The organism is Streptomyces sp. MA5143a (assembly GCF_900290235.1).
Classification (GTDB): domain Bacteria; phylum Actinomycetota; class Actinomycetes; order Streptomycetales; family Streptomycetaceae; genus Streptomyces.
Genome location: NZ_OLMK01000020.1, coordinates 56,197 through 111,889, shown reverse-complemented (window position 1 = coordinate 111,889; position 55,693 = coordinate 56,197). Strand labels below are relative to the sequence as shown.

At 71.9% G+C, this 55,693-nt stretch carries 46 protein-coding genes and 3 pseudogenes (1 of these 49 cut by a window edge); 33 read left to right on the top strand and 16 right to left on the bottom strand.

Going from position 1 to position 55,693, the window contains the following annotated elements; all coding sequences use genetic code 11:
- The 8 genes from SMA5143A_RS10395 to SMA5143A_RS10360 all read left to right on the top strand — a co-directional run.
- A partial coding sequence (locus SMA5143A_RS10395; RefSeq protein ID WP_181361801.1) for an FKBP-type peptidyl-prolyl cis-trans isomerase occupies positions 1 to 171 on the top strand: 171 nt, incomplete at its 5' end.
- A gap of 147 nt (positions 172 to 318) precedes the next feature.
- Positions 319 to 1,272 (top strand): helix-turn-helix transcriptional regulator, encoded by a 954-nt coding sequence (locus SMA5143A_RS10390; protein WP_107462585.1) that lies wholly within the window; start codon positions 319 to 321, stop codon positions 1,270 to 1,272.
- 14 nt (positions 1,273 to 1,286) lie between these two features.
- Positions 1,287 to 2,366, top strand: coding sequence for a helix-turn-helix transcriptional regulator (locus tag SMA5143A_RS10385; protein WP_107462584.1), 1,080 nt, complete (start codon positions 1,287 to 1,289; stop codon positions 2,364 to 2,366).
- A gap of 59 nt (positions 2,367 to 2,425) precedes the next feature.
- A complete protein-coding gene (locus SMA5143A_RS10380; protein WP_055716780.1) occupies positions 2,426 to 2,686 on the top strand; it encodes a hypothetical protein in 261 nt (86 codons plus the stop codon).
- A 9-nt stretch (positions 2,687 to 2,695) separates the two neighbouring features.
- Positions 2,696 to 2,890, top strand: coding sequence for a hypothetical protein (locus tag SMA5143A_RS10375; protein WP_107462582.1), 195 nt, complete (start codon positions 2,696 to 2,698; stop codon positions 2,888 to 2,890).
- A 491-nt stretch (positions 2,891 to 3,381) separates the two neighbouring features.
- Positions 3,382 to 3,666, top strand: a complete 285-nt coding sequence (tatA, locus tag SMA5143A_RS10370; protein ID WP_055517803.1) for a Sec-independent protein translocase subunit TatA — start codon at positions 3,382 to 3,384, stop codon at positions 3,664 to 3,666.
- A 50-nt stretch (positions 3,667 to 3,716) separates the two neighbouring features.
- The gene (tatC, locus tag SMA5143A_RS10365; protein WP_055517804.1) at positions 3,717 to 4,667 is read left to right on the top strand and encodes a twin-arginine translocase subunit TatC; all 951 of its coding nucleotides are present in this window, start codon (positions 3,717 to 3,719) and stop codon (positions 4,665 to 4,667) included.
- A gap of 313 nt (positions 4,668 to 4,980) precedes the next feature.
- A complete protein-coding gene (locus tag SMA5143A_RS10360; protein WP_107462581.1) occupies positions 4,981 to 7,830 on the top strand; it encodes a DEAD/DEAH box helicase in 2,850 nt (949 codons plus the stop codon).
- Between the two features lie 111 nt (positions 7,831 to 7,941).
- Here the strand turns inward: SMA5143A_RS10360 and atzF are convergent, their stop codons facing one another.
- The 4 genes and pseudogenes from atzF to SMA5143A_RS10335 all read right to left on the bottom strand — a co-directional run bounded on the left by atzF (position 7,942) and on the right by SMA5143A_RS10335 (position 14,804).
- Complete coding sequence (gene atzF / locus SMA5143A_RS10355) at positions 7,942 to 9,642, bottom strand: allophanate hydrolase (RefSeq protein ID WP_107462580.1); 1,701 nt, start codon at positions 9,640 to 9,642, stop codon at positions 7,942 to 7,944.
- 50 nt (positions 9,643 to 9,692) lie between these two features.
- A complete protein-coding gene (locus SMA5143A_RS10350) occupies positions 9,693 to 13,208 on the bottom strand; it encodes a 5-oxoprolinase/urea amidolyase family protein (RefSeq protein WP_107462579.1) in 3,516 nt (1,171 codons plus the stop codon).
- A 146-nt stretch (positions 13,209 to 13,354) separates the two neighbouring features.
- Positions 13,355 to 13,939 (bottom strand): annotated as a pseudogene (locus tag SMA5143A_RS10340) (urea amidolyase associated protein UAAP2); the annotation flags it as partial.
- A gap of 40 nt (positions 13,940 to 13,979) precedes the next feature.
- Positions 13,980 to 14,804: an urea amidolyase associated protein UAAP1 gene (locus tag SMA5143A_RS10335; protein WP_107462578.1), complete on the bottom strand. Its 825-nt coding sequence runs from the start codon at positions 14,802 to 14,804 to the stop codon at positions 13,980 to 13,982.
- Between the two features lie 517 nt (positions 14,805 to 15,321).
- Between SMA5143A_RS10335 and SMA5143A_RS10330 the strand changes: the two genes are divergently transcribed.
- The 6 genes from SMA5143A_RS10330 (at position 15,322) to SMA5143A_RS10305 (ending at position 20,878) form a co-directional block, all read left to right on the top strand.
- Entirely contained in the window at positions 15,322 to 15,885 is a 564-nt protein-coding gene (locus SMA5143A_RS10330; protein WP_258193461.1) for a TetR/AcrR family transcriptional regulator, read from the top strand.
- A gap of 317 nt (positions 15,886 to 16,202) precedes the next feature.
- Entirely contained in the window at positions 16,203 to 17,840 is a 1,638-nt protein-coding gene (locus SMA5143A_RS10325; protein ID WP_107462576.1) for a sensor histidine kinase, read from the top strand.
- Positions 17,837 to 18,244 carry a roadblock/LC7 domain-containing protein gene (locus tag SMA5143A_RS10320; protein ID WP_055538138.1) on the top strand — a complete coding sequence of 136 codons (408 nt, stop codon included), beginning with the start codon at positions 17,837 to 17,839 and terminating at the stop codon, positions 18,242 to 18,244. The genes SMA5143A_RS10325 and SMA5143A_RS10320 overlap by 4 nt, the downstream gene beginning before the upstream one ends.
- Positions 18,241 to 18,651, top strand: coding sequence for a DUF742 domain-containing protein (locus SMA5143A_RS10315; protein ID WP_107462575.1), 411 nt, complete (start codon positions 18,241 to 18,243; stop codon positions 18,649 to 18,651). Before SMA5143A_RS10320 ends, SMA5143A_RS10315 begins: the two co-directional genes overlap by 4 nt.
- Entirely contained in the window at positions 18,632 to 19,252 is a 621-nt protein-coding gene (locus SMA5143A_RS10310) for a GTP-binding protein (RefSeq protein WP_055521482.1), read from the top strand. The genes SMA5143A_RS10315 and SMA5143A_RS10310 overlap by 20 nt, the downstream gene beginning before the upstream one ends.
- Before the next feature lie 150 nt (positions 19,253 to 19,402).
- Complete coding sequence (locus SMA5143A_RS10305; protein WP_107462574.1) at positions 19,403 to 20,878, top strand: cytochrome P450; 1,476 nt, start codon at positions 19,403 to 19,405, stop codon at positions 20,876 to 20,878.
- Positions 20,879 to 20,902: 24 nt separating this feature from the next.
- Here the strand turns inward: SMA5143A_RS10305 and SMA5143A_RS10300 are convergent, their stop codons facing one another.
- The 3 genes from SMA5143A_RS10300 to SMA5143A_RS10290 form a co-directional block, all read right to left on the bottom strand.
- A complete protein-coding gene (locus SMA5143A_RS10300; RefSeq protein WP_107462573.1) occupies positions 20,903 to 21,844 on the bottom strand; it encodes an RluA family pseudouridine synthase in 942 nt (313 codons plus the stop codon).
- 53 nt (positions 21,845 to 21,897) lie between these two features.
- Entirely contained in the window at positions 21,898 to 23,298 is a 1,401-nt protein-coding gene (locus tag SMA5143A_RS10295; protein WP_258193460.1) for a hypothetical protein, read from the bottom strand.
- A gap of 875 nt (positions 23,299 to 24,173) precedes the next feature.
- Complete coding sequence (locus SMA5143A_RS10290) at positions 24,174 to 25,712, bottom strand: amino acid permease (RefSeq protein WP_107462572.1); 1,539 nt, start codon at positions 25,710 to 25,712, stop codon at positions 24,174 to 24,176.
- 315 nt (positions 25,713 to 26,027) lie between these two features.
- On the opposite strand from SMA5143A_RS10290, the gene SMA5143A_RS10285 reads away from it, so the two are divergent.
- On the top strand, positions 26,028 to 26,831 hold the full coding sequence (locus tag SMA5143A_RS10285; protein WP_107462571.1) for an N-formylglutamate amidohydrolase: 804 nt from the start codon (positions 26,028 to 26,030) through the stop codon (positions 26,829 to 26,831).
- A gap of 394 nt (positions 26,832 to 27,225) precedes the next feature.
- Here SMA5143A_RS10285 and SMA5143A_RS10280 read toward each other — a convergent pair whose 3' ends face one another.
- Positions 27,226 to 28,071, bottom strand: coding sequence for a siderophore-interacting protein (locus tag SMA5143A_RS10280; protein ID WP_107462570.1), 846 nt, complete (start codon positions 28,069 to 28,071; stop codon positions 27,226 to 27,228).
- Between the two features lie 267 nt (positions 28,072 to 28,338).
- A pseudogene (locus SMA5143A_RS10275) lies at positions 28,339 to 29,270 on the bottom strand (5'-3' exonuclease).
- 66 nt (positions 29,271 to 29,336) lie between these two features.
- Between SMA5143A_RS10275 and SMA5143A_RS10270 the strand changes: the two are divergent.
- The 3 genes and pseudogenes from SMA5143A_RS10270 to SMA5143A_RS10260 form a co-directional block, all read left to right on the top strand.
- A pseudogene (locus tag SMA5143A_RS10270) lies at positions 29,337 to 29,681 on the top strand (glycine betaine ABC transporter substrate-binding protein); the annotation flags it as partial.
- 536 nt (positions 29,682 to 30,217) lie between these two features.
- Complete coding sequence (locus tag SMA5143A_RS10265; RefSeq protein ID WP_055515628.1) at positions 30,218 to 30,796, top strand: helix-turn-helix domain-containing protein; 579 nt, start codon at positions 30,218 to 30,220, stop codon at positions 30,794 to 30,796.
- A gap of 4 nt (positions 30,797 to 30,800) precedes the next feature.
- Positions 30,801 to 31,523, top strand: a complete 723-nt coding sequence (locus SMA5143A_RS10260; RefSeq protein ID WP_107462567.1) for a helical backbone metal receptor — start codon at positions 30,801 to 30,803, stop codon at positions 31,521 to 31,523.
- Here SMA5143A_RS10260 and SMA5143A_RS10255 read toward each other — a convergent pair.
- Entirely contained in the window at positions 31,450 to 32,742 is a 1,293-nt protein-coding gene (locus tag SMA5143A_RS10255; RefSeq protein ID WP_107462566.1) for a TDT family transporter, read from the bottom strand. The genes SMA5143A_RS10260 and SMA5143A_RS10255 overlap by 74 nt on opposite strands.
- A gap of 70 nt (positions 32,743 to 32,812) precedes the next feature.
- On the opposite strand from SMA5143A_RS10255, the gene SMA5143A_RS10250 reads away from it, so the two are divergent.
- On the top strand, positions 32,813 to 33,745 hold the full coding sequence (locus tag SMA5143A_RS10250; RefSeq protein WP_107462565.1) for a LysR family transcriptional regulator: 933 nt from the start codon (positions 32,813 to 32,815) through the stop codon (positions 33,743 to 33,745).
- A 241-nt stretch (positions 33,746 to 33,986) separates the two neighbouring features.
- Here the strand turns inward: SMA5143A_RS10250 and SMA5143A_RS10245 are convergent, their stop codons facing one another.
- The 3 genes from SMA5143A_RS10245 to SMA5143A_RS10235 form a co-directional block, all read right to left on the bottom strand.
- Positions 33,987 to 34,670: a gamma-glutamyl-gamma-aminobutyrate hydrolase family protein gene (locus tag SMA5143A_RS10245; RefSeq protein ID WP_107462564.1), complete on the bottom strand. Its 684-nt coding sequence runs from the start codon at positions 34,668 to 34,670 to the stop codon at positions 33,987 to 33,989.
- Between the two features lie 47 nt (positions 34,671 to 34,717).
- A complete protein-coding gene (eat, locus tag SMA5143A_RS10240) occupies positions 34,718 to 36,157 on the bottom strand; it encodes an ethanolamine permease (RefSeq protein WP_107462563.1) in 1,440 nt (479 codons plus the stop codon).
- A 129-nt stretch (positions 36,158 to 36,286) separates the two neighbouring features.
- The gene (locus SMA5143A_RS10235; RefSeq protein WP_107462562.1) at positions 36,287 to 37,033 is read right to left on the bottom strand and encodes a FadR/GntR family transcriptional regulator; all 747 of its coding nucleotides are present in this window, start codon (positions 37,031 to 37,033) and stop codon (positions 36,287 to 36,289) included.
- 85 nt (positions 37,034 to 37,118) lie between these two features.
- Here SMA5143A_RS10235 and SMA5143A_RS10230 point away from each other — a divergent pair, with 85 nt between their 5' ends.
- From SMA5143A_RS10230 to SMA5143A_RS10215, 4 genes are all read left to right on the top strand, one after another.
- The gene (locus SMA5143A_RS10230; RefSeq protein ID WP_107462561.1) at positions 37,119 to 38,477 is read left to right on the top strand and encodes a glutamine synthetase family protein; all 1,359 of its coding nucleotides are present in this window, start codon (positions 37,119 to 37,121) and stop codon (positions 38,475 to 38,477) included.
- Positions 38,478 to 38,503: 26 nt separating this feature from the next.
- Complete coding sequence (locus tag SMA5143A_RS10225; RefSeq protein ID WP_107462560.1) at positions 38,504 to 39,898, top strand: aldehyde dehydrogenase family protein; 1,395 nt, start codon at positions 38,504 to 38,506, stop codon at positions 39,896 to 39,898.
- On the top strand, positions 39,895 to 40,683 hold the full coding sequence (locus tag SMA5143A_RS10220) for a 3-oxoacyl-ACP reductase (protein WP_055521998.1): 789 nt from the start codon (positions 39,895 to 39,897) through the stop codon (positions 40,681 to 40,683). Before SMA5143A_RS10225 ends, SMA5143A_RS10220 begins: the two co-directional genes overlap by 4 nt.
- 72 nt (positions 40,684 to 40,755) lie before the next feature.
- A complete protein-coding gene (locus tag SMA5143A_RS10215; RefSeq protein ID WP_107462559.1) occupies positions 40,756 to 41,670 on the top strand; it encodes a DUF2510 domain-containing protein in 915 nt (304 codons plus the stop codon).
- 29 nt (positions 41,671 to 41,699) lie between these two features.
- Here SMA5143A_RS10215 and SMA5143A_RS10210 read toward each other — a convergent pair whose 3' ends face one another.
- Entirely contained in the window at positions 41,700 to 42,902 is a 1,203-nt protein-coding gene (locus tag SMA5143A_RS10210) for an amino acid deaminase/aldolase (RefSeq protein WP_055522000.1), read from the bottom strand.
- Positions 42,903 to 43,954: 1,052 nt separating this feature from the next.
- Between SMA5143A_RS10210 and SMA5143A_RS43765 the strand changes: the two genes are divergently transcribed.
- Both SMA5143A_RS43765 and mycP read left to right on the top strand, forming a co-directional pair.
- On the top strand, positions 43,955 to 45,430 hold the full coding sequence (locus tag SMA5143A_RS43765) for a hypothetical protein (protein ID WP_258193459.1): 1,476 nt from the start codon (positions 43,955 to 43,957) through the stop codon (positions 45,428 to 45,430).
- Positions 45,427 to 46,824, top strand: a complete 1,398-nt coding sequence (gene mycP, locus SMA5143A_RS10200; RefSeq protein ID WP_258193458.1) for a type VII secretion-associated serine protease mycosin — start codon at positions 45,427 to 45,429, stop codon at positions 46,822 to 46,824. Before SMA5143A_RS43765 ends, mycP begins: the two co-directional genes overlap by 4 nt.
- A 63-nt stretch (positions 46,825 to 46,887) precedes the next feature.
- Here mycP and SMA5143A_RS10195 read toward each other — a convergent pair whose 3' ends face one another.
- The gene (locus SMA5143A_RS10195; RefSeq protein ID WP_181361800.1) at positions 46,888 to 47,889 is read right to left on the bottom strand and encodes a serine hydrolase; all 1,002 of its coding nucleotides are present in this window, start codon (positions 47,887 to 47,889) and stop codon (positions 46,888 to 46,890) included.
- Positions 47,890 to 48,038: 149 nt separating this feature from the next.
- Here SMA5143A_RS10195 and SMA5143A_RS10190 point away from each other — a divergent pair, with 149 nt between their 5' ends.
- Positions 48,039 to 48,782: an SseB family protein gene (locus tag SMA5143A_RS10190; RefSeq protein ID WP_107462557.1), complete on the top strand. Its 744-nt coding sequence runs from the start codon at positions 48,039 to 48,041 to the stop codon at positions 48,780 to 48,782.
- Here SMA5143A_RS10190 and SMA5143A_RS10185 read toward each other — a convergent pair.
- On the bottom strand, positions 48,773 to 49,138 hold the full coding sequence (locus tag SMA5143A_RS10185; RefSeq protein ID WP_107462556.1) for a DUF1844 domain-containing protein: 366 nt from the start codon (positions 49,136 to 49,138) through the stop codon (positions 48,773 to 48,775). The genes SMA5143A_RS10190 and SMA5143A_RS10185 overlap by 10 nt on opposite strands.
- Before the next feature lie 367 nt (positions 49,139 to 49,505).
- On the opposite strand from SMA5143A_RS10185, the gene infC reads away from it, so the two are divergent.
- The 7 genes from infC to pheT form a co-directional block, all read left to right on the top strand.
- On the top strand, positions 49,506 to 50,183 hold the full coding sequence (gene infC, locus SMA5143A_RS10175; RefSeq protein WP_079049634.1) for a translation initiation factor IF-3: 678 nt from the start codon (positions 49,506 to 49,508) through the stop codon (positions 50,181 to 50,183).
- 131 nt (positions 50,184 to 50,314) lie between these two features.
- A complete protein-coding gene (gene rpmI / locus SMA5143A_RS10170) occupies positions 50,315 to 50,509 on the top strand; it encodes a 50S ribosomal protein L35 (RefSeq protein ID WP_004933563.1) in 195 nt (64 codons plus the stop codon).
- 112 nt (positions 50,510 to 50,621) lie between these two features.
- Positions 50,622 to 51,005, top strand: coding sequence for a 50S ribosomal protein L20 (gene rplT, locus SMA5143A_RS10165; RefSeq protein ID WP_107462555.1), 384 nt, complete (start codon positions 50,622 to 50,624; stop codon positions 51,003 to 51,005).
- A gap of 343 nt (positions 51,006 to 51,348) precedes the next feature.
- Positions 51,349 to 52,212, top strand: coding sequence for a TrmH family RNA methyltransferase (locus SMA5143A_RS10160; protein WP_107462554.1), 864 nt, complete (start codon positions 51,349 to 51,351; stop codon positions 52,210 to 52,212).
- Positions 52,213 to 52,265: 53 nt separating this feature from the next.
- On the top strand, positions 52,266 to 53,402 hold the full coding sequence (locus tag SMA5143A_RS10155; protein ID WP_107462553.1) for a sensor histidine kinase: 1,137 nt from the start codon (positions 52,266 to 52,268) through the stop codon (positions 53,400 to 53,402).
- A gap of 139 nt (positions 53,403 to 53,541) precedes the next feature.
- Positions 53,542 to 54,663 (top strand): phenylalanine--tRNA ligase subunit alpha, encoded by a 1,122-nt coding sequence (pheS, locus tag SMA5143A_RS10150; protein WP_107462552.1) that lies wholly within the window; start codon positions 53,542 to 53,544, stop codon positions 54,661 to 54,663.
- A protein-coding gene (pheT, locus tag SMA5143A_RS10145; protein ID WP_107462551.1) for a phenylalanine--tRNA ligase subunit beta crosses the window boundary here: on the top strand, positions 54,663 to 55,693 show its beginning. The gene runs 1,492 nt beyond the window's last position; the window shows 1,031 of its 2,523 coding nt (coding positions 1–1,031); its start codon is at positions 54,663 to 54,665; its stop codon lies off the right edge, out of view. The genes pheS and pheT overlap by 1 nt, the downstream gene beginning before the upstream one ends.

Below are 55,693 nucleotides of genomic sequence, written 5' to 3'. Positions count from 1 at the left end.
GGTGGTGGCCGTGTCATCAAGGGCTGGGACCAGGGCGTGCAGGGCATGAAGGTCGGCGGCCGCCGCCAGCTGACCATCCCGGCGCACCTCGCCTACGGCAACCAGAGCCCGACCCCGGCGATCAAGCCGGGCGAGACGCTGATCTTCGTGGTCGACCTGCTCGGGGTCTGATCACCGTACGACCGGAGCGGCCCGGTCCTGTGACCGGAGCCGACCACCTGGGGTCCATGCCTGTTCGGGCATGGGCCCTCGGCTTTTGCCGCGACGCTCGGTAGCGGTACGGTCGTGCCGCAGAAGCACCCATAGGGAAGGGCGTCGATGGCCATTGCCAAGGCCGAGCGGTTGATGAACCTGGCGCTGTGTCTGCTGGGGACGCGCCGGCCGCTCAGCAAGCGGGAGCTGCGGGAGTCCATCGAGGCCTACCTGGAAGCCGGGTCCGACGACTCGTTCAACCGCATGTTCGAGCGCGACAAGGACGATCTGCGCGAACTCGGCCTGGTCATCGAGACGGTGGAGAACCTCGACGGCGAGGTCGGCTACCAGGCCCGCCGCGACAGCAACAGCCTCCCGCCCATCACCCTCGACGCCGAGGAGGCCGCCGCCCTCGGACTCGCCGCCAAGGTCTGGCAGCAGGCCCGCCTCGCCGGTGCCGCCAGCGGCGCCCTGCAGAAGCTGCGCGCGGCCGGCCTTCCCGAGGACGTCGACCCGTACGAGGCCCATGGGGCGCTGGAGCCGCGCATCCCGGTGCACGAGGCCGCGTTCGAGCCGCTGATGCTGGCCTGCCGGGACCGCCGCCCGGTGGTGTTCGAGTACCGCAAGGCCACCGCCGCCCGCCCCGAGCCCCGCCATGTGGAGCCGTGGGCCCTGGAGTGCTGGCGCGGCCACTGGTACCTCGCCGGTTTCGACCGGGACCGGGGCGCCGAGCGGGTCTTCCGGCTGTCGCGGATCACCGGCAAGGTGCGCAGCCGGGGCGGTGCCTTCACCGCCGAGGTCCCGGACGTCGTCACCGTGCGGGAGACCGTGGCGAGCTGGGCGGGGGAGACCGCCGACCGCTCCGCGCTGATCCGGCTCCGCGCGGGCGCCGGTTACCCGCTGCGGGCCAGGGCCACCGCCGTGCGGGAACTCGGCGACGGCTGGGACGAGTTGGAGATTCCGTACGGGCACGGTCTGGACGCCTGGCTGGTCGAGTTCGGGCCCGACGTGGTCGTCCTGGACCCCGCCGAGCTGCGGGCCGACGTGGTGGACCGGCTGCGTGCCGTGGCCAAGGGTTGAGGGGACGTAAGAAAGTGGTGGGAAAACCGGCCCGGCCGGCGAACGCCATCGACCAGACCCGGCGGATGCTCTCCCTGGTCACGTATCTGCGCGAGCGCCCCGGCGCCCGTATCGAGGACGTGGCCCGTGCCTTCGGGATCACCGAGGACGAGCTGGTGTCGGACCTCGATGTGCTGCCCATGTGCGGAACCAGTTTCCGCGGCGGTGACCTGCTCGACATCGACACCGACGGCGAGCGGATCTGGTGGCACAACCCGGCCGCGCTCGGGGCGGAGGCCGCCGAGCCGCTGAGGCTGGCCGCCGACGAGGCCACCGCCCTGCTCGTGGCCGCCCGTGCGGTCGCCACGCTGCCCGGACTGCGCGAGAGCGACCGGCAGGCGCTGCTGCGGGCCACCGCCAAGGTGGAGGCGGCCGCGGGCGAGGCGGCCGGGGCCAGCTCCCGGCTGTCGGTGACCTTCGAGTCGGAGGGCGGTGTCTTCGCCGACGTCGACCGGGCCATCTCGGAGCGCCGACGGCTGTGGATCCGCTACTACTCGCCGGCCCGCGACGAGCTCACCGAACGCGAGATCGACCCGATTCGCCTGGTCAGCGTGGGTCACACCTATGTCGAGGCATGGTGCCGCCGCTCGGAGGCGCGCCGCACGTTCCGTCTCGACCGGGTCGCCGAGATCAAGATCCTCGACGAGCCGTCCGCGCCGCCCGAGATCGAGCTGCGAGACCTGTCGGAGGCGCTGGTGCAGCCGGCCGCCGAGGACCCGGAGGTCGTCGTCGAGGTCGGGCCGGGCGGGCGGTGGGTCGCCGAGTACTACCCGCACGACAGCGCCGAGGAGCTCCCGGACGGTGGGCTGCGCATCACCCTGCGCACCCCCGATCCCGCCTCGCTGCGGCGGCTCGCGCTGCGGCTCGGGCCGGACGGGCGGATTGTCTCGCCCCAGGACCTGGCCGACAGCGCCCGCCGGGCGGCCCGCGAGGCCCTGGCGGCCTACGACGAGGTCGTACCGGCGTACGACGGGCGCGACGCGAGGCTCGGTGCGCCCCGGGCGGCCGGTGGAGTTCAGGAGCGGCAGTACGACAGACAGGAGCGAGGGCTGTGAACGGCGGGTCGGCTGGGTCCGGAGTTCAGGGTCGGCAGGGTTTACCGGGTGTGCAGGAGATGTCGGCGGCGGTCGCGTTCGCGGGCATGAAGCGGGTGGTCGACGTGGTGTTCAGGGCCGGATGCCCCGACTGCCGGGCCAACGTCGAACTCGGCGCGAGCGCGCTGCGGCTGGCCATCGGCGCCACCAGCAAGACCACGTTCTACTCCTTCACCTGCCCCGAGTGCGGTGTCGCCGTCCGTAAGCCGGCCGGGGAGCGCATCGTCGAGCTGCTGACCGGGGGCGGCGTGCGGACGCTGCGGCTCCATTCGCCGGGCTAGGGTCGTCGCATGTTCTGGCCGATGTTCGCTGTCGCTATGGGTTTTCTGGGGCTCGCCGTGCTGGGGGTGCTCGCCGTCCGGGTCTTCGTCGAGGCCCAGCGGCTGGGCCGGCAGGTCACCGAGTCGGCGCGGCGGATCAACAGGGCGGCGGAGGATCTGGAGCGGGCGACCGCGAGCGCGGCCCGCTCCGCGGACTCGTTGTGAGCGGTCGGGCTGCTTCGTGAACGCGGTGTGAGCCGTCGGCCGCTGCTCGGGCCCCGTGTGAGCGGGCCTGCTCCGCGGATGCCGCGTGAGCCGCCGGCCTGCTCCGCGGAAGCTGAGCGGTCGGCCTGCTTCGAGTCCGTGCTGTGTGCGGTCGACCCGGTCCGTGGCCGTGCTGTGAGCGGTCGACCCGCTCCGTGGACACGCCGTGAGGTAAGAGTGTGGCTGCTGTGGGGAGCGGGCGCGCTTGCTGGGTGTCGACGGGCCTGTGCGGTTTGCGCCACTTCGCCCTGTCACCTTCATACCTTCGGCAGGTACGCTGCCTGTCGCGGCCCGGTGAACGAGGCCAGGGTCGCGCGAATCGGGAGTACGCACAGGGATTGCCTCTGATTCACCCCTGAGCGTTACGATCGCTGCCAGTACGATCGTTCGGACACTTGTCCGACCGGTCGGACAGCCCCCACCCGCCGCCTCGGTGAAGAAGGTAGACAGCTATGGGTAGGCTCGGCCCCACCGAGATCATTCTGATCCTCGTCGTCATCGTCCTGCTGTTCGGTGCGAAGAAGCTGCCGGACATGGCACGCTCGCTCGGCAAGTCCGCCCGCATCCTCAAGAGCGAGGCGAAGGCCATGAAGAGCGACGGCCAGGAGGACACCACCACCTCCGCCGCGCCTCCGCACGCCGGCGACACCCCGGCTCAGCGCACCATCCAGGCCGCGCCCGGTGACGTGACCAGCTCCCGCCCGGTCGCGGAGCCGACGGACACGACCAAGCGCTGACGCAGGGCCGGACGACGCTTCCGGCCTGCCGCACGAGATGGGAACGTGGGTTGCTCAAGTCTGCCCGCAAGAAGGAGAAGGATCCCGAGGGGCGGATGCCCCTCGTGGAGCACCTTCGCGAACTCCGCAACCGGCTGGGCAAGGCGATCCTGGCCATCATGGTGGCGTCGATCGTGGGTGTGGTCTTCTATCAGGAGATCATCAACTTCCTGACCCGCCCGGTCCAGGAAGCCGTCGGTTGCACCCGGGACTTCACGGAGCTCGCCAAGGAGAGCAAGGGAGCCTGCGGCAACATCACGATGTCGGGTCTGATGGGCCCGTTCACGTTGATGATCAAGGTGTCCCTGACGGCCGGTGTGGTCATCGCCAGCCCGGTCTGGCTCTATCAGCTGTGGGCCTTCATCGCGCCCGGTCTGCACCGGCACGAGAAGCGCTACTCGATGGCATTCGTCGCCGCGGGCTTCCCCCTGTTCATGGTGGGCGCCTACTTCTCGTACCACGTACTGCCCGCGGCCGCCGAGGTCCTGCTCGAGTTCACCCCTGACGACACCGTCAACCTGCTGCCCCTGGACGAGTTGCTCGACCTCGTGACCCGCATGGTGATCGTCTTCGGCCTCTCCTTCGAGCTACCGCTCGTCCTGGTCATGATGAACATGACCGGTCTGGTCAAGGGGCGCCGCATGCTGGGCTGGTGGCGCGGCATGGTCATGGGCGTCACCGTGTTCGCGGCCTTCGCCACGCCGACCGTCGACCCGGTCTCGATGTTCTCGCTGGCCGCGCCGATCATCCTCCTCTACTTCCTCGCCACCGGCTTCGCCCTCATGAACGACCGGCGAAAGCGGGAGCGCGAGGCGCTGGGCCCCGCCGACGACGAGGCGTCCGAGCTGGATCTCACCCCCGAGGACATCGGCGAGGTCGAGGCCGTGTCGGTGAGCAAGGCGCTGCCGGCGCAGGCCGAGCCCGAGCGGGAGCGGATCAACGGCTACGACGACGTCACGTGAGTAACCGGTCACGCACCGCGCGGCGCTCGGTCGGCCCGACACCACCGCTGAGCGCGATCCCTGCCCGGCCGCAGCGCCGATCGCCGTGAGGACAACGGCAGTGGGCCCCACCCGGAACCTGGATGGGGCCCACTGCCCTTGTCCTTCGCGCCCACGGTGACGCAGGTCTCGAAGAGCGACGTGGACCCGTCCTGACCCAGGCCAAGATCGGCGTTGCGGCCGACGGGAGCATTGGTTCGGATTTCGAACTGCGGGCGAGATCGTTTTTTCGGGCGTGGGACGTCCTGATCTCGATGGCGCCCCGATCCGGATAATGATCGTCCCGTTGTCAGTGGGGCCCGGTACGCTCGAAAGCACGATGACAGAGGATCTCTCACCGGCCGAGCGGTATGCGGCAGCACGTAGGCGCGCTGCCGAGCAGGCCACCGCGCTCGCGTCCTTCCGCGAGATGTACGACTTCGGCCTCGACCCCTTCCAGATCGAGGCCTGCCAGGCGCTCGAGGCGGGCAAGGGCGTCCTGGTGGCCGCCCCCACCGGCTCGGGCAAGACGATCGTCGGCGAGTTCGCCGTCCACCTCGCCCTGAAACAGGGCAAGAAGTGCTTCTACACGACACCCATCAAGGCCCTGTCGAACCAGAAGTACGCCGACCTGTGCCGCCGTTACGGCGCCGACCAGGTCGGACTCCTCACCGGCGACAACAGCGTCAACTCCGACGCCCCGGTGGTCGTGATGACCACCGAGGTCCTGCGGAACATGCTGTACGCGGGCTCCCAGACCCTCCGCGGCCTCGGCTACGTGGTCATGGACGAGGTGCACTACCTCTCCGACCGCTTCCGCGGCGCCGTCTGGGAAGAGGTGATCATCCACCTCCCCGAGTCGGTCACCCTCGTCTCCCTCTCGGCGACCGTGTCGAACGCCGAGGAGTTCGGCGACTGGCTGGACACCGTGCGCGGTGACACCGAGGTGATCGTCTCCGAGCACCGGCCCGTGCCGCTGTTCCAGCACGTGCTCGCCGGCCGACGGATGTACGACCTCTTCGAGGAGGGCGAGGGCCACCGCAAGGCCGTCAACCCCGACCTCACGCGCATGGCCCGCATGGAGGCGAGCCGCCCCTCCTACCAGGACCGCAGACGGGGCCGCGCCATGCGCGAGGCCGACCGTGAGCGCGAGCGTCGCCAGCGCTCCCGCATCTGGATCCCGAGCCGGCCGGAAGTCATCGAACGGCTCGACTCCGAGGGCCTGTTGCCGGCCATCACCTTCATCTTCAGCCGTGCCGCCTGCGAGGCAGCCGTCCAGCAGTGCCTGCACGCGGGCCTGCGCCTCAACGACGACGACGCACGCCTCAGGGTGCGCGCCCTCGTCGAGGAGCGCACGGCGTCCATCCCCTCCGAGGACCTCCACGTCCTCGGCTACTTCGAGTGGCTGGAAGGCCTGGAGCGCGGCATCGCGGCCCATCACGCGGGCATGCTGCCGACGTTCAAGGAGGTCGTCGAGGAACTGTTCGTACGCGGCCTGGTCAAGGCCGTGTTCGCCACCGAGACCCTCGCCCTCGGCATCAACATGCCCGCCCGCTCGGTGGTGCTGGAGAAGCTCGTCAAGTGGAACGGCGAGCAGCACGCCGACATCACCCCCGGCGAGTACACCCAGTTGACCGGCCGCGCCGGCCGCCGCGGCATCGACGTCGAGGGCCACGCCGTCGTGCTGTGGCAGCGCGGCATGAACCCCGACCACCTCGCCGGACTCGCGGGCACCCGCACCTATCCGCTGCGCTCCAGCTTCAAGCCGTCGTACAACATGGCGGTCAACCTGGTCGAGCAGTTCGGCCGGCACCGCTCGCGGGAGCTGCTGGAGACGTCCTTCGCGCAGTTCCAGGCCGACAAGTCCGTCGTCGGCATCTCCCGCCAGGTCCAGCGCAACGAGGAAGGGCTCGAGGGCTACAAGGAGTCCATGACCTGCCACCTCGGGGACTTCGAGGAGTACGCCCGTCTGCGGCGTGACCTGAAGGACCGGGAGACCGAACTGGCCAAGCAGGGCGCGGCCCAGCGGCGCGCCGAGGCCGCCGTGGCCCTGGAGAAGCTCAAGCCGGGCGACGTCATCCACGTCCCGACCGGCAAGTACGCGGGACTCGCCCTGGTACTGGACCCCGGGCTGCCCGCCGGGCGGTCCAACGGCCACCGCGGCTTCGAGTACCACGACGGGCCGCGCCCGCTGGTGCTCACCGCCGAGCGGCAGGTCAAGCGGCTGGCGTCGATGGACTTCCCGGTGCCCGTCGAGGCGCTGGAGCGGATGCGGATCCCCAAGTCCTTCAACCCCCGCTCGCCGCAGTCCCGCCGCGATCTGGCGTCCGCGCTGCGCACGAAGGCCGGCCACCTGGTGCCCGACCGGCACCGCAAGCGGCGCTCCGCCGCCGCCGACGACCGTGAGATCGCACGGCTGCGCGCCGACCTGCGGGCCCACCCCTGCCACGGGTGCAGCGACCGCGAGGACCACGCCCGCTGGGCCGAGCGCTACTACCGGCTCAAGCGGGACACCACCCAGCTGGAGCGGCGCATCGAGGGCCGCACCAACACGATCGCCCGCACCTTCGACCGGATCGTCGCGCTCCTGACCGAGCTCGACTACCTGCGGAGCGACGAGGTCACCGAGCACGGCAAGCGGCTCGCCCGCCTCTACGGCGAGCTGGACCTGCTGGCGAGTGAATGCCTGCGCGCCGGCGTCTGGGAGGGCCTCGGCCCCGCGGAACTCGCCGCCTGTGTCTCCGCGCTCGTCTACGAGGCCCGGGTCGGCGACGACGCGATGGCGCCGAAGCTGCCGTCGGGCGCCGCGAAGGCCGCGCTCGGCGAGATGGTGCGGATCTGGGGGCGGCTGGACGCGCTGGAGGAGGAGTTCCGGATCACCCAGAGCGAAGGGGTCGGACAGCGCGAGCCCGACCTCGGCTTCGCCTGGGCCGCGTACATGTGGGCCTCCGGGAAGGGGCTCGACGAGGTGCTGCGGGAGGCGGACATGCCGGCCGGTGACTTCGTGCGGTGGTGCAAGCAGGTCATCGACGTGCTGGGGCAGATCTCGGCGGCGGCCCCGCCGGGGTCGACCGTGGGCAGGAGCGCGCGCAAGGCGGTCGACGAGCTGCTGCGGGGGGTTGTGGCCTACTCCTCGGTGGGGTGACGCCAACGGGACGGAGGGCGACGCCTACGGGGGTGGGGCGCGGGTTGGCCGGCGGGTGCGGGTTGTGTGTGGCTGGTCGCGCAGTTCCCCGCGCCCCTGAGTACTCCCGGGTTACGCGGCGCCCTCGGGTCGGCCACTGGTCAGGAACGACCTCCAGCCGCCGTAGCGTGTGATGTCCTCGGCGTCCCGCAGGGCTGTCGGTTCGCAGAGGAAGCCGGGGGTGCTCGTGCCGTCGGCCAGCTGCACACTGCCCAAGGCCATGGGGCGGGGGAGCGCCGTCAGGAGGCGGCCCAGGCCCTCCGCCGGGAGGCGCCAGATCTCCGTCTCGATCGCGGCGCCGCCCTCGCCGACGTGGACCAGGCCCGGCTTCGGCGGGGACGTCCGCAGCGCGTGGAGGCGGTAGACCGGCGCGGTCGTCGTCGTGCACTCCAGACGGGCGCCCAGGGCGAGGAGCTGGGGGTTCAGGGGCTGCCCCGACAGGTGGGCGCCGACCACGGCCAGCCGGGTCTCCGGCCTGAGGAGCGCCGCGATCCTGGCCAGCCGCTCGTCCGTGAACGCCGGGCCGATCAGCATCACACCGAAGGGCAGGCCGTTCACCTCGCCCGCCGGGGCGGCGACCGCCGCCAGGTCGAACAGGTTCGTCGAGTTGGTGAAGCGGCCCAGGCGGGCATTGGCGCCCAGCGGGTCAGCGGCGACATCGGCGAGGGTCGGATGCCCCGGGGCCGTCGGCAGCAGCAGGGCGTCCGCGTCGGCCAGTTCGACGAGGGCGTGGGCGCGCAGGGCGGCCAGCCGGTCCTGGTCGGCGAACAGTTGATGGGCCGGGACCTCGCGGGCGCGGCCGATGATGCCGGCCACGGTGGGGTCGAGACAGTCCACACCGTCGGCGAGCGCCTTGTCGACGAAGGCGCCCACCGCCGTGTACCGCTCGGCCACGAACGCGCCCTGGTACAGCATCGCGGCCGCCTCGGTGAACGGGGTGAGGTCCAGGGCGCGGATCTCCACGCCCGCGTCGCCCAGTCGCGTCACCGCCGCCTCGTACGCCTCCGCCCAGCCGTCGTCCAGTTCACCGAGCTGCTCGCGCGACGGGACGGCGACCCGCCATGGACCCGGTGTGCGCTGCGGAAGGGCCGGGAGGGCGCGGGCGGGCGGGGAGGCCATGTGGGCGAGGGCCTGCTCGGCCTCCGGGAGGGTGCGGGCGAACACCGTCACACAGTCGAGGGAGGCGCAGGCCGGGACCACTCCGGTGGTGGGGACCAGACCACGGGTGGGCTTGAGGCCGACGATGCCGTTGAAGGCGGCGGGAACGCGGCCCGAGCCCGCGGTGTCCGTACCGAGGGCGAGGTCGACGACGCCGAGCGCCACCGCCACGGCCGAACCCGAGCTGGAGCCGCCGCTGATCCTGGACGGGTCGTGGGCGCCTCGGACGGCGCCGTACGGAGAACGGGTGCCGACGAGGCCGGTCGCGAACTGGTCGAGGTTGGTGGTGCCCAGCACGATCGCACCGGCCTCGCGGAGACGGGCGACGACCGGGGCGTCCGCGTCCGGCGTGTACGCGTAGGCCGGGCAGCCGGCGGTCGTGGGGAGGCCGTGGACGTCGATGTTGCCCTTGACGGCGAGGAGGCGTCCGGCGAGGGGCAGCCGGTCGCCCGCGGCGAGGCGGGCGTCCACGGCCCTGGCCTCCGCTTCGACGTCCGGTCGGGAGCGTAGACCGATCCAGACCTCCGGGCGGTGCACGGCGTCGAGGCGCGCGTACGCCAGGCGGACTCGGGTCAGCGTCGGCTGCGCGGACGGGGAGGGCGACGGGTGCGGCATCGGTGCTCCTGGGCTGGGACGGTCCGTCGGGCGGGCGGGGCGAGCCCCGATCAGTCGGTGTCGGGGGTCAGGACGAGGAGTGGTGTGCCCGCCTGGACCTGGGCGCCCGGGACGGTCAGGGTCTCGTGGACCACGCCGTTCAGCGGGGAGTGGACGCGGGACTCCATCTTCATGGCCTCCAGGGTCAGCAGGGGCCGGCCGGTGGTCACCCGGTCCCCGGGCCGGACGTGGAGCTGCCAGACCGACGCGGCGAACTCCGCCTCGATCACCCGCCCGCCCGCCGGGACGTCGATCTCCGTCGAGGGCACCGGTGCGGCGGTGGCGGCCTCCGCTCGGGCGAACTCGCCGGCGGCCTCCCAGGCGGCTCGTTCCGCGGCGAAGGCGGACCGCTGGCGTGTCCTGAACCCGGCTATGGAGTCGGCGTGTTCGGTGAGGAACCGCTGGTGGTCGGCGAGGGAGAACTCGCCCTCCTCGATCCGGGGGACGAAGCGGCCGGAGATGATGTCGGCCCGCAGGGCGAGGAGTTCGTCCGCGTCCACCGGATACCACTTCACCCGGTCGAAGAAGCGCAGCAGCCACGGGGAGCCCACCTCGAAGGCACCGCGCTGCTGCCAGGGGGACCAGACCTGGGTGGTGCGGCCGACGAACTGGTAGCCGCCGGGCCCCTCCATGCCGTAGACGCACAGGTAGGCGCCGCCGATGCCCACCGAGTTCTCGGCGGTCCAGGTGCGGGCGGGGTTGTACTTCGTCGTCACCAGGCGGTGGCGCGGGTCGAGCGGGGTCGCCACGGGCGCGCCCAGATACACATCGCCCAGGCCCAGGACCAGGTACTCGGCGGCGAACACCGTGTCGTACACGTCCGCCACCGATTCCAGGCCGTTGACACGGCGGATGAACTCGATGTTCCACGGGCACCAGGGCGCGTCGTCGCGGACACCGGCCATGTAGCGGGCGATGGCCTCACGGGTCGCGGGATCGTCCCAGGACAGGGGCAGATGGACCGTGCGGGAGGGGACGACCAACTCGTCGGCCGGGGGCAGCGAGGAGACGATCCCCCGTACGGTGGCCAGGAGTTCGGATTGGGGGAGCCGGGCCGGGTCGGTGCGGATCTGGAGGGAGCGGATGCCGGGGGTGAGGTCGGTGACGCCGTCGGGGCCCGTCTCGGCCACCGCCTCCATCAGGGCGTGCACCCGCATCCGCAGACCCAGGTCCAGCTGCATGGGGCCGAACTCGACGAGCAGGTTGTCGTCGCCGCTGCGGCGGTACGTCACCTCGCCGTCCCGGGCCAGGACACCGCCGTCGACGATCGCGGGGCGGGGCGAGGCGTCGTCGGCGACGGGCAGGAAGCGGACCGTGTCGCCCGGGCGGAGCTGTCCCAGCTTCCAGCGTTCCGAGGAGATCACCGTCGCCGGGCAGACGAAACCGCCGAGTGAGGGGCCGTCGGGGCCGAGCAGGACCGGCATGTCGCCGGTGTAGTCGACGGCGCCGACCGAGTACGGGGTGTCGTGGATGTTGGAGGGGTGCAGACCCGCCTCGCCGCCGTCGGTCCGCGCCCAGCGGGGCTTGGGGCCGACCAGCCGTACGCCGGTGCGGGCCGAGTTGAAGTGGACCTTCCAGTCGGCGGCGTAGAACTCGTGGATGTCCTCCTCGGTGAAGAACTCCGGTGCCGCGTGCGGCCCTTCGAGAGCGGCCACCTGCCAGGTCGAGCCGAACACCGGGCGGGCCCCGGCCGGTACCGGGCTGCCTTCGCCGGCCCCTCCGCCGTGCAGCACGTCGCCCGTCCTCAGCTCCCGGCCGCCGTGGCCGCCGAAGCGCCCCAGGGTGAAGGTGGCCGCGCTGCCGAGGAACGACGGCACGTCCAGGCCGCCCCCGGCGAACAACACGTAGGTGCGCAGGCCGTGTTGGTCGGGGGCGCCGACGGCCAGTACGGCGCCGGCGGGCACCGTCACCGGCTCCCACTGCGGAACGGATGAGCCGTCCACGGTCACCGGGGCCGGGGCGCCCGTCACGCACACCGTGGTGGCGTGGGTGAACCGCAAGGAGGGGCCCCGGAGGGTGCATTCGAGGCCCGGTGCGCCCTCGGGATTGCCGAGCGCCGTGTTGCCGAGGCGGAAGGACAGGTCGTCCATGGGGCCGCAGGGCGGTACGCCGACCTGCCAGTACCCGGTGCGGCCTGGCCAGTCCTGCACGGTGGTGAGGGTGCCGCCGGAGATCACCTCGATGCGGGGCGTCGGGTCGGCCACGGTCGCGAGAGTGGCGGTGGAGTGGGTGGCCCGCCGCAGGTCAGGGCTGTGCAGGGCGGCCCGGAGCTGGCCCAGGTTGGTCTCGATGCCGTCGATCCGGGTCCGGGACAGCGCCTCGTCGAGCCGGCGCAGGGCGTGGTCGCGGTCCGGTCCATGGGCGACGACCTTGGCGAGCAGCGGGTCGTACGACGTCGTCACCTCGGTGCCGGTCTCCACCCAGCCGTCCACGCGGACGCCCGGCGGGAACTCCACCCGTGTCAACAGGCCCGCGCTCGGCCGGTGTTCGCGGGAGGGGTCCTCGGCGTAGATCCGGGCCTCGACGGCGTGGCCGCGGGGCGGACCCGGGTCGCGGACGACGTCCGACTCGCCGCGCGCGAGACGCAGCATCCAGGCGACGAGGTCGACGCCGTAGGTCTCCTCGGTGACCGGGTGCTCCACCTGGAGGCGGGTGTTGACCTCCAGGAAGTACGCCTCGCCGCGCTCCGGGTCGTACACGAACTCGACGGTTCCGGCGGAGCGGTAGGCGACGCTCGCGCAGAGGTCGCGTGCCGACGTGGCGAGCCGCTCGCGGACGGCGGCGGGCAGGCCCGGGGCCGGGGCCTCCTCGACGACCTTCTGGTGGCGGCGCTGGAGGGAGCAGTCGCGGTCGCCGAAGGTGACGACGCGGCCCTCGCCGTCGCCGAAGACCTGCACCTCCACGTGGCGGGCGCGCTCGACGAGGCGTTCGAGGAAGACACCGGCGGAGGAGAACGAGGCGGCGGCGACCCGCTGCACCCGTGCCCACGCCTCCGCCAGTTCGGCGGCGGAGCGGCAGGCCGACATGCCGATGCCGCCCCCGCCGCCGGTGGCCTTCAGCATCACCGGGTACCCGACGGCCTCGGCGCGGTCGAGAGCCTCGTCGAGGGAGGCCAGCAGGCCGGTGCCGGGGAGCAGCGGGACGCCCGCGGCCTCGGCGGCCGCCCGCGCGGTGTGCTTCGCACCGAACAGCTCCAACTGCTCCGGGGTGGGGCCCACGAACACGATCCCGGCGTCCGCGCAGCGGCGGGCGAAGGCGGCGTCCTCGGACAGGAAGCCGTAGCCGGGGTGGACGGCGCCCGCGCCCGCGTCCTTCGCCGCCCTCAGCACCAGGTCGGCGTCGAGGTACGACTCCTGCGCGGGCGCCGGACCGAGCCGTACGGCCGTGTCGGCGAGGCGGACGTGGGGTGCGGCGCGGTCGGCGTCGGAGTACACCGCGACCGTGCGCAGGCCCAGGTCGCGGGCGGTACGGAGGACACGGACGGCGATCTCGCCCCGGTTGGCGACCAACAGGGTGCCGAAGGTCATGCGGGGCTCCCTTGGGAGGGGGGTTGGGGGGTCGGGGAGGTGGCTTCGGTCGTGTCGGCGCGGGTTTCGGTCGGGTCGGTGGTGGCTTCGGTCGGGTCGGCGGTGGCTTCGGTCGTGTCGGCGGTGGCTTCGAGCAGTGGCTGGTCGATGGTCATCTCGACGGCCGTCGGGGAGAAGCCGTTGCAGGGGTTGTTGATCTGGGGGCAGTTGGAGACCAGGACGAGGACGTCGCGCTCGGCGCGCAGGGTCAGGGACAGTCCCGGCGCGGAGATGCCGTCGACGATGCCGAGGGTGCCGTCCTTCTCGACCGGCACGTTCATGTACCAGTTGACGTTCGACACCAGGTCGCGTTTGCCGAGGCCGTGCCGGGCGCCCTCCGCGAGGAAGTTGTCCACGCAGGCGTGCTGCGACCAGGTGTGGTGCCCGTACCGCAGGGTGTTCGACTCCTTCGAGCAGGCGCCGCCCACGGTGTCGTGCCGACCGACGTCGTCGGCGACCACGGTCATCAGCGGGGTGTGCTCGTTGGACATCAGCACACTGCCGGTGGTGAGGAAGATGCCGCCCTGCGCGTGGATGGTGTCGGGGGCGCTGTAGCGGACGGCTGTGTCGTGGGCGTCGTACACGAGGAAGTCGACGGCCTGGTTGCCGTGCAGATCGGTGAGGGTGAGGGTCCCGCCGGCCGGGACGACGGCGGACCAGGCGGCACGGGCCGCGACGACCACGGAAGTCATACGGTCCTCCTCGCGGCGCGGGCCGGAACGATCAGGGTCGTCATGCGGTCCCCCTGGCGGTGCGGAACTCGGCGGTGTTGAGGAAGGCCCGGCGTCCTTCCGGGGTGGCGTTCCACAGCGGGTCGTCCGGCTCGGTCGCTCGGGCCCGCCAGGCGAGCACCTCCAGCGCGGTGCTCACGTACTCCGGGCGCGGATCGGCCGGGTGCGGGACGTTGGCGACGAGGACGGTGACGTCCTGCTCGGTGCGCAGGGTGACGCTGGTGCCGGGGCCGGCTGAGCCGGTGAAGTCGAGGGTGCCGTCGTCGCGGACCTCGACGCCCTGGAAGAACGAGAGGGAGGGCGGCAGGTCGCGGGGGCCGAGGCCGTTCTTCGCGGCGGCGAGCTTGAAAAGTTCGCGTCCGGCGGGGGAGGGGGACTGGGGGCTGCCGTCGCCGTAACGGGCGGTGTTGCGTACGAGGGTGGAGGTGCCGCACAGCGCGTCGTGCCGGCCGGAGGTGTCGGCGACCAGGGAGGCGAGGACACGGCCCTGGTCGGACAGGAGCAGGACGCCCTCGCCCAGGTAGGCGTTCCACTGGACCTTGACGGTGTCGGCGACGTTCAGTCGCTCCCAGGGACGGTCGGCGACGTACAGCAGGACATGGGCGCAGGCGTCGCCGTGCGGGTCGGTCAGGCGCAGCTCCGTCCCCCGGGCCAGCACCTTGTGCGTGTAGTTGCCGCCCGCGACGGTCTCGGCCCACAGCAGGGGGCCGGCGTCGGCGGGCGGGTCCGGCCAGTCGCCGGCCGGGACCACCGGCATCGCCTCGGCGCGGGTGCCCTCCTGGGCGCGGGCGTGGTCGCGTGCTCCGTACGTGGTCGCTGTCGCCATGGCGGGACCTCCGGGTGCGGCGCTTATTTCTGTCGTGCGACAGAAATTAAGGGGGAGGTGGGTCGCCGCCATGTCCCGCGCGTTGCGAGGTAGTTACTGGGGCCTCACCGGTCTTTCGTTGGCGGGGTGTTGGTGAGGGAGGGTGGGGACGGGCGGTGGGGGTGGATGGGGGATGGCCCGTGGTGGGGGACCCCATGGCCCGTGGTGGGGGATGGCCCGTGGTGGCGGATGGCCCGTGGTGGGGGCTGATCGCCGCCCGGAGGGGTGTCGCGGTGCGTGTGCGAGGATCGAACGCATGGGAAGCGCGGGCGGTGCGGGCGAGCGCACGGGAGGTGCGGGTCGTGCGGGCGAACGTGCGGGAAGTGCCGGGGGTGCGGCCGGACGTACGGGAGGTGCGGGTCGCGCGGCTGAACGTACGGGAAGTGGCGGTGGTGCGGCCGAACGTACGGGAAGTGCCGGTGGTGCGGGTGGGCGGCGGGTCGGTAGGCCCAGGGTCGCGCAGCGGCCGGACAGCGGATTGTCGCCGCGCGATGAACTTCTCGCTGCGGCGGCCGAGTTGTTCACCACGCGTGGTTATGCCGCCACCACCACCAGGGCTGTCGCCGAGCGGGCCGGGATGCGTCAGGCGTCCATGTACCACTACGTCTCCGGCAAGGAGGAGCTGCTGGCCGAGCTCCTGGAGTCCACGGTGACGCCGTCCCTGGGATACGCCCGTGACCTGCTCACCCGGGACGCCGAGCCGGCCGAGGAGCGGCTGTGGGAGCTGTGCCGCGCCGATGTGGAGCTGCTGTGCGGCGGCCCGCACAACCTCGGCGGGCTGTACCTCCTCCCCGAGGTTCGTGCCGAACGCTTCGCCGGGTTCCACGCCGTGCGGGCCGAACTCAAGGACGCCTACGGCCAGTTGATCGCGGCGACGGCCGTGGGCGGGGCGCTCGCCAAGATCGAGCTGGAGCTGCGGACCGACCTCGTGTTCGGGCTGATCGAGGGGGTCATCCTCGTGCACCGCTCCGACCCTGACCGCGATGTGTCCGGATTCGCCGAGGCCACCGCGGACGCCGCGCTGCGTATCGTCGGCGCCTGAGGCCTACCGCATGGCGCCTGGCCACCGCCTTCGCACGCCCGTGCGTCGTCACGCTGTGCGTTCGAGTCGCGCCTGAGCGTGTAAACGAACAGAGCGTACTCCTGTCGCGAGGGCGATTTCAGGCGGTTGCTGAATATGACACAGCGATGATCCGGTCGGACTAAGCTCGCCCGCAGCGCACCGAGTTGAGGTGTATTCGTGCGCTTGTTCCAAAAATTACCGAAGATCCAGTTTGATTCCCGGATGAACCCCCAGCTAGTCCCAGAAGTCCCAGCAAGTCCCCCGACCTCCAGCCGATTTGTCGTTAGAGGGCATACATGGTGAGTGTTCAATCGCCTCCCGGTGGCCGTGACCTCCCCCACGGGCGCGTACTACTGCTGCCGGCGATACTGATGGCCGCGGCGACCGGGACCACCGTCGCCCTGGTGACAGGGCCGGTCCGGCTCGCCGTCGGCTTGTCCGGAGCCGTCGCGACACTGCTGCTGATCGCGGTCGCGGTCGTGGCCGTGCGCGGCAACCACCGTTCCGTGCGCGAACTGCGCGCCGAACAGGAACGGCGCACCCTCTCCCTGGAGCAGCGGATCGCCGCCCACGACCAGGAGTTCACCCGGCTGGGCAAGGAGATCCTGCCCGCCGTGCTGTACCGGCTGCGTGGTGGAGAATCCCCCTCAGAGGTGATTCGCCACGTCATCGACGGTGACGCGGAGTGGCGGGAACTCCCCCAGTCGCAGCGCGACTTGCTGCGCGCGGTGCTCGACATCGTGGACCGCGAGGAAGCGATGCGTGACTCCTCGCAGCGTTCCTTCGTCAACATCGCCCGCCGGGTCCAGGCGATCGTCCACCAGCAGAACAAGGAACTCCGAGAGATGGAGGAGGACCACGGGCGCAACCCCGAGGTCTTCGACGACCTGCTGCGCATCGACCACGGCACCGCGCTGATCGGCCGCCTCGCCGACTCCATCGCCGTCCTCGGCGGCAGCCGCCCGGGCCGCGTCTGGCCCAAGCCGGTCCCGCTGTACAGCTGTCTGCGCGGCGCGATGTCCCGCATCCTGGAGTACCGCCGCATCGAGCTGCACTCCATCGCCAAGGTCAACGTCAACGGCGTCTCCGTCGAACCCGTCATCCACGCCTGCGCCGAACTCCTCGACAACGCGACCCGCTACTCCCCGCCGCACACCAAGGTGCACGTCACCGCGGTCGAGGTGCAGACCGGCGTCGCCATCGAGATCGAGGACGGCGGCATCAGCCTCAGCGAGGAGGCACGGGCCAAGGTCGAGGACATGCTGGCGAAGGCGCAGCAGGGCATGGACATGTACGACCTTGGCGGCAGCCCGCGTCTCGGTCTGGCCGTCGTGGGCCGGCTGTCGACGATGTACAAGATGCAGGTCTCCCTGCGGCCGTCCGCCTACGGCGGCGTCCGAGCGGTCGTCGTCGTACCTCGCGACATGCTCACCGAGGAGGCCGCCCCGGGCCTCGCCCATGGCATCGGCATCGGCGCCGTACCCACCATGGACACCGGCGGTGTCGAAGGCCCCAACCGCAAGCCGAAGCGTCGTCGTCCGACCACCGGTCCGCGGATCCCCAGCTCCGCGGAGGAGATGGGGCCGGGCGTGGAGGACGACGTGCCCGTCGTCACCGAGTGGACCGCCAACGGTCTGCCGCAGCGCCGCAGCCGGAACAAGATCCCGCTCAGCCAGCGCTACGCCGAGGCCGCCGCCGCGGAAGCCGCGGCAGAGGCGGCGATGGCCGCCGCCCCCGTGTGGCAGCCGGAGCCGGAGCCGAAGAAGGAGCTGCCCCCGCCCGGTATGTGGGTGGAGGCGTTCATGGCCGGGCTCAAGGGCGACCCCGACCCGAACGCATTCAGGAACCCGGACGCCTCGACCACGTCCACCGCTCTCACCGCGAACACCGAGCCGGCCCGTACGGAGGCCGACGACGAGGGGGACCTCAAGTGATCCAGCAACGAGCCAATTTCGACTGGATGCTGAAGGATCTGGCCGACGGAGTACCCGGCATCCAGCAGATCGTCGTGCTGTCCGCCGACGGGCTGCGGATCGCCCGCCACGGAGGCGACCCGGACGCCGCCGACCGGGTCGCGGCCGCCTGCGCGGGACTACAGAGCCTGGCCGGAGCCGTCGCGGGGGAGATCCCGCAGAGCGACGGTCACATGCGGATGGTCATCATCGAGATCAACGGCGGCTACTTCTATCTGATGGCCGCCGGTTCCAACGCCTACCTCGCGGTGCTCGCCAATGAGATCGCGGAGCCCGGCCTGATGAGCAACCGCATGCGGGACCTCGTGGACCGGATCGGCGCCCATCTGACCAGTCCGCCCCGTCGGAACGGGCAGACCGTATGACGCCTCCGCAGCGCCGGCGGCGCCAACCCAAACACGAGCCGTCTCCTCCGTTCCATGAGGACGACCTTCCGACCGCGACGGGGGAGCGGCCCCCCGAGCGTCTCTACATCCTCACGGGAGAGGACGGCGAACGAGCCCCGATCGACCTCGTCACGTTGATCGTCGCGCGCGCCGATCCACCGCCGTCTGCCGCTCCGGAGCAGTCGGCGCTGATCCGAATCTGCCAAGCCCCTTTGTCCGTGGCCGAGATCTCGGCCTATCTCAACCTGCCGATCAGCGTGGTGACCGTCCTGCTCACCGAGCTGCTGACGGCCGAACTGGTTCAGGCGCGCGCACCCGTCGTCCGGCAGGCGCGGGCCGACCGTTCCCTCCTCGAAGCGGTGATGCATGGACTTCAAAAGCTCTGACACCATCACGGGTCCACGGACCGAGGACCACCTACCGCACACCGCGCAAGCCGCGGCGAAGATCGTGATCGTGGGCGGTTTCGGGGTCGGCAAGACGACCATGGTGGGCTCCGTCAGCGAGATCAGGCCGCTGACGACCGAGGAGACCATGACCCAGGCCGGCATCGGCGTCGACGACAACTTCGGCTCCAAGTCCAAGACCGCCACCACCGTGGCCATGGACTTCGGCCGTATCAGCATCACGGACCAGCTGGTGCTCTACCTGTTCGGCACCCCCGGCCAGGAGCGCTTCTGGTTCCTGTGGAACGGCCTGTTCGAGGGCGCCCTCGGCGCGGTCGTCCTGGTCGACACCCGTCGCCTGGAGGTCAGCTTCGACGTCATGGGCCGTCTGGAGGAGCGCAACGTGCCCTTCGTGGTCGCCGTCAACGACTTCCCGGACGCCCCCCGCTACGCGATCGAGGAACTGCGCCAGGCGCTCGACCTGGCCGAGGAGATCCCGATCATCCGGTGCGACGCCCGCCGCCGCGCGTCCAGCCGGGACGTCCTGATGACCCTCATGCGCTTCCTGCACTCCCTGGCGATGTCGGGGGCGTCGGCTTGACCCCGGCACCCCTCCGAGTCGTCGTACCACGACTGCTCTGAGCAGCCCGCCGCACCTGCCCCGACCGGGAGCCGTGTCGTCCCGGACGCTGTCCCCTCTCGGTCTCATCGCACTACATACCGGATCCATTTCCGTTCGAAAGCGATCGTTGTGACGCCTGAATCCCACTCTCTGACCGACACGGACCACCCCTCGGCCGCGCCGCCCCCGGGCTGCCCCGCGCACGACCTCGGCCCCGGCGGCCTGCGCCGGCTCTACGGCCCCGGAGCGGAAGACCTGGGAGCCGTGTACGAGAAGCTCCGCGCCGAACACGGCCCGGTGGCCCCCGCCCTTCTCCACGGGGACCTACCGATCTGGGTGGTCCTCGGCCACAGCGAGAACATGCACATGGTGAGCACCCCCTCCCACTTCTGCCGCGACACCCGCCTGTGGACCCCCATGCAGGACGGCACGGCCAAGCCGGACAACCCGCTCATGCCCCACCTCGCCTGGCAGCCCCTGTGCTCGCACGCCGAGGGCGACGAGCACCTACGGCTGCGCGGCGCGGTCAGCGGCGCCATGTCGACCATCGACTACCGGGCGATCCGTCGCCACATCAACCGTGCGACCCAGCACCTGGTCAACAAATTCTGCGAGCAAGGCAGAGCCGACCTGGTCAGTCAGTTCGCGGAGCGCCTGCCGATGGTGGTCATGTGCGAGATCTTCGGCATGCCCGAGGAGTACAACGACCGGCTCGTGGAGGCCGCCCGGGACCTGCCCAAGGGCACGGAGACAGCCCTCGCCAGCAACGCGTACATCATGGACGTCCTGATGCGGCTCACCGCCCGACGCCGGGCCGAGCCCAAGGACGACTTCACCAGCCACCTCATCAACCATCCGGCGCGGCTCACCGACGAGGAGGTCGCCCAGCACCTGCGGCTCGTCCTGATCGTCGCCTCCGAGAGCTGCGCCAACCTGCTCGCCAACGTGCTGCGCGTGGTGCTCACCGACCCTGGCTTCCGCGCCCAGCTCAACGGCGGCCAGATGACCGTGCCCGAGGCGGTGGAACAGACCCTGTGGGACGAACCGCCCTTCAGCTCCGTCATCGCCTACTTCGCCAAGCAGGACACCGAGCTGGCCGGTCAGCGCATCCGCCAAGGCGACGGCCTGCTCCTCGGGATCGCCCCCGGCAACGTCGACCCGCGGGTGCGCCCCGACCTCAAGGCCAACATGCAGGGCAACCGCTCCCATCTCGCCTTCAGCGGCGGCCCCCACGAATGCCCCGGCCAGGACATCGGTCGCGCCATCGCCGACGTCGGTGTCGACGCGTTGCTGAACCGGGTGCCGGACATCCAGCTGGCCTGCGACGAGCACGAACTGCGCTGGCGAGAGACCATCTCGAACCGGCATCTGGTCGAGCTGCCGGTGAAGTTCGAGCCGGGACCCCAGCAGGAGGTCACCCTCAGCTCCCCTGCCGAGTCGGTTCCGTCCCAGCGCACCGGCTCCAGGGTCGCCGCCGAGCAGCCTCGGCCGACGGCTCCGGAGTCTGTCGACACACCTGGCACACCTCAGCCGACGCCGGCATCGGGGCAGGCCGGCCGTAGGGGTGTGTTCCACCGTTTCCTGCGCTGGCTCGGAGGCAAGTGAGGCGTCCCACGGCCGCCACGGTCGCTACTGCTCAGCGTTGTCGTTCGAGGACCAGGCTCGCAGCTCACGGCGGCTGACGAACCGGTGGTCGCGTCCGGTGACCGGGTCGGTGAACTCCAGCTCTCGCGCCACCAGTTGCAGAGGATCCCGGAAATCGCCGGCCGCCACCGGGTCGGTCACCACGGGATACAGGGGGTCGCCGAGGATCGGCAGTCCCAACGCGCTCATGTGCACGCGCAGCTGATGCGTCTGCCCGGTACGCGGCAGCAGCCGGTACCGGGCCACGCCCTTCCGCTCCGCCAGCAACTCGATCCGGGTCTCGGCGTTGGGTTCACCGTCGACCTCCTGAGCTGCCATGTGCCCGCGCGATTTCACGATCCGGCTCCGCACGGTGCGTGGCAGATCCACCGTCGTGTCGTACGGAGCCACCGCCTCGTACACCTTCTCCACCTGCCGGTCGCGAAACAGCGACTGGTACGCCCCGCGCTCCTCGGGGCGCACCGTGAACAGGACCAGCCCCGCCGTCAGCCGGTCCAGGCGGTGGGCGGCACTCAGCGCCGGTATCCCCAGCTGCCGCCGCAGTCGCGCCAGGGCCGTCTCGGCGACATGGCTGCCGCGCGGCGTGGTGGCCAGGAAATGAGGCTTGTCGGCCACCACCACGTGCTCGTCCTGATACACGACGTCGACCGGGAACGGCACCCGTTCCTCGTCCGGCAGCTCCCGATGGAACCAGACGAACAGCCCGGGCACATACGGCGTGTCCCGCTTCACCGGGCGCCCCTCGGCGTCCACGATCAGGCCCGCGTCGAGCATCCCGTCGATCACACCGGCCCCGGGCGCGAGCCGCTCCACGAGATGGTCACGCACCGTCGCCCACACGTCCCCGGCCGGAAGCCGTACCCGTACCGGATCCACTCCTTCGCGCTGGGGCAGGGGAGAGGGCGGGGGCGGGGTGCGGCGTCTCATCGGATCAAGCCTACGACCTCGCTCCGAGACGCCACCGCGTACGCCGGACCCCGTCAGGGGATCACTTCCGCTCCGTTCCGACCGGCGAACAGCGAACTGCCGCTCCGTACGGAAGACGCACAGGCGAGAGCGAGCCGCTGCAGCTCCGCCACGTCGAAGTGCGCATCCCAGCGGCCGTGCAGCCAGCCGCGAACAATGGTCGAGCTGTCGGCGTAGAGCCTGTCCAGTTCGGGGCCGACGTCGACCTGACCGACCTGCTCCTCGCAGGCACATTCGGCCCGCGAGAAGTAGTCGGCCAGCCGGGGCGCGTACGTCCACTCCACGCTCGGGCGAAGCTTCTTGCGCACCGTGGTCCGGGTGCCGTCGTGCATGCGTTCCCGGCCCCCACGTGCGTAGAGGCAGGTACCCACGACGAAGCCGGCGACGACGCGCTGCCACTGCTCGCCCCCGACGGCGCAGGTGTGGCTCAGGCAGACCTCCAGGATGTCCCAGAGCTGTTCTCGCTCCGACAGCCGCAGACCGAGGTTGTTGCGGTTGCCGTTGTCGGCGTCGCGGCCCTGGTCGATCAGGTCGTGGGCCAGAACGGCCACCATCGTCGCCTCATAGGCGATCTCCCGGTATCGGCCCGAGAGGTCGTCCTGGACGGTGTAGATGTGCACCCCTATGTCGGCGCCCCTGATCCGGATGTACTCCTCGGTCGTGAAGAGATAGGGCAGCTGGAGGATCCCGGTCAGGTTGTCGAGGAGCTGGACCGACCCGCACTCCGCCTGGGCGGCGACCACGAGTTCGCCCTCTTCCCCGTGTGTCTGGACACATTGCCGGGATGCGGCTATCGCCTCCCGGGCGAGGCGCCCGATCTCCCGCTCGTGCGGCACCGTCCCCGCGTAGTACTCGCTGACCCCCGCCAGGACGCCCCACAGGAAAGTGGTCCTGGCCTCGAGAGCGCTGCTCGACTCGGGGGCGGTGCACAGAGCGGTGAAGAGACCGGACATCTCCCTCGCGAACGAGTAGGAGGGCGTACCGCCCACAGCTCTTCGGCACCACTCCTGCGCCCGGTCGACCAGCAGTTCCTCCCGTACCCCGACCGCCGGCGGGCCCGACGGAGTCCGCATCAGCCGGTCACAGGCGGCGGCCAACAGTCCTCCTGTGTCCCTGCCGAGCAGGGCCTGCCAGTTCACCTGCCATCGCTCACGGCGCAGCAGGGCGCGTACCGCCCAGAGATCGGGGGACCGAACCACGTCCAAGGACGAGCTGGGCGCTCGCAACGCGGAGCGACTGGCATTGGCGGCCCTGGCCTCGATCGCATGGCAGAGCATTCGGGACAGGGTGACGGCATCGGGCTCGGACAGGAGCCACGTGACCGAGTTGCGCCATCCCGCGAACTCGTAGACCGGCGCAGCCCGGCGAGGAAGCCCGCGGCCCACCGTGGTCATCAGACTCGGCAGCTCAACCACTGGCTGCCCCCTCCTCGTCTGGCCTGCCTCCCCCTGCGCCCTCCTGCGACCGGCAGCCCATGGCCGTGGTCACAGGCGACGCAGGACGGTGCTGAACCCTCGGGTGACTGATCTCCCGTCGCGGGTGCGAGACCTGGCAGTAACGGTCATCTTCAGGCCGTTCGGCTTGAGTGGAACACTGCGTCGACGGCTTCGGAGCTAAACTCGAGTCGCCACTGGGCGCACAAAACGGCTTCGGGGTCACTGAGGCCCCGAGTGACTGATCCTGAGCAGAGCCTTTCACGATGCCCTCCGGATGGCGGAGTCGACCAAAGTACGTGAACTACACGCTGTGCTCGATGTGTTACTGCTTTCGGTGAGGTGGATTCGGGAGCGAATCCAGCCTCCTGGCGGAGCCCGGTCGAGTGGGTTCCGTCCATGGCGTGGTGGAGCGGATGACGTCGGCCGCAGTCGTCGGGGACGACCGCCGATCCGCATGCTGAATGGGTGGTCGCCACCGTTACTGTCGCGCCGAAGGCGGTCAGGTCATGGATCGCATCCACCTTCCAGTGGCTGAATGGGTTTCGTCAACAGTTCGAAGTTGGAACATGTTCGGGCGGGGGTGTGTCGGCGACGCACCGTCGTATGACCACATCGGGCGCTTCCGGGAGTCGTGTTGACCGCTGGCCGAAGCGGGCATCGGGACACCCCCCCCTCCGGCGGGGCGCGGTGCGGCATCGCCTCGTGCCGTCGACTCGTTCTCAGATCCCGCCACTTGGCACCATGCGATGGATCGCGCCTGCCCAAAAGGGCGTATCGCCCGGCGCACGGGGCGGATTCCCCGGCGGCCGGATGCACGGTGTCACGCCCGCCCATCCCCGCGCGCGGTCAAAGGGTCAGGTCTGTCGGGGCGGGCCCGCCGCGGACACGCGGGAGCCGCGCGTCAGCCTGTACAGCACCCCCACCCCCACCGTGACCAGCAAGAACAGAAGGGTGAACCACTGGAACCACCAGCCGCTGCCCGAGGGGTCGTAGACCTCGGCTCGGGGCCAGGCCAGGTTGATGGTCATGAACAGGCCGTAGACGAGGGCGAGGGCGTTGACGGGGAGGCCCCAGCGGCCGAGGGAGAAGAGGGGCCTGCCCGTCTCGTCCGTGCCTCCGGCGGGGAACGTGCCCTTGAGGCGCCGAACGAACAGGGGGCCGGTGACCATCGCGTACGCCAGGTACAGCATCACGATGCAGGTCGTGCCGATGGCGAGGAACGCGTCCGGCGAGACGAAGTTCAGGAGCAGCAGGGCCGCTGCGAGGGCGCCCACGACCACGGCCGGCGCGCCCGGCATTCCCGTGCGCGGGTTGACCCGTGCGAGCCGTGCCGAGAAGGGGAGTTGGCCGTCGCGGGCCATCGAGAACAGCATGCGGCAGGCCGACGTCTGGATCGCCAGCGTGGCCACCGCGATCGCCACCACCACGTCGGCGAGCAGCAACCGGCCCACACCGTCGCCGAGGCTGCTCGTCAGGACGTAGCTCAGCCCGTCCACGGCCAGTCGGCCGTCGGTGAGGCTGGGCGCGGCAAGCAGTCCGCCGAGGACGATGAGGCCGCCGAGCAGTCCCGCCGCCCCCAGAGCGGTGAGGATCGTCCGGGGCGCGGTGCGGCGCGGATGGTGGGTCTCCTCGCTCATCTCGCCCGCGCTGTCGAAGCCGATCATCACGTACGCCGCCATGAACGAGCCCACCAGCAGCGCCCCGAGGAGGTCCGTGCCGCCCTCGGCCGTGTGGAAGGTGATGCCGGGGGAGCGCTCGGCATGGGTCAGGAGGAGGACGACGATCAGGATCGCCCCGATGATCTCCGCGGTCACCCCCACCCGGTTCACCACGGACAGCACCCGGTTGTCCAGGACGTTCACCAGGGTGGTGAGCGCCAGCAGAACCACGCCGAGCACGGCCGCGTTCGCCGCTCCCGTGGCGCTGGTCGGCGCCGGGTCACCGCCCACCACTTGGAAACCGGACCAGATCGCGGGCATCACCATCTGCAGGGCGAGCGCGGCCGCCGCGACCACCACGATCTGCCCGATCACCATGATCCAGCCGGCGAACCAGCCGAACGTGGCGTTCGACAGCCGCGAGGACCACTGGTAGATGGCGCCCGAGATCGGATAGCGCGCCGCCAGCTCCGCGAAGCAGGCGGCGACCAGGAGTTGGCCGAGCAGCACGGCCGGCCAGGTCCAGAAGAAGACCGGGCCGCCGAACGCGAACCCGAACGCGAAGAACTGGAAGACGGTCGTCAGGACGGAGATGAAGGAGAAGCCGGCCGCGAACGAGGCGTACCTGCCCAGACTGCGGTGCAGTTCCTGGCGGTAGCCGAACGCGGTCAGTGAGGTGTCGTCGGGGGAGTGCGACGGGTCGGGGCGGAGGCTGGCGGGGGAGGTGCTCGTCATGGCGGCAACCTGCTTTCGCAACAAGCGGCACGAGCGTTCGCACGGCAGTGGCGCGAATTCCTGTCGGGTGACAGAAATGAGGGGACAGAAGCTAGGGGAGCCCCGTGTCGTGCGTGTCACACGACCGTGTCCGCGACGCGCCCAAACCCTCACGGGAGGGCGGATCGGGGGTGGTTGGGGTGAGCGCGGCAGGCGGGTGTGGTGTGCGGTGGCAGGTCTGGCCCGCGGTGGCCGGGTGTTGAGTGCCGCGGCCGGGAATCTCGTCGGCCTATGCTGAACGGCCTCTCTGGGTCACCCCGCCGCTAGGAGCCGTGGATGAACGACGTGTCGCCCGCCCATCGGCTCTTTCCTGGTGTGCCGGAGTCCCCGGTGCTCCTGCATGTGCCGCACGGTTCACGGGTGATACCCGCGGCCGTACGGGAGGGGATCGTCCTCGATGACGGCGCGCTGGAGCGGGAGCTGGACCACATCACCGACGCGCACACGGACCGGATCGCCGAGCGGGCCGCCGCCCGCGCGGGAACCACGCCCTGGAGGTTCGTCAACCGGCTCTCGCGGCTGGTCGTCGACCCCGAGCGGTTTCCCGACGAGCGGGAGGAGATGCTGGCCGTGGGGATGGGCGCCGTCTACACGAGAACGACGCACCGGGAGGCCCTCCGTCCGGACGGGTTCGACGGACGGCCCCTCGTCGACGCCTACTTCGTGCCGTACGCCGCCGCGATGACCGACGCCGTGGCGCAGCGTCTGGAAGCCGTAGGGCGGGCGGTGGTCGTCGACGTCCACTCGTACCCGAGCGAGCGCCTCCCCTATGAGCTCCACGGCGACGGGCCCCGGCCGCCGGTCTGCCTGGGCAGCGACCCGTTCCATACGCCGCCCGAGCTTCTCGGCCTCGCGGAGGAGGCGTTCGCGGGGTTCGGCGGGACGGGCGTCAACAGCCCGTTCGGGGGCACGTACGTGCCGCTGAAGTACTACGGGAAGGACCCACGGGTCACCGCCCTGATGATCGAGATCCGCCGCGACGTCTACATGACCGAACCGGGCGGCCCGGCGGGCTCCGGCCTGGAGGAACTCGCGGCCGCGCTGGCCCGGTTCGTCGACACGGCGACGCATGCCATCTGAGCCCGTCCCGCCGTTGTCTTCCCGGGTGCCTTCCCGGGTGCCTCCCCGGGTGCCTTCCCGGGTCCGTTCGGGTGGCCGTCACGGGGCGGCCCTGGCGGTTTGTCGCACGGGGGTGGGTCCGGCCGACGGTGAAGGGTGAAGGGCGGTTGTGCAAACTTGCGGTACGGCGCCCGCCCAAGGTCGCGGGCGCGTGCAAGCGCGGTGCGTCAGCGTCGGCGCAGGGTTGCGGCCCAGCCCGCGGGCACGCCGGAGGCGGGGTGCGTCGGCAGGCGGAGTTGGCAGGCGGAGCAGTTGGCAGGCGGAGCGGGCGGTCACTTCGGACTGGGGCCGCCGTGTCCGGCCGTCCACGCAAGCTGCGGCTGCCCCCGATCCGGTCGCCCCCGATCCAGTCGCCTCAGGCGGACGCCGTCGCGCCGTCCTGTTCCGCCTCCACGCGGGCGTTCCACTCCTTCTTCGTGGCCTGCCAGCCGTCCTCGTTGTGGCCGAGGCGCCAGTAGCCGGAGACGGACAGGTCCTCGCGGGGGATCTGGCGTTCGACACGGAGCAGTCGGCGCAGCTCCTTGACGAACCCCGCCTCGCCGTGGACGAAGGCGTGCAGTCGGCCCTCGGGGAACTCCAGCGCGCGTACGGCCTCGACGAGCAGGGAGCCGACGGGCCGGTCACCGCGGTGCAGCCAGACCACGTCCACGTCGGAGTCGATCTTCTGCTCCTCCTCGGGGCCGGCGACCTCGATGAACGCGTAGGCGCGGGCACCGTCGGGAAGGGCCTCCAGCGAGGCGCCGATCGCGGGCAGGGCGCTCTCGTCCCCGGCGAGCAGATGCCAGTCGGCCTCGGGGTTCGGCGCGTACGCGCCACCCGGGCCCAGGAGCCGTACCGTTTCGCCCGGCTGGACGCGGGTCGCCCAGGGGCCGGCGAGACCCTCGTCGCCGTGGAGCACGAAGTCGAGGGTCAGCTCGCGCAGTTCGGCGTCCCAGGCGCGCACGGTGTACGTCCGGGTCACGGGCCACTGGTCCCGCGGCATCTCCGCGCGGATCCGCTCCAGATCGAACGGCTCCGGGTACGTCACGCCGTCCGGGCCGAAGAGGAGCTTCACGTAATGGTCGGTGCTGCCCCGCGTGGCGAATTCGGCGAGACCGTCGCCACCGAGGACGACGCGCTGCATGTGCGGGGTGAGCCGCTCGGTGCGAACGACTCGCGCGGAGTGGGGCTTGGGGCTCCTGCGTACCGGACGCTCTGCCATGTCGGCCTCCCGAAAACCTAGTAAGGCTTACCTAAGTTATCATCTCCCCCCGGAATTCACCCCATGCTCGGCCAGGGGACGACAACTTCGCGATGTGAGTCACGCCTCAGCGTCCTCACCATCGATGTGTCACCTCACCCTCCGGCGCAGGCCCCACCCGCACCACAGGCTCGGCCGGTAGCAGCGCAGGACCTGCCCGGCCCCCGCACCGGCCCGGCCCCCGCACCGTCACGACCCCGCACCGCCACCGACCCCGCCCGGCTGCCGTCACCCCTGCAACGTGGTGAGCAGTCGCTGCAACGATCCTCCCAACCCCCAGCGGGCGGCAAGGGCCTCCAGCGCGGCCGCGTCCCGCGGTGCCTTCGGCAGGACGGTGTCGACGTCCGGGAGCGGTACGTCCGCGGCCACCCGCACCACCTTCGGCGCGACCGCCACGTACGGACGCGCCCCGTCCAGCCGCTTGCGCTGGGACGGCGTGAGCGCCGCCGCCGGATCGTCGACCGCGGCCATGATCCCGGCCAGGTCACCGAACTGCGCGAGCAGCTTCGCGGCCGTCTTCTCACCGATGCCGGGCACTCCCGGCAAACCGTCGCTCGGGTCGCCGCGCAGCAGCGCCAGATCCGCGTACCCCTGCCCGACCACCCCATACTTCTCGCGCAGCAGCGCCTCGTCGGTCAGCTGGAGGGTGCCCACCCCCTTGAGGGGGTACAGCACGCGGATGCCGCGCGCGTCGTCGACCAGCTGGTACAGGTCGCGGTCGCCGGTCACGATGTCCACCGGGTCCTTGGCGAGCGCCGTGAACGTGCCGATGACGTCGTCCGCCTCGTACCCGGCGACGCCGACACGCGCGATGCCGAGCGCGTCCAGCACCTCCTCGATCACCGGTACCTGCGGCGACAGCGTGTCCGGCACCTCCTCCTCGTCCGGCCCCGCCTCGCGCTCCTCGGCCACGCGGTGCGCCTTGTAGGAGGGGATCAGGTCGACCCGCCACTGCGGCCGCCAGTCCGCGTCCATGCACGCCACCAGGTCCGTGGGCCGGTGGTCCTTCACCAGGCGGTCGATGAAGTCCAGCAGCCCGCGCACCGCGTTCACCGGGGTGCCGTCCGGGGCCTTCACGGACTCCGGCACACCGAAGTAGGCGCGGAAGTAGAGGGAGGCGGTGTCGAGAAGCATCAGGCGTCCAGTCACGCCCGCATCATGCCGTACGGCGCCGACAGCGGGCCCCTGACGTAACCCGATCGCGGGCCCCTGACGCGACCGCCGCGACCCGTACGTGGGAGGGCGTGAACGAGAAGGAGCCGATCGCGGTCACCCTGTGGTCGCCGCACTGGGCCTACGACAAGTACCGACTGACCAAGCTGGCCGACCCGAGGAAGGCCTTCGGCTCGGGCGACGGCATCCACACCCTCGGCCGCAAGTGCTTCGCCGCGGAGGAGCCGCGCGTCGCCCGGTGGCTCAAGGACTTCAAGCTCACCGAGGCACAGCTCACCGCGCTGGAGGGCGCCATCGAGGACGCCGGCAAGGGCCACCAGGAGGACGGCGTCAGGGCCTGGCTGAAGAAGAACCCGGGCATCGTCGACAAGCTCGCCCCGGTCGCCGGCGCCCACTAGTGCCGTGACGCAAGGGTTCACCGGCTCCGGCCGACGAACCGGATCGCCGGGGCCCGCCGGCAGGCCATCCGGACGTGACCGCCCCGCCCGTGCCGAACGGGCGGGGTGGTCACGTACTGGCGTACGGGAAAGATCCGGACAACCGCTCCGCGGCGCGCGGCCGGGCCGGGCTCGAACTCAGCGACCGGTACCGGCACTCGTGCGCGACCCAGCGTCAACTACGGTCCTGCGGACCGCCCGGACCGGTGACGGGCCGTGTCGACGTGATCACGCCGCGCTCCCGGCCGGGCGGTCGCGGCGGCTCCCTCACTGGCGTGAACTGTGAGCATGGCCCCTCACCGGGTTTACGGGGATGTGACGGGCGCGTGAAACGGTTTGCCGAACATGCGTAGGGTGCAGAGAACTCATCAGGAGAACCGCGCCGGATGAGTGCCGGGCCGTCGACCATCCGTACTCGGAGCCGTAGGCGCCCTCGGCCCGACCCGTGAACGAAGACCCCGGACCAAGAGCGACGAGCGAAGGAGGGAGCCGGAGCTATGGGCGACCACAAAGAGCAGCCCCTTCGGGTGGGCGCGGCCGTCCGGCGGCGGCGCCGGGCACTGGAGCTCACGCTCTCGGCCGTGGCCGAGCGCAGCGGTCTGTCGGTTCCCTTCCTCAGCCAGGTCGAGAACGAGCGGGCCCGCCCCAGCAAGCCCTCCCTGGAACGCATCGCGGACGCCCTCGGCACCACCGCCGTCGAACTGCTCGCCGCGGCCGACCCGGCGTGCAGCGTCGATGTCGTGCGCGCCGAGGACGACTCCCTCACGCCCCCCGTCTCCCGCACGCGCTCCCTGGTACGTGGTCACCACCAGTTGCACGCCATGGAGTTCACCGGCGACCACGACGAGGGCCGCGAGGTCCAGCACCGCAACGACGAGCTGATGTACGTCGTCGAGGGCGCCGTCGAGGTCGAGGCCGAGGGCCGCGCCCACCGGCTGGGCCGCGGCGACACGCTGTACATGTCCGGTGGCGTACGGCACCGCTGGCGGGCCACCGTCCCCGACACCCGCGTGGTCGTGGTCGCCGTCGCCGACCACATCGAGGCGCTGGAGGACCGGCACCGCAAGGGGAAGTGACGGCGTGCGGCGCGTCGTCTCCCTCGTCCCGTCCCTGACCGAGGCCGTCGCGGCCACGCTCCCCGACGCGCTGGTCGGCGCCACCGACTGGTGCGACCACCCGGGTGATCTCGACGTCGTACGGATCGGCGGCACCAAGAACCCCGCGGTCGACACGATCGTGAAGCTCGCCCCCGACCTGGTCGTCGCCAACGAGGAGGAGAACCGCGCCGTCGACCTGACCGCCCTGCGCGAGGCGGGCGTCGAGGTCCTCGTCACCGAGGTGCGCGCCGTCCCCGAGGCATTCACCGAACTGGACCGCGTCCTGCGCGCCTGCGGCGTCCCGTCCCGGCCCGGCTGGCTCGACGAGGCCGAGGCGGCGTGGGCCCGGCTGCCGGACCCGGGCCGCCGGACGAGAGCCGTGGTGCCCATCTGGCGACGGCCCTGGATGGTGCTCGGCCGGGACACCTTCGCCGGTGACGTCCTCGCCCGCCTCGGCGTGGACAACCTGTACGGCGGGCACACCGAGCGCTACCCCAAGGTGCCCGTCGAGGAACTGCGCGCCGCCGCCCCCGAGATCGTGGTCCTCCCCGACGAGCCGTACCGCTTCACCGCCGACGACGGCCCCGAGGCGTTCCCCGGCCTGCCCTGCGCCTTGCTGAGCGGTCGCCACCTCACCTGGTACGGGCCGTCGCTGGCGGAGGCGCCGCGGGTGCTCGGCGAGGCCCTGCGAGCAGCTCCGCGCTGACCAGCCCCCGCACGGTACGGACGGCGGCCGTCGTCCAGGCCGCCAGCAGCAGCGCGTACAGCGCGACGGCGAGGACCTCGAAGGCGACGAGCCCCGTGTGCCGGGCCAGGCCCTCCGCGCCGGTCACACACGTGCCCACCGGGAACGTGAACGCCCACCACGCCATCGAGAACCCCATGCCCCGCCGCCGCGCCCGCACGGCAAGCGCCCCCGCCAGGGCCAGCCACAGCAGCGCGAAACCCATGACCGGCACCGCGTACAGGACGGCGAGAGCGGGCCCGTCCGGCGTCGGCGTGGGCAGGGCGGTGGGCGCCGCGTCCGCGAGGTTGCCGGCCGCGGTGGTCGACTGGCCGAGCGGCCCCAGCACCAGGAACAGGCTCGGAGTGACGGCGAGCGGCAGCGGACCGGCCGTCAGCAGTCGCGCCACGACCAACGGCAGCACCAGCAGCGTGGCCAGCAGACTCAGCCCGAACAGCGCGAGACAGCCGAACAGGAGGGTCTGTCGGGCCTGACCGGGCGGCAGGTACGGCACGAGGAGCGGTCCCAGCGCGGCGGACACCATCGGCGCCACGAGGGGAAGCAGCAGGACGGGCGTGACCCGGCCGGGCTCCACCCGGTGCCGGACGATCAGAAGATACGGCGCGACGACCGCCGCGCCGACCCCGACGAGCGTGCCGGCCCCGAAGAGCACGGCGTCCAGCGCGAGGGCCACCCGCACGCCGATCCAGTCCCGGCCGACGACCAGGGCGCCGCCGCCCACGGCGAGCAGGGCCATGGAGAGGCAGCCGTAGAAGGGGGCCACAGCGGGGTCGAGGAGATGGGCGCGGGCCTGGTCGCGGTGGTGGCGCCAGTGCAGGGCTCGGGCGCCCAGTACGGCGACCAGGGCGAGCAGCGCGAGGGCCCAGACCGCCGCGCACACCGTCCGGACGCCCGGCAGGTCCCCGGGAAGCCCGGCACCGGCGGTGGCGACGATCGCGGTGCCCATGACGGGGGCGTACCACTGGGGGCCGAGGTGGCGGAACGGCGCGGCTCGGAGGGCGGGGGAGAGGCGCGCCGGGGAGATGGGGACGGTGGCGGCGGTGGGAAGTGCTTCCGCCGGGCCGATGGTGGCCAGGGGCGGGCCTGCCGGGTCGTCGGCCGGGGAGGGAGCGGGGGCGTCCGTGGGGCGAGCCGGGGTGGCCGGCGGGGGCGGAAGGACGCGGTGGACTGGGGTGACCATGGAGTGAGCGTCTCGTCGTCCCGGCGGGGCCACCAGGGAGTCCGTGTGTATGGGGACATAAGCTGGCGTTATGAGTGAGCTGGAGGAGCCGCGGGGCGGGCTGGCCCATCGGGTGCCGGATCTGGGGGCCCTCGAACTGCTGCTGGCCGTCGCCCGGCTGGGCTCGCTCGGGCGGGCGGCGCGGGAGCTGGGGATCACCCAGCCCGCCGCGAGCAGCCGGGTCCGCTCCATGGAGCGGCAGCTCGGTGTGGCCCTGGTCGACCGGTCGCCGCGCGGCTCCCGGCTCACCGACGCGGGGGCGCTGGTCACCGACTGGGCCCGGCGGATCGTGGAGGCGGCCGAGGCGTTCGACGTGGGGGCGCAGGCGCTGCGGGACCGGCGGGACTCGCGGCTCCGGGTCGCCGCGAGCATGACCATCGCCGAGTATCTGCTGCCGGGGTGGCTGATCGCCCTGCGGGCCGAGCGGCCGGACACCGCGGTGTCGCTGCTCGCGGGCAACTCCACGATCGTCGCGGAGCGGCTGCTGGCGGACGAGGCGGACCTGGGGTTCGTGGAGGGGCCGACGGTGCCGGCCGGGCTCGACGCGGTCGTGATAGCGCACGACCATCTGATCGTGGTGACGGCGCCCGGGCATCCCTGGGCGCGTCGGCGCCGGCCGTTGGACGCGGCGGAGCTGGCGTCGACGCCGCTGATCCTGCGGGAGAAGGGGTCCGGGACACGGCAGGTGCTGGAGTCGGCGCTGGGCGGGCTCGCCCGGCCGCTGATCGAGCTGTCGTCCACCACGGCGGTCAAGTCGTCCGCGCTCAGCGGGGCGGGGCCGGCCGTTCTCAGCGAGCTGGCGCTGGGGGAGGAGCTGTCCGCCCGCCGGCTCGTCCGTATCCCCGTCGACGGGGTCCGCCTCCGGCGCGCGCTGCGGGCGGTCTGGCCGACGGGCCACCGGCCGGCGGGACCGGCACGGGACCTGTTGGGGCTGACCCGGGGCGGCACGCCGGCCGCCGACTGACGGTGAGATGCCGTGGGCGCAGCCCCGGCATCCAGGGGCGCCGGGAACCGCGCGACCAGCCACGACGGGCCCGCGGGGGACGGTCGACCTCATCCGCCGGGTGCGTCGTGGCTTGTCGCGCAGTTCCCCGCGCCCCTGGATGCCCCGGGCTTCGCCCCGGGACATCCAGGCCCTCTGCGTCCCCAGGCCCTCTGTGGCCTCAGGGCCTCCGCGTCCCCAGGCCCTCTGCGGGCGGCCGCCGTCAGGACCCGGCTCGTACGAGCGCCCGCATCACTCCCAGGTCCTCGCCCATCTCCGGGTGCCACTGGACGCCCAGGACCCACGCGGGGGCCGGCAGTTCGATCGCCTCCACCGTGCCGTCGTCCGTGGCGAACGCCGACGCCACCAGGCCCTCTCCGAGGCGGTCCACGGCCTGGTGGTGGTACGTCGGCACATCGGCCGCCTCGGGCGCGATCTCCGCGTAACGGGTCCCCGGCACCGGCTTCACGGAGTGACGGCCGAAGACCCCCACCTCGGCCACATGCCCGTCGATGTGCTGGACGAGCGTGCCGCCGAGTGCCACGTTCAGCAGCTGCATGCCCCGGCAGATGCCCAGCAGCGGTGTCCCGGAGTCCAGCGCGGCCCGGATCAGGGCCAGCTCCCAGGCGTCCCGCGTGGGTGCGGGAGGCCCACAGCGCGGGGAGCGCTCCGCGCCGTAGTGAACGGGGTCCACGTCGGGGCCGCCCGCGATGACCAGGCCGTCGACACGGGCGACCGCCGCGGCGGCGTACGACGGGTCGTCCGGCGGCAGCATCGCGGCGACGCCGCCCGCCGCCTGCACGAGCCGGGGGTAGCCGACCGGAAGCAACGCGGCCTCCAGCTCCCAGACGCCCCAGCGCGCGCCGGACTCCAGATACGTACTCACACCGATCAGCGGCCTGGTCACACGTGCTCCTGACTGATGAAATGCGTGGAACTGCGGAACGGAACGAGTCAGTCCCGTGCCAACTCTGCCTCGGCGGCGGCCAGTGCCGCGAATTCCTCCTCCGGCGCCTTCGCCACCAGGTGCTTGCGGCTGTAGAGCCCGAAGTACGCGGCCGCCGCCGCGTACACGCCGAGCGCTATGAGCGCCGCCGTCACGTCCACCAGGAACGTCGCCACCAGTGCCGAGCACGCGAGGACCAGGGCGACCGAGGAGGTCAGGATGCCGCCCGGCGTGCGGTAGGGCCGTTCGAGCCCCGGCTCCCGGCGGCGCAGCACGATGTGCGACAGGGACATCAGGGCGTAGCTGATGGTGGCGCCGAAGACGGCGATGTTCAGCATCCGGCCGCCGTCCCCGGTGCCGGCGGCCAGCGCGAAGCCGATCGTGCCCGGCACCAGCAGCCCCAGGTACGGGGCTTTGCGGCCGCTGGTGAGGGACAGGACCCGGGGGAGGTAGCCGGCCCGGGACAGCGCGAAGAGCTGGCGCGACCCCGCGTAGATCAGGGAGAAGAACGAGGCGACGAGGCCCGCCAGGCCGGCGTAGTTCACGAAACGGCTGAGCGCCGTGGCCTTGCCGTCCGGCTGGAGCGCCTCGACCAGCGGGTTGCCGGCGTCCTGGATGGCGGCCGAGCCACGCGCCCCGGCCGCGGCGAAGAACGTGATCACGGCCAGCACCACCAGGACGCCCATCGACCAGCGGATGGCCTTCGGCAGCGTACGGGCCGGGTCCCTGGTCTCCTCGGCGGCCAGCGGGACGCCCTCGACGCCCAGGAAGAACCACATGCCGAACGGGAACGCCGCCCAGATGCCCAGCAGCCCCATGGGCAGCCAGGAACTCGCGCCGAAGGCGCCCGTGTCGACCGGGATGTCGTCGAGCGCGGACACACTGAAGTCGGGCAGCGCGCCCAGGGCGAACACGATCAGGGCGAGGACCGCGATGCCGGTGACGACGAAGCTGGCGATCAGCGCCTCACCGACACCCCAGAGATGGATGCCGATGAAGAACGCGAAGCAGAACAGGTAGACCGGCCAGCTCGACGTGATGCCGAACAGGCCCAGAGACTTCACGTACTCGCCGATGAAGATCACGATGGCGGCCGGGGCGAGCACGTACTCGATCAGGATCGCCGTGCCGGTCAGGAAGCCGCCCCACGGACCGAGCGCCCGGCGGGCGAAGCCGTAGCCGCCGCCCGCCGTGGGCAGGATCGCGGAGAGTTCCGCGAGGGCGAAGACCATGCAGGCGTACATGGTGCCCATGAGCACCGTGGCGATCGCCAGACCGCCGAAGCCGCCCTTCGCCAGGCCGAGGTTCCAGCCGGAGTAGTCGCCGGAGACGACATAGGCGACGCCGAGGCCGGTCAGCAGGACCCAGCCGGCGCTGCCCCGGCGGAGCGTTCGGCGCTCCAGGTAGTCGTCCGCCGCGTCGGCGGTGTCCGTGGCTCTCAGGGACATGGGCACTCTCCCCACTCAAAGGAATGGATCCATACCTTTGTGGGGTGGGTGACTGAAAAGCAATACCCCTGCGTTAAGCGGTCGTAAATCCATGTCCCCACCCGGGTGTGCCCGCCGGGCCTGTCGGTCTCACCCGAGGAAGCCGCGCAGCAGGGCCGCCGTGCCCGCGCAGTGCTCCCGCATGATCTCCCGCGCCGCCTCGGCGTCCTCGTCGAGCACCGCCTCCACCAGGATCGAGTGCTGCTGCTGCGAGTGCTCCAGATTGCGCACCAGCAGGGGGATGCAGTCGAGCAGGTCGTTCACCCCCGCGCGCACGCCGGCGTACTGGGCGGCGAGCGACGGGGAACCGGACAGCTCGGCGAGGGTGAGGTGGAACAGGGTGTCCAGCCGGCGGTACTCCGTGAGGGGTGCGTCACGGGTACGGGCCAGGGCCGCACGCAGCCGCTCGGCCTGCTCGTCGGTCAGGCTGTGCGCCGCGCACAGGCCGGCCGCGCCCACCTCCAGCACCTCGCGGAAACGCAGCGTGTCCTCGACGTCGATGTCCTTCAGCCGCCGACGCAGTTCGTCCTCGCCCGGGGTCTCGGCGCGCGGCAGCACGAACGTTCCTCCGTAGCGACCGCGCCGCGCCTCGACCAGGCCCTGATCCTGAAGCACCTTCAGGACCTCGCGCAGCGTCACCCGGCTGATCCCGAGCCGTTCCGCCAGGTCGCGTTCGGCCGGCAGGCGCTCGCCGCCCGGCACCAGACCGAGCCGGACCACCTGGAGGATCTGCTCCAGGGCCTCCTCGAAGCCGTTGCCCGCCCGCACCGGACGCAGTACGGACGCCAGCCGGTCGTCGGCCCACGGACTCTCTGGACCCGCCCCTGTCCGCGACATGTGGCGGTACCCCCTTCCCATAAAAGGTTCCGGGTAATACCTTATGGCTCCCGGATGGCCGAAGAAGCCCCTAGGAGGCTTTCCCGTGGCAGACCGCACACCCCCGCTCTCCGTCGAGGAACTGCACACCCTCGTCGCCGGCGGCGAGATCGATACTGTCGTCCTGGCCTTCCCCGACATGCAAGGGCGACTTCAGGGCAAGCGGTTCGCCGCACGCTTCTTCCTCGACGAGGTACTCGCCCACGGCACCGAGGGCTGCAACTACCTCCTCGCCGTCGACACCGAGATGAACACCGTCGACGGCTACGCGATGTCCTCCTGGGACCGGGGCTACGGCGACTTCGCCATGCACCCGGACCTGTCCACCCTGCGCCGGGTGCCCTGGAACGAGGGCACGGCCATGCTGATCGCCGACCTCGCGTGGAACGACGGCTCACCGGTCGTCGCCGCCCCCCGCCAGATCCTCCGCCGCCAGCTGGAGCGCCTCGCCGAACTGGGCTACACCGCCAAGGTCGGCACGGAGCTCGAGTTCATCGTCTTCAAGGACACCTACGAGCAGGCGTGGGACGCCGGGTACAAGGGCCTCACCCCGGCCAACCAGTACAACATCGACTACTCCGTCCTCGGCACCGGACGTATCGAGCCCCTCCTCAGGAGGATCCGCAACGAGATGGCGGCCGCAGGGCTGACCGTCGAGTCCGCCAAGGGCGAGTGCAACCCCGGCCAGCACGAGATCGCCTTCAAGTACGACGACGCCCTGGTCACCTGCGACCAGCACGCCGTCTACAAGACCGGCGCCAAGGAGATCGCCTCCCAGGAGGGCGTCTCCCTCACCTTCATGGCCAAGTACAACGAACGCGAGGGCAACTCCTGCCACATCCACCTGTCCCTCGCGGACGCCGACGGCGCCAACGTGATGGCCGACGGCCAGGGGATGTCGCAGGTCATGCGGCACTTCCTCGCCGGCCAGCTCGCCGCCCTGCGTGACTTCTCGCTGCTCTACGCGCCCAACATCAACTCCTACAAGAGGTTCCAGCCGGGCTCCTTCGCCCCGACCGCCGTGGCCTGGGGGTACGACAACCGCACCTGCGCCCTCAGGGTCGTCGGCCACGGCCGCTCCATGCGGTTCGAGAACCGGCTCCCCGGCGGCGACGTCAACCCGCACCTCGCCGTCGCGGGGCTCGTCGCGGCAGGGCTGTACGGCATCGAGCAGAAGCTGGAACTGCCGGACGTGTGCGAGGGCAACGCGTACACCGGCGAGTACGCCCATGTGCCGACCACCCTGCGGGAGGCCGCCGAGCTGTGGGGCAACAGCCCCATCGCCAAGGCCGCCTTCGGCGACGAGGTCGTCGCCCACTACCTCAACATGGCGCGGGTCGAACTCGCCGCCTTCGACGCCGCCGTCACCGACTGGGAGCTGCGCCGCTCCTTCGAACGCCTGTGAACCACGCCCCGCGGAAAGGCCCATCCTTGTCCGGACAGTCCCCGCAGTACGAGCAGCAGCTCCAGGTACTGAACCCCGCCACCGAGGAGGTCGTCGCCACCGTCCCCGCGGCCACCCCGGCGGACGTCGACGCGGCCGTCTCCCTGGCGACGAAGGCCCAGCGGGCCTGGGCCGCGCTGGCCCCCGCCGACCGGGCCCGGCTGCTGCGCCGGTTCGCCGTCACCGTGGACGAGCACCTGGAGGAACTGGCCCTCCTGGAGGTCCGCGAGGCAGGCCACACCATCGGCAACGCCCGCTGGGAGGCCGGCAACGTCCGGGACCTGCTGGACTACGCGGCCGGCGGCGTCGAACGGCTCACCGGCCGGCAGATCCCCGTCCCCGGCGGCCTCGACGTCACCATCCTGGAACCCCTCGGCGTGGTCGGCGTGATCGCCCCCTGGAACTTCCCGATGCCCATCGCGGCCTGGGGCGTCGCCCCGGCGCTCGCCGCGGGCAACGCGGTGCTCCTCAAACCGGCCGAGACCACCCCGCTCACCGCCCTCCGCCTCGCGGAGCTGGCCCGGGAGGCGGGACTCCCCGAGGACCTGTTCCAGGTACTGCCCGGACACGGCGCCGTCACGGGCAACGCCCTCGTCGAACACCCCGGCGTCGCGAAGATCGTCTTCACCGGGTCGACCGCCGTCGGCAAGCAGGTACTGGCCAAGGGCTCGGCGCTCCTCAAGCGCGTCACCCTCGAACTCGGCGGCAAGAGCCCCAACATCGTCTTCGCCGACTCCGACCTCGAAGCGGCGGCGGCCGCCGCCCCCATGTCGTTCCTCGACAACTCCGGCCAGGACTGCTGCGCCCGTACCCGCATCCTCGTGCAGCGCTCCGTCCACGACCGCTTCCTCGACCTCCTCGCCCCCGGCATCGAGTCGGTACGCGTCGGCGACCCGGCCGACGAGGCCACCCAGATGGGCCCGCTGATCTCCGCCGTCCAGCTCGACCGCGTCCGCGCCTACGTCGACCCGGACGCGCCCGGCATCCGCGGCAAGGCCCCCGAGGGCCCCGGCTTCTGGTTCCCGCCGACCGTCCTCACCGGTGTCGAGCCGCACGCGCGCGTGGCCGCCGAGGAGGTCTTCGGCCCCGTAGCCGTCGTCCTCCCCTTCGACGACGAGGCCGACGCGATCCGCCTCGCCAACGACACCCCGTACGGCCTGTCCGGCTCCATCTGGACCCGGGACGTCGGTCGCGCCCTGCGCGTCTCCCAGGCCGTTCGCGCGGGCAACCTGTCCGTCAACTCCCACTCCAGCGTCCGCTACTGGACGCCCTTCGGCGGCTTCAAGCAGTCCGGAATCGGCCGTGAACTCGGCCCGGACGCCCTGACCGCCTTCACCGAAACCAAGAACGTCTTCATCAGCACGGAGGGCCCCGCACTGTGACCCAGCCCCAGGACACCATCTGCCGCCGACTCGTCGGCCGTACCGCCGTCATCACCGGCGCGGGCAGCGGCATCGGCCTCGCCACCGCCCGCCGCCTCGCCTCCGAGGGCGCCCACGTCGTCTGCGGCGACGTGGACGAGGCGCGCGGCAAGGCGGCCGCCGAGGAGGTCGGCGGGATCTTCGTGAAGGTCGACGTCACCGACGCCGAGCAGGTGGAGGCGCTGTTCAAGACCGCGTACGACACGTACGGCAGCGTCGACATCGCCTTCAACAACGCGGGCATCTCCCCGCCCGACGACGACTCCATCCTGGAGACCGGCCTGGAGGCATGGAAGCGGGTCCAGGAGGTCAACCTCACCTCCGTCTACCTGTGTTGCAAGGCGGCCATCCCGTACATGCGGCGCCAGGGCAAGGGCTCCATCATCAACACCGCCTCCTTCGTGGCCCGGATGGGCGCGGCGACCTCCCAGATCTCGTACACGGCCTCCAAGGGCGGTGTGCTCGCCATGTCCCGCGAGCTGGGCGTGCAGTTCGCGCGGGAGGGCATCCGCGTCAACGCCCTGTGCCCCGGCCCGGTCAACACCCCGCTGTTGCAGGAGCTGTTCGCCAAGGACCCGGAGCGGGCCGCGCGCCGCCTCGTGCACATCCCGGTCGGGCGGTTCGCGGAGGCCGAGGAGATGGCCGCCGCCGTGGCCTTCCTCGCGAGCGACGACTCGTCCTTCGTGAACGCCACCGACTTCCTGGTCGACGGCGGCATCTCGGGCGCCTACGTCACCCCGCTCTAGGACATCGGCTACACCGCACCGGCAACACCGCACCAGGAACACCCACCGTGCCGGTGTGATTAAAGTGCCGGGATGAGCAGTTCGCCGCCGCCCGGCTGGTACCGCGACCCGTCCTACCCGCTCACCGAACGCTGGTGGGACGGGTCCGCGTGGACCGACCACCGGCGCCAGCCGGACCAGCCCGTCCCGCTCCCGGCCCAGCCCCGGCCGCCCAAGCGCCCCGGGCGCACCAAGGTGATCGCGCTGGCCGCCACCGGGGCCGTGCTGGTCGCCGGCGCGGTCACCGGCGGCGTCCTCGTCCTGGGCGGCGACGGCGGCCAGGAGACACGAACGGCCCCCACCGCCCCGTCGTCCGGCGGCACCGACAGCCCGTCCCCGACCGCCCCGTCCTCGTCCCCCTCCGGCTCCGGGGCCGGCGGTGACGCGTCCGTCGTCGTGGACGACCTCAACGGCATCACCTTCCCGGTCCTCGACGGCTGGACCGACGGCGAGGACGCCGACGAGGACGCCGTCCTCGTCACCGACGGCACCTACGACTGCCCCGGCGACGACGGCCTGTGCCGCAGCGGCTGGGTCTACTCGCGCACCGTCACCCAGAGCGACGTGACGTCCCCGAAGGCCCTCGCCGAGAACGACATCGAGGACGCCGCGAACGACGCGTACGACCGCGACGACCTGGACCGGCGCCCGTACGGCGGCGTCACCGGCCACGAGGTCGTCGGCTCCGGCTCGGTCGCCGTCGCGGGGCGCGCCGGCTACTTCGTGCGCTGGCGGGTCACCACCGACGCCGGGCCCGGCGGGTACGTCCAGTCCCTCGTCTTCCCGTCCAGCGTGGGCTCCGAGGCACCGGTCCTCGTCCGGTTCGCCGTCGACGCGGGCGACGACGGCCCGCCCGTCGGCGACATCGACCGGATCGTCCGGGGTATCCGGGCGGTCGGCGACGAGAAGACCGGCGGGGGAGTGGGCAGCAGCCTGGGCCCGCGATGACCTCGCGGGCCCGGGCGCACCACCGGGTCCTACAGGAAGGTGTGGCCCTCGCCCCGGTACGTCGGGACCGTCGCCGTCACCTCGTCGCCCTCCACCAGGTGCAGCACGTCGAACCGCTCGCACAGCTCACCGGCCTTGGCGTGCCGGAACCACACCTTGTCGCCGAGCAGCAGATCGTCCGCGGGGGCGCCGAGCAGCGGGGTCTGCACCTCGCCCGGCCCCTCCTGCGGGTCGTACTTCAGCCCCTCCGGCAGATACGGCACCGGCAGCCGGTCCGGGCCCGCGGCACCGGAGGCCGGGTACCCGCCGCCGAGCACGGTGACCACACCGACCCCCGGGCGCCGGACCACGGGCATCGCGAACAGCGCGGCCGGACGCCCGCTGAACGACGTGTAGTTGTCGAAGAGGCGGGGCACGTAGAGCCCGGACCCGGCGCCGATCTCGGTGACCGCGCCCTCCGCCGCCGTGTGCTGCACGCTGCCCGTGCCACCGCCGTTGACGAACTCCAGGTCCGGCGCCACCCGCCGTACGGCACGGACGACCTCGGCCCGGCGGGCGGCCAGCTCCTTCTTCGCGGTGGCCTGCATCAGCCGCACCGCCCGCGAACGGAGGGGGCGCCCGGCCACCGAGTCGCCCACACCGGCGATATGGCCCTCGTACGCCATGATCCCGACCAGCTTGAATCCCGGCCGCTCGGCGACGGCCCGCGCCACTTCGGCGACCTGCTCGGGGGAGTGCAGCGGCGAACGCCGCGCCCCGATCCGCACCCGGCCCCCGAGAAGCTTCAGCGAGGTGTCCAACTCCAGGCAGACGCGCACCACTTCGGTGCCGCCGCGCCGCGAGTTCTCGATCAGCTGGAGATGGGCGGGGTCGTCGACCATCACGGTGACGGCGGCGGCGAGCTTGGGATCGCCCGCCAGTTCCGCGAAGGCGTCCTGGTCGGCGGACGGATAGGCGAGGAGGATGTCGTCGAACCCGGAACGGGCCAGCCACAGGGACTCGGCGAGAGTGAACGACATGATGCCCTGGAAGCCCTCACGGGCCAGGACCCTCTCCAGCAGCGCCCGGCAGCGAACGGACTTGCTCGCGACGCGGATCGGCTTGCCGCCGGCCCTTCGGGCGAGGTCGTCGGCGTTCGCGTCGAAGGCGTCGAGGTCGACGATCGCCAGAGGTGCGTCGAGATGAGCGGTGGCCCGGTCGTAGCGGGCCCGGTCGGCGGCGCGCGCAGTCATGAACGAAGCCTGCCAGACATGATTACCGCAGGGTAGGGGGACGTTCCGGGCTAAAGCCCCGGTGCCGCCGACTGGTTCCCGCTCGACCCCGGGCAACCCGTAGAGTGACGCGAACGCAGGGGACGACCTCGACGGGGATGCCGATCCGCTGCCACGGGTATGGCTTGCGTGTGGTGTGACCACGGGTGCCGTCGGCCCGTGGTGTGGCGCATGCCCAGGGGAGCGAACCGTCGCATGCGTGCCGGTCGCTCTCCACGGGTGACCGGGACCCGGAGGGTTCCGGGTCGGCCCGGGCACGAGGAAACGGGGGGTGCATGAGCACGGAAGCGCGTCGCGCCTCCATCCCCCCACGCCCACCGAGGCGCCCCTCCACACCGCCGCACATCCCCGCGCCGCCGAACACCCCACCCCAGACCACCGTGCCCTCCACCGACACCCCGCCGCCGCGCCGCGAGTCCACCCCCACCGCCGACACCCCGCGAGGCGGACGCCCGCCCGGCGACGGAGCCTCCGGCACCCGTCCCAGTGGTGCGCCGGGGGCACGCCCCTTCCTCGGCAGCGGCTCCGGCGCACGCCCCACGAGCGACAGCGCCTCCGACGCGCGAACCAACGGCGGACGGCCGTCCAGGACGCCCATGACGGGCGAGAGTTCGTTCGGACCGCGCCCGTTCTTCGGGGCCGGTCCCGTCGGCCGTCCGCCCGCCGGGAACACCACCTCCGGTTCAGGCGGTGCCCGCGCTTCGACCTGGGACGCGTCCGACAGGGACGCGTCCGACGGGAACGCATCCGACGGGAACGCATCCGACCGGGGTGCCCCTGCGGGGGGCGCCTTCGCCGGGGGTGCCTCTGCGAGGGGTGCCTTCGCCGAGGGCGCTTTCGGCGGGGCGTCGTCGGGGCGCCCTGACGGATCGGTGCCTGCCGGTCCACGCGGGGGCGAGGCGCGGCCCTCGAACGGTTCCGCGTCGACCCTGCCGCCGCGGCCTGGCCGGGCGCCGTCGACCGGGGAGACACCGGCCGCGCCCCGGCGGCCGCAGCGACCGCCCACCACAGGGGTGCCCGCACGGCCCACCGCCCCGCCCCGCCCCTCCTCGGCACCCTTCACGACCCAGGGCGCCCCCGGGGACGACCGGCGACGGGACCCGGCGGACGGGCAACGGCCTCCGCGCGGCTCCGACGCCGCCAGGACGACACGCGAGCACCGCGGTTCCGGCGAGCCGGCCGGCTCGACGCCGGCACACACGCAGGGGTCCGGCCCGGTCCCCGGCCGGCGACCCTCGCCGGGGACCGGCCTGTTCCCCGGCGGGGAACCCTGGCAGGGCTCCGAGACGGACGGCGGCCCGGCTGCGCGGAACCGTGCCGAGCACCCGCGCTTCTCCGACTTCCGCAGGACCGCCGCGGCGAGCGGCGCGACCCCACCACCCCCCGCCGCCTCGGCCCGCTTCCCCGACACCCCGCCCACCTCCACACCCCGCCCCACGAGGCTCACCACGCCGACGCCGCGTCACGTCGCACGTGCCGCCACTTCGGAGCCGGGTACGCCCGAAGCACGCTCCGACCGGGACGGCGGTGCCGAGGCCGGGCGGCGGTTGCGGCCCGGGGATCCCGGTCATCCGGGGGCTTGGCAGCCGCCCTCCGGGGCCTCCCGGCGGTCCGCCGACGCCATCGACGACGCGCTCGGCGGCAGCCCCGGGCGGCCCTACGTGACCTTCGCCGAGCCCGACACCTCGCCATGGACCTCGGCCGAGTCGGACGGCGACGTACGGCGCAGGCCCCGCCCGACCGGCGCCCGCGCCGCGGCCATGGCCGCCTGCGTGGTGCTCGGCGTCGGACTCATCGGCGGCGCGGCGGCAGGCAGTTGGCTGACCGGCGACCCGGGCCCCGACGGCACCCGCGTCGGCTTCGCCGCGGCCGGCGCCCTCTGGCACGGCGTACCCGTGGACGAACTGTTCCCGCCCACCGTGCAGGGAGAGGGCGCCGGCCCCGGCGGCACCGACCGCACCTGGACCCGCGTCGCCGTCGCCCCCGACAGCGGCTGCGCCGACGCCTTCGACCCCCTGTTGCGCCAGGCCCTCGCCCCCGTCGGCTGCCTGCGCCTGCTGCGCGCCACCTACACCGACGCGACCCGCAGCAACGTCACCACCGTCGGCCTGATGTTCACCAAGGCCGACGCCACCGGCATGGCCACCCTCAAAACCCACTTCGCGCGCGACGGCCTCGACCGGCGCACCGACCTGATGCCCCGCCCGTACGCGGCCAAGGGCACCGTCGCCGCCGGCTTCGGCGACGGCCAGCGGGCCTCCTGGACCATCTCCGTACTCACGGACGTCCCGGTCGTCGTGTACGCGGTGTCCGGTTTCGCCGACGGCCGCACCATCACCGAACCGCAGCCCGCCGACGACGCGATGCGGTCCGACGCGACCACCGCCCCCGCCCAGGCCGGTCTCGGTCACGAGGCCCAGGGCCTCGCCGACCGCGTCGAACGAGGCCTGCGCAAGACCGCCGCGTCCGCCTCGGAGCAGCCTTCATGACCGCCGAGCAGAACGGGAACACCGGCGAGGCCGGCCGCGCCGACGCGAGCGAGGGCGTCCGGCAGGCCCGCCCCTCCTCGACCGCCGCGTACCCACAGAAGGCCCCGACCCGCGTGACGTCGTACCCCGAGCCGGGGAAGCCGGCACCGACCGCGACCATCGCCACCGCCGGGGACCCCGCGCCCGCCGCCCGCACACCGGCGCGGACCCGCCGTGCCCGCCACCCCCGGCGCACCGCCCTCCTCGCTCTCCCCCTCGCTTTCTCCCTGGCCCTCCTCCCCGCCACCGCGGCCCACGCCGACGGCATCCGGGACCAGCAGTGGGCGCTCGACGCGATGCACACCGAGGAGGCATGGCGGACGACCAAGGGGGAGGGGATCACCGTCGCGGTGCTCGACACCGGCGTCGACGACGAGCACCCCGACCTCGCCGGGAACGTCCTCCCGACCAGGGACCTGGTCGGCTTCGGCGCCTCGCGGGGCGACCGCTCCTGGGCCCGGCACGGCACCGCCATGGCCGGCATCATCGCCGGACACGGCCACGGCGTGAACAACGGCGACGGTGTCCTCGGCATCGCCCCCGAGGCGCGGATCCTGCCCGTCCGCGTGATCCTGGAGGACGGCGACTCCGCCCGCTCCAAGGCCCGCAACACCCGCGGCAACGCCCTCGCCGAGGGCATCCGCTGGGCCGCCGACCAGGGCGCCGACGTCATCAACCTCTCCCTCGGCGACGACTCCGAGTCCGCCCACCCCGAGCCGTCCGAGGACGCGGCCGTCCAGTACGCCCTGAAGAAGGGCTCGGTCGTCGTCGCCTCCGCCGGCAACGGCGGCAAGAAGGGCGACCACGTCTCGTACCCGGCGGCCTACCCGGGGGTCATCGCGGTGACCGCCGTCGACGAGGACGGCAACCGCGCCCCGTTCTCCACCCGCCGCTGGTACGCCACCGTCAGCGCGCCCGGCGTCGACGTCGTCATCGCGGACCCCGACCGCAAGTACTACGAGGGCTGGGGCACGAGTGCCGCCGCGGCCTTCGTCTCCGGCGCCGCCGCCCTCGTCAAGGCGGCCCACCCCGGACTGACACCGGCCCAGGTGAAACGGCTTCTGGAGGACACCGCCCGCGACGCCCCCGTCGGCGGCCGCGACGACTCCCGCGGGTTCGGCTTCGTCGACCCGGCCGCCGCCATCAGGGAGGGCGGCAGGCTCAGGCCCGACGACCTCACCTCCGCGGCGTACGGCCGCAAGTACTTCGGTCCCGGCCCCGACCAGGTGAAGGAGGAGGACACCGCCTCCGGCTGGGCGGCCCCCGCCGCCGGCGGCCTCGGCGTCGCCCTGCTCATCACGGCCGTCGTCATCTGGCGCGGCGACCGCCGACGACCGGACGAGTTCCTGATCTGACAGGACGGGGGCGCAGCCCGCCGCGCGCCCCTCGCGGACGTCGTCCGGTGCCCGAACCGGCCGTTACGGCGAGAACACCGACACCCCGGCCCTGGCCACCGCCTCGACCAGCGCGATCCCTTTCGCCTTCGTCGTGTTGCCGTGCGACACCACCGCGACCAGGCGGTCCCGCCCGTCCACGGTGACCGAGCCGACGCTGTTGATCACCCACAGCCCGGTGGCCGTACGCGGCAACCACCCGTTCTTCAACGCGAACCCCACGCCGGAGGAATCCGTGGAGCCGTCCGCTGCCGCCGCCGACACCCCCCAGTCCTGGCCCGCCGCGATCTGCCCCATCAACCGCCGCACGTACGTCCGCGAGGCCCCGCTCAACTCCGACTCGTCGCCCCCGAACACCTGGCGGAGCAGGAGCAGTTGGTCGGCGGCCGTGGTGCGGGTCAGGCCCCAGTACAGGCCGTCGCCGCCCTCCGTCTCCGTCAGCCCGAACCGCTCGTTCGCCGCGTCCAGGCCCTTCGCCTCACCGATGGCCTTCCACAGCGCCGTCGCGGCCGTGTTGTCGCTGTCGCGGATCATCGTGGCGGCGTACGCCTTCTCCCGCGCCGTGAGCCTCCGGCCCGCGTCCTGCGCCTGGAGCAGCAGCGCGGCCAGGATGTCCACCTTCACGATGCTCGCGGTCTCGAACCGCCCGTCCCCGTACACCGCGCCGTCCCCGGACTCCGTGTCCAGTACGGCCACCGAGAAGGCCGCCCCGTCCTCGACCGGTACCTCCACCAGCGCTTTCGAGAGCCGTGCGTCGTAGTCCGCCTCCGGCGCCGCCACACTCTCCACCGAGCCCTCCTCCGCGACCGCGTCCGCACCCGGCGCGGTGGAAGCGGAGGCCGAGGGCGATACCGACGATGACGCCGCCGACGATACGGCCGCGCCCCGGCCGTCCTGGGCCCGGGCCGTCACGTACAGGGTCCCGGCGGCGGTCCCGCACACCAGGAGGGCGGCGGCCAGGAGGGCACGGAGAAGGGGGCGGCGCACGGCCGGGCGGGCCAGGCGACGGGCTCTGCGAGGAGGCATGCCGCGATGGTGGCGGGCCGTGCTGTGCGGTGGGTTAGGCGGATGTTAGAGCCAGGTCAGGACAGACTGAGAAAGCTGTGAGTGGGGTGACGGTCACGTTTCCTGCCCGGCGAACGCCCCGGAGACCTCCCCCGATAGGGTCGACAACCGTGGCGAACAAGAACATCCCCGACCCCGGCTACTCCGACGACGACGGCTCCGCCGACCCCCGGCTGAGCGCCGCGCTCACCGCCTGGGCCGAGGACCGCACCGCCGTCGGCCCCGTCCTCGAAGCGCTCAAGGACGCCCGGCTGCTCGTGCCCGTCGTGGCCGTGCTCGGCGAGGTCGAGGAGGACGAGAACGGGCTGCGCCGCGAGAAGACCAGCGACATGGCCGTACCCACGCTGAAGGCCGGCCACCGCACCGCCCTGCCCGCCTTCACCTCCACCGACTCCCTCGCCCGCTGGGACCCCGACGCCCGCCCCGTCGCCGTACCGACGCATCAGGCCCTCCAGGCCGCCGCGCACGAGAACGCCGACACCCTCGTCCTGGACCTCGCGGGGCCCGTGCCGTTCGAACTGACCGGGTCCGCGCTGCTCGCGCTCGCCGAGGGACGCACGACGGCCGACCCGCTCGCCGACCCCGCCGTCATCGCCGCGGTGCGCGCGGCGGTGGCCGCCGAGCCCTCCGTGCTCCGCGCCCACCTCGGGCCCGGACGGTCGGACGGCACCCTCGCCCTGGTCCTCGACCCCGCCGCCGCCCCCGCCGAGGCCGCCCGCGCGGTCGCCTCACGGCTCGCCGCCGACGAAACACTCAGGGCCCGCCTGGTGCGCGGCCTCGACCTGGCACTCCTGCCGGCCGGGACCACGCCTCCGGGCGAGCCCCTGTACGTGAAGGGTCAGGTTCAGCCGTAGACCGGCCCGGTGTACTTCTCGCCCGGCCCCTGGCCCGGGTCGTCCGGGACGACCGACGCCTCGCGGAACGCCAGCTGGAGCGACTTCAGACCGTCGCGCAGCGGCGCCGCGTGGAACGAGCTGATCTCCGTCGTGGACGCGTCGAGCAGACCGGCGAGGGCGTGCACCAGCTTCCGGGCCTCGTCCAGGTCCTTGTACTTGTCGCCCTCCTCGGTCAGGCCCAGCTTCACCGCGGCGGCGCTCATCAGATTGACGGCGACCGTCACGATCACCTCGACCGCGGGGACCTCGGCGATGTCGCGGGTCATCGAGTCGAAGTCGGGGGACTCGGGGGACTCAGGAGGGGTCTCACTCATGCCCCACACGATAGGCCCCGGCGCGTACGCTCCCACCTGCGGGAGTCCGCTGCGCCCCGATTGGCACCCCAGGTTTGAACCCGCTATGGTTAGGTCTACGACCGGCTGGACACCTGTGTGCCCGGCCCGCAAGTGGAGGCTCCGAACTCCCACCTGACCATCCTCCGGGACGGCAGGTCACCGGTCAGACGGCCCCCACCGTTCCGTACGGACGGTGGAGTCGTCCGAATCGCGCCCCGCGGCCATCGCGGCGGTGCTCCGGCAGTCATTGGAGCCTCGCCTGCGTCCCGTCCGGGGCATTTTTCATGGCTCCTGATGGTTGGTCCCTATGTCAACCAGACATGACGCGGCGGTCCGCCAGACCGTCGTGGGGTGCTACCGAGGAGGATCCATCAGCGCCGAGCCCCGCATCAACGACCGGATTCGCGTTCCCGAGGTGCGACTTGTCGGTCCCAGCGGCGAGCAGGTCGGGATTGTTCCGCTTGCCAAGGCCCTGGAGCTTGCGCAGGAGTACGACCTCGACCTGGTCGAGGTGGCCGCGAACGCACGTCCGCCGGTCTGCAAGCTCATGGACTACGGGAAGTTCAAGTACGAGTCGGCCATGAAGGCCCGTGAGGCGCGCAAGAACCAGGCGCACACGGTCATCAAGGAGATGAAGCTCCGGCCGAAGATCGACCCGCACGACTATGACACCAAGAAGGGTCACGTCGTCCGGTTCCTCAAGCAGGGCGACAAGGTCAAGATCACGATCATGTTCCGTGGTCGCGAGCAGTCCCGGCCCGAGCTGGGCTACCGACTGCTGCAGCGTCTCGCGGAGGACGTCCAGGACCTCGGGTTCGTCGAGTCGAACCCGAAGCAGGACGGCCGCAACATGATCATGGTCCTCGGTCCGCACAAGAAGAAGACCGAGGCGATGGCCGAGGCCCGTCAGGCTCAGGAAGCGCGGAAGGCGGAAGCGAAGGCCAACCCTGGCAAGTCGCAGAACGCCGCCGACGCCGAGCACGTCGAGGTCGAGGCGCCGGCCGAGGAGCCTGCCGAGGCGTAAGTCCCCTGGACGCGAGTCCGGGGGAAGCCCTGGACGCGAGTCCGGGGTGTCAACCGATAGAAATGACGTTCCGTCGTGCCCGGTTTAGCGACCGGGCACCGGAGCGCCACTGACGAGGAGAGAACGGCGCTATGCCGAAGAACAAGTCGCACAGCGGTGCCAGCAAGCGCTTCAAGGTCACCGGCTCCGGCAAGGTGCTCCGTGAGCGCGCCGGCAAGCGCCACCTGCTCGAGCACAAGTCGTCCCGCGTGACGCGTCGCCTCACCGGCAACGCCGAGATGGCCCCGGGCGACGCCGCGAAGATCAAGAAGCTTCTCGGCAAGTGACGAAGCGGCGCTGATCGTCCGTCGATCACTCAGCGCCGTACGTCAGGACCGGGACCCAATCGATTTCGGGCCGTGTGAGGACAACCACGGCCCCGCTACAAGGAGTTAAAAAGTGGCACGCGTCAAGCGGGCAGTCAACGCCCACAAGAAGCGCCGGGCGATCCTCGAGCAGGCCTCCGGCTACCGCGGTCAGCGTTCGCGCCTGTACCGCAAGGCCAAGGAGCAGGTCACCCACTCGCTGGTCTACAACTACAACGACCGCAAGAAGCGCAAGGGCGACTTCCGTCAGCTGTGGATCCAGCGCATCAACGCCGCTGCCCGCCAGAACGGCATGACGTACAACCGCCTCATCCAGGGTCTGAAGGCCGCGAACGTCGAGGTCGACCGCAAGATCCTCGCCGAGCTGGCCGTCAACGACGCCACCGCGTTCGCCGCGCTGGTCGAGGTCGCGCAGAAGGCGCTGCCGGCGGACGTCAACGCGCCGAAGGCCGCGTGACGCTGCGCTGGCCTTGAGCCGGATGTTGATGTGAACCCCGGACCCGTGGGCCTTTCGAGGCCTGCGGGTCCGGGTGTTTGTTACGCCTCATAGCTCGGGGGTGCGGGTTGTTCTGGCGGGTGCGGGTGGTTCGTGGTTTCTCGCGCAGTTCCCCGCGCCCCTGAAGGGAACGGGCCTGCGGCCCGCCCCTGCATGAAAAGCACGGGGCGCAGCCCCGGTCGCTTTTCAGGGGCGCGGGGAACTGCGCGAACAACCACGAACCACCCGCACCCGCCGACGAACCCCGCACCCCCGAGTTCCAAGGCGCCCCTCCACCATCCCCCGCCCGACCCGAAGGTGATCCATGTCCGCCGCCCCCGAGTTGATCTCCCCCCGTTCCGCCCGGGTCGCCGCCGCTCGGCGGCTGGCCAGGCGGAACTTCCGGGGGAAGGACCGGCTGTTCCTCGCCGAGGGCCCCCAGGCGGTACGGGAGGCGGCGGCGCACCGCGCGCCGGCCGACGGCACGTCCACCCTCGTCGAACTGTTCGCCACGGTCGACGCCGCGGAGCGCTACGCCGACATCATCGGCGAGGCCCGCGCCGCAGGCGCCCGCGTGCACCTCGCCGACGAGACCGTCATCGCCGACATCTCCACGACCGTCACCCCGCAGGGCCTCGTCGGGATCTGCCGCTTCCTCGACACCCCCTTCGACGAGATCCTCGCCGCCCGCCCCCAGCTCGTCGCCGTCCTCGCCCACGTCCGCGACCCCGGCAACGCCGGCACCGTCCTGCGGTGCGCGGACGCCGCCGGCGCCGAGGCCGTCGTCCTCACCGACGCGTCCGTCGACCTCTACAACCCCAAGGCCGTCCGGGCCTCCGTAGGGTCGCTGTTCCACCTGCCCGTCGCCGTCGGCGTGCCCGTCGAGCAGGCCGTCGCGGGGCTCAAGGACGCCGGGGTACGCATCCTCGCCGCGGACGGCGCAGGGCAGGACGACCTCGACGACGAACTGGACAAGGGCACCATGGGCGGGCCCACGGCCTGGGTGTTCGGCAACGAGGCATGGGGGCTCCCCGAGGAGACCCGCGCGCTCGCCGACGCCGTCGTACGGGTTCCCATCCACGGAAAGGCGGAAAGCCTGAACCTCGCGACCGCCGCCGCCGTATGTCTCTACGCGTCCGCCCGTGCACAGCGCGCCTTCGGAGGGTGCCGCACCGTCACTCCCAGCTAGTAGGGTGACGGGCTCGGGGGCCCACTGCACAACGGAAGAGGTGGGGTACGGGGATGAGGGTCGGCACGAGCAGCACGCTGGGGGGACGCGGTGTGCGCGCCACACCCACGGCGCCGCACGCCGAGATCGCCGGACTCGGCATCGACCCGGACGACCTCCCCGACGGACTCGTCGTCGCCGACGAACAGGGCCGCGTGATCTGCTTCAACGCCGCCGCCGCCCGGATCACCGCCGTCCCCGCCGCCGACGCCCTCGGACTGCCCCTGGAGCGGGCGCTGCCCCTGGAGGACCTCGAAGGCCGCCGCTGGTGGCAGCTGACCGACCCCTACGGGGGCCTCGCCATCCGCGTCGGACAGCCCGAGCGGAACCTGCTGCTGCCCGGCGCCCGCGAGGTCCTCGTGTCCGCCCGCTACATCCGCGCCGAACCCACCGGACCCGTCCACCGCGTCGTCGTCTCCCTCCGCGACACCGAGGCCCGGCGCCGCACCGAACGCAGCCACGCCGAACTGATCGCCACGGTCGCCCACGAACTGCGCTCGCCGCTCACCTCGGTCAAGGGGTTCACCGCGACCCTGCTCGCCAAGTGGGAGCGGTTCACCGACGACCAGAAGAAGCTGATGCTGGAGACCGTCGACGCCGACGCCAACCGCGTCACCCGGCTGATCGCCGAGCTGCTCGACATCTCCCGCATCGACTCCGGGCGGCTGGAGGTGCGCAGGCAGCCCGTCGACATAGGCGCGGCCGTCGGCCGGCACATCCAGGCGTACGTCGCGGCGGGACAGCCCGCCGACCGGTTCCTGCTCAGGATCGAGCAGCCCCTGCCCGACCTGTGGGCCGACCCCGACAAGATCGACCAGGTGCTCAGCAACCTGCTGGAAAATGCGGTGCGACACGGCGAGGGAACCGTCACGATTGACGTCACGCCCACGGCGTCCCCCCGCGAAGGGGAGGACACCGGTACGTCGGTCACGGTGAGCGACGAGGGCACCGGTATCCCGGAGGAGTCCATGAACCGCGTCTTCACCCGCTTCTGGCGGGGCAGCAAGCGCGGTGGCACCGGCCTCGGGCTGTACATCGTCAAGGGCATCGTCGAAGCCCACGGCGGCACCATCACCGTCGGACGCGCCCCGAGCGGCGGCGCCGAGTTCCGATTTACGTTGCCCGTGGGGGCCCCGGCCTATCTGGCCTAGCCGCCCCGCGGGCGCGTTCGCACACCTCAACCCCGTTAGACTCGGCCTTTGGCACCTTTGCGTCCCATGACGGAGACGATTCGTCCACGAGTCGGTGTGACGGGGACCTTCAGCCAGCCAACCGGAAGCACGGGAAGAGATGTCGGCACCGAATAAGTCGTACGACCCTGTAGAGGTCGAGGCGTTGAAACCGGAAGAGATCGAGCGCATGCGGGACGAGGCGCTCGCCGCCTTCGCCGCCGCGGACTCCCTCGACGCGCTCCAGGAGGCCAAGGTCGCCCACACCGGCGGCACCTCCCCGCTGTCGCTCGCCAACCGCGAGATCGGCGCCCTGCCCCCGCACGCCAAGGCCGCCGCCGGCAAGCTCGTCGGCCAGGCCCGCGGCGCGGTGAACAAGGGCCTCGCGGCCCGCCAGACCGAGCTGGAGGCCGAGCGCGACGCGCGCGTCCTCGTCGAGGAGGCCGTGGACGTCACACTGCCCCACGACCGTGTACCGGCCGGCGCCCGCCACCCCCTCACCACCCTCTCGGAGCGCATCGAGGACGTCTTCGTGGCCATGGGCTACGAGGTCGCGGAGGGCCCCCAGGTCGAGGCCGAGTGGTTCAACTTCGACGCCCTCAACATCGGCCCGGACCACCCGGCCCGCGGCGAGGCCGACACCTTCTTCGTCAAGGGGCCGGACGGCGGCACCGAGTCCGGTGTCGTCCTGCGCACCCACACCTCGCCCGTCCAGATCCGCTCCCTGCTCGACCGCGAGCTGCCGGTGTACGTGATCTGCCCCGGCCGGGTGTACCGCACCGACGAGCTGGACGCCACGCACACCCCGGTTTTCCACCAGGTGGAGCTGCTCGCCGTCGACGAGGGCCTGACCATGGCCGACCTCAAGGGCACGCTCGACCACATGGTCCAGTCGCTGTTCGGCGAGGGCATGAAGACCCGGCTGCGGCCGAACTTCTTCCCGTTCACCGAGCCGTCCGCCGAGATGGACATGGTCTGCTACGTCTGCCGCGGCGAGTCCGTCGGCAACCCCGACCGGCCCTGCCGCACCTGCTCCAGCGAGGGCTGGATCGAGCTCGGCGGCTGCGGCATGGTCAACCCCAAGGTGCTCACCGCCTGCGGTGTCGACCCGGAGAAGTACAGCGGCTTCGCCTTCGGGTTCGGCATCGAGCGGATGCTGATGTTCCGCCACAACGTCGAAGACATGCGAGACATGGTCGAGGGTGACGTCCGGTTCACCCGGCCGTTCGGGATGGAGATCTGATGCGGGTCCCGCTTTCCTGGCTGCGGGAGTACGTCGACCTGCCGGCGACCGAAACCGGCCGTGACGTCCAGGCCAAGCTCGTGTCGGCCGGCCTCGAGGTCGAGACCGTCGAGCAGCTCGGAGCCGACCTCAAGGGCCCCCTCGTCGTGGGCCAGGTGCTGACCATCGAGGAGCTGACGGAGTTCAAGAAGCCGATCCGCTTCTGCACCGTCGACGTCGGCACCGCCAACGGCACGGGCGAGCCGCAGGAGATCGTCTGCGGCGCCCGCAACTTCGCCGTCGGCGACAAGGTCGTCGTGGTCCTCCCGGGCGCCGAGCTGCCCGGCGGTTTCGCGATCTCCGCACGCAAGACCTACGGCCGCAACTCGCACGGCATGATCTGCTCCAGCGACGAGCTGGGCATGGGCGACGACGGCACCAAGGGCATCATCGTGCTGCCGCCGGAGACCGAGGTCGGCAAGGACGCGATCGAGCTGCTGGAGCTGGTCGACGAGGTCCTCGACATCGCCGTCACGGCCAACCGCGGCGACTGCCTGTCGATCCGCGGCGTCGCCCGCGAGACCGCCATCGCCTACGGTCTGCCGCTGCGCGACCCGGCGCTCCTCGACGTGCCCGGCCCGAACGCCTTCGGCCACCCTGTGCAGGTCTCCGACCCGCTCGGCTGCGACCGCTTCACGGCCCGTACCGTCACCGGTCTGGACCCCGAGGCGCGCTCCCCGATCTGGCTCAAGCGCCGGCTCCAGAAGGTCGGCATGCGCCCGATCTCCCTCGCCGTCGACATCACCAACTACGTGATGATGGAGCTGGGCCAGCCGCTGCACGCCTACGACCGCAACCTGGTCCAGGGCACCATCGGTGTCCGCCGGGCCGCCGAGGGCGAGAAGATCGTCACCCTCGACGGAGTCACCCGGAAGCTGCACGCCGAGGACCTCGTCATCACCGACGACCGCGGCCCCATCGGCCTCGCGGGCGTCATGGGCGGCGCCGACACCGAGATCGCGGACCACGATGCCACCGAGGACGGCGTGAA

Bases quoted from the DNA above. Each gene is read 5' to 3' on its own strand.
- SMA5143A_RS10390 (WP_107462585.1), top strand. From the start codon at position 319: ATGGCCATTGCCAAGGCCGAGCGGTTGATGAACCTGGCGCTGTGTCTG.
- SMA5143A_RS10380 (WP_055716780.1), top strand. From the start codon at position 2,426: ATGTCGGCGGCGGTCGCGTTCGCGGGCATGAAGCGGGTGGTCGACGTG.
- SMA5143A_RS10375 (WP_107462582.1), top strand. From the start codon at position 2,696: ATGTTCTGGCCGATGTTCGCTGTCGCTATGGGTTTTCTGGGGCTCGCC.
- tatA (WP_055517803.1), top strand. From the start codon at position 3,382: ATGGGTAGGCTCGGCCCCACCGAGATCATTCTGATCCTCGTCGTCATC.
- SMA5143A_RS10360 (WP_107462581.1), top strand. From the start codon at position 4,981: ATGATCGTCCCGTTGTCAGTGGGGCCCGGTACGCTCGAAAGCACGATG.
- atzF (WP_107462580.1), bottom strand. From the start codon at position 9,642: ATGCCGCACCCGTCGCCCTCCCCGTCCGCGCAGCCGACGCTGACCCGA.
- SMA5143A_RS10350 (WP_107462579.1), bottom strand. From the start codon at position 13,208: ATGACCTTCGGCACCCTGTTGGTCGCCAACCGGGGCGAGATCGCCGTC.
- SMA5143A_RS10335 (WP_107462578.1), bottom strand. From the start codon at position 14,804: ATGGCGACAGCGACCACGTACGGAGCACGCGACCACGCCCGCGCCCAG.
- SMA5143A_RS10325 (WP_107462576.1), top strand. From the start codon at position 16,203: ATGGTGAGTGTTCAATCGCCTCCCGGTGGCCGTGACCTCCCCCACGGG.
- SMA5143A_RS10315 (WP_107462575.1), top strand. From the start codon at position 18,241: ATGACGCCTCCGCAGCGCCGGCGGCGCCAACCCAAACACGAGCCGTCT.
- SMA5143A_RS10310 (WP_055521482.1), top strand. From the start codon at position 18,632: ATGGACTTCAAAAGCTCTGACACCATCACGGGTCCACGGACCGAGGAC.
- SMA5143A_RS10300 (WP_107462573.1), bottom strand. From the start codon at position 21,844: ATGAGACGCCGCACCCCGCCCCCGCCCTCTCCCCTGCCCCAGCGCGAA.
- SMA5143A_RS10290 (WP_107462572.1), bottom strand. From the start codon at position 25,712: ATGACGAGCACCTCCCCCGCCAGCCTCCGCCCCGACCCGTCGCACTCC.
- SMA5143A_RS10285 (WP_107462571.1), top strand. From the start codon at position 26,028: ATGAACGACGTGTCGCCCGCCCATCGGCTCTTTCCTGGTGTGCCGGAG.
- SMA5143A_RS10280 (WP_107462570.1), bottom strand. From the start codon at position 28,071: ATGGCAGAGCGTCCGGTACGCAGGAGCCCCAAGCCCCACTCCGCGCGA.
- SMA5143A_RS10265 (WP_055515628.1), top strand. From the start codon at position 30,218: ATGGGCGACCACAAAGAGCAGCCCCTTCGGGTGGGCGCGGCCGTCCGG.
- SMA5143A_RS10255 (WP_107462566.1), bottom strand. From the start codon at position 32,742: ATGGTCACCCCAGTCCACCGCGTCCTTCCGCCCCCGCCGGCCACCCCG.
- SMA5143A_RS10250 (WP_107462565.1), top strand. From the start codon at position 32,813: ATGAGTGAGCTGGAGGAGCCGCGGGGCGGGCTGGCCCATCGGGTGCCG.
- eat (WP_107462563.1), bottom strand. From the start codon at position 36,157: ATGTCCCTGAGAGCCACGGACACCGCCGACGCGGCGGACGACTACCTG.
- SMA5143A_RS10235 (WP_107462562.1), bottom strand. From the start codon at position 37,033: ATGTCGCGGACAGGGGCGGGTCCAGAGAGTCCGTGGGCCGACGACCGG.
- SMA5143A_RS10215 (WP_107462559.1), top strand. From the start codon at position 40,756: ATGAGCAGTTCGCCGCCGCCCGGCTGGTACCGCGACCCGTCCTACCCG.
- SMA5143A_RS10210 (WP_055522000.1), bottom strand. From the start codon at position 42,902: ATGACTGCGCGCGCCGCCGACCGGGCCCGCTACGACCGGGCCACCGCT.
- mycP (WP_258193458.1), top strand. From the start codon at position 45,427: ATGACCGCCGAGCAGAACGGGAACACCGGCGAGGCCGGCCGCGCCGAC.
- SMA5143A_RS10195 (WP_181361800.1), bottom strand. From the start codon at position 47,889: ATGCCTCCTCGCAGAGCCCGTCGCCTGGCCCGCCCGGCCGTGCGCCGC.
- SMA5143A_RS10185 (WP_107462556.1), bottom strand. From the start codon at position 49,138: ATGAGTGAGACCCCTCCTGAGTCCCCCGAGTCCCCCGACTTCGACTCG.
- rpmI (WP_004933563.1), top strand. From the start codon at position 50,315: ATGCCGAAGAACAAGTCGCACAGCGGTGCCAGCAAGCGCTTCAAGGTC.
- SMA5143A_RS10160 (WP_107462554.1), top strand. From the start codon at position 51,349: ATGTCCGCCGCCCCCGAGTTGATCTCCCCCCGTTCCGCCCGGGTCGCC.
- SMA5143A_RS10155 (WP_107462553.1), top strand. From the start codon at position 52,266: ATGAGGGTCGGCACGAGCAGCACGCTGGGGGGACGCGGTGTGCGCGCC.
- pheS (WP_107462552.1), top strand. From the start codon at position 53,542: ATGTCGGCACCGAATAAGTCGTACGACCCTGTAGAGGTCGAGGCGTTG.